53 protein-coding genes (1 of these 53 running past the window's edge) are annotated in these 57671 nt (G+C 52.6%); 16 read left to right on the plus strand and 37 right to left on the minus strand.

The annotated features are described in order from the left end of the window. Positions 1–447 precede the first annotated feature (447 nt). From hemG to pepQ, 4 genes are read right to left on the minus strand one after another with little or no spacing between them, the layout of a single operon-like run. The gene (gene hemG, locus ACOZIO_RS21880; protein WP_421595722.1) at positions 448–987 is read right to left on the minus strand and encodes a menaquinone-dependent protoporphyrinogen IX dehydrogenase; all 540 of its coding nucleotides are present in this window, start codon (positions 985–987) and stop codon (positions 448–450) included. 22 nt (positions 988–1009) lie between these two features. Then, on the minus strand, positions 1010–2461 hold the full coding sequence (trkH, locus tag ACOZIO_RS21885; protein ID WP_129955146.1) for a Trk system potassium transporter TrkH: 1452 nt from the start codon (positions 2459–2461) through the stop codon (positions 1010–1012). Between the two features lie 36 nt (positions 2462–2497). Further along, positions 2498–3109 (minus strand): IMPACT family protein, encoded by a 612-nt coding sequence (locus ACOZIO_RS21890; RefSeq protein ID WP_129955147.1) that lies wholly within the window; start codon positions 3107–3109, stop codon positions 2498–2500. Continuing rightward, positions 3109–4440 carry a Xaa-Pro dipeptidase gene (gene pepQ / locus ACOZIO_RS21895; protein WP_129955148.1) on the minus strand — a complete coding sequence of 444 codons (1332 nt, stop codon included), beginning with the start codon at positions 4438–4440 and terminating at the stop codon, positions 3109–3111. Before pepQ ends, ACOZIO_RS21890 begins: the two co-directional genes overlap by 1 nt. A 189-nt stretch (positions 4441–4629) precedes the next feature. Between pepQ and fadB the strand changes: the two genes are divergently transcribed. Continuing rightward, positions 4630–6822, plus strand: a complete 2193-nt coding sequence (gene fadB, locus ACOZIO_RS21900; RefSeq protein ID WP_217137678.1) for a fatty acid oxidation complex subunit alpha FadB — start codon at positions 4630–4632, stop codon at positions 6820–6822. A gap of 11 nt (positions 6823–6833) precedes the next feature. Beyond that, positions 6834–7997 (plus strand): acetyl-CoA C-acyltransferase FadA, encoded by a 1164-nt coding sequence (gene fadA, locus ACOZIO_RS21905; protein ID WP_421595723.1) that lies wholly within the window; start codon positions 6834–6836, stop codon positions 7995–7997. Between the two features lie 116 nt (positions 7998–8113). Here the strand turns inward: fadA and fre are convergent, their stop codons facing one another. From fre to pepE, 3 genes are all read right to left on the minus strand, one after another. Then, a complete protein-coding gene (gene fre / locus ACOZIO_RS21910) occupies positions 8114–8815 on the minus strand; it encodes an NAD(P)H-flavin reductase (RefSeq protein ID WP_129955151.1) in 702 nt (233 codons plus the stop codon). A gap of 48 nt (positions 8816–8863) precedes the next feature. Beyond that, entirely contained in the window at positions 8864–10354 is a 1491-nt protein-coding gene (gene ubiD, locus ACOZIO_RS21915) for a 4-hydroxy-3-polyprenylbenzoate decarboxylase (RefSeq protein ID WP_129955152.1), read from the minus strand. A 193-nt stretch (positions 10355–10547) separates the two neighbouring features. Then, on the minus strand, positions 10548–11273 hold the full coding sequence (gene pepE / locus ACOZIO_RS21920; protein ID WP_129992174.1) for a dipeptidase PepE: 726 nt from the start codon (positions 11271–11273) through the stop codon (positions 10548–10550). Positions 11274–11445: 172 nt separating this feature from the next. On the opposite strand from pepE, the gene rfaH reads away from it, so the two are divergent. Further along, positions 11446–11934, plus strand: coding sequence for a transcription/translation regulatory transformer protein RfaH (gene rfaH / locus ACOZIO_RS21925; RefSeq protein WP_205951622.1), 489 nt, complete (start codon positions 11446–11448; stop codon positions 11932–11934). Between the two features lie 75 nt (positions 11935–12009). On the opposite strand, the gene tatD is transcribed toward rfaH, so the two are convergent. The 11 genes from tatD to katE form a co-directional block, all read right to left on the minus strand. Further along, entirely contained in the window at positions 12010–12801 is a 792-nt protein-coding gene (gene tatD, locus ACOZIO_RS21930; RefSeq protein WP_217157493.1) for a 3'-5' ssDNA/RNA exonuclease TatD, read from the minus strand. Positions 12802–12859: 58 nt separating this feature from the next. Further along, a complete protein-coding gene (gene tatC, locus ACOZIO_RS21935) occupies positions 12860–13627 on the minus strand; it encodes a Sec-independent protein translocase subunit TatC (protein WP_129955155.1) in 768 nt (255 codons plus the stop codon). Between the two features lie 2 nt (positions 13628–13629). Beyond that, entirely contained in the window at positions 13630–14277 is a 648-nt protein-coding gene (gene tatB / locus ACOZIO_RS21940; protein ID WP_129955156.1) for a Sec-independent protein translocase protein TatB, read from the minus strand. A 3-nt stretch (positions 14278–14280) separates the two neighbouring features. Continuing rightward, entirely contained in the window at positions 14281–14547 is a 267-nt protein-coding gene (gene tatA / locus ACOZIO_RS21945) for a twin-arginine translocase TatA/TatE family subunit (protein WP_129992171.1), read from the minus strand. A 73-nt stretch (positions 14548–14620) separates the two neighbouring features. Continuing rightward, positions 14621–16252, minus strand: a complete 1632-nt coding sequence (gene ubiB, locus ACOZIO_RS21950; protein ID WP_129992170.1) for a ubiquinone biosynthesis regulatory protein kinase UbiB — start codon at positions 16250–16252, stop codon at positions 14621–14623. Continuing rightward, positions 16249–16857 carry a ubiquinone biosynthesis protein UbiJ gene (gene ubiJ, locus ACOZIO_RS21955; protein WP_129955238.1) on the minus strand — a complete coding sequence of 203 codons (609 nt, stop codon included), beginning with the start codon at positions 16855–16857 and terminating at the stop codon, positions 16249–16251. The genes ubiB and ubiJ overlap by 4 nt, the downstream gene beginning before the upstream one ends. 13 nt (positions 16858–16870) lie before the next feature. Further along, positions 16871–17626: a bifunctional demethylmenaquinone methyltransferase/2-methoxy-6-polyprenyl-1,4-benzoquinol methylase UbiE gene (ubiE, locus tag ACOZIO_RS21960; RefSeq protein ID WP_129955159.1), complete on the minus strand. Its 756-nt coding sequence runs from the start codon at positions 17624–17626 to the stop codon at positions 16871–16873. 111 nt (positions 17627–17737) lie between these two features. Then, positions 17738–19306 carry a DNA recombination protein RmuC gene (rmuC, locus tag ACOZIO_RS21965; protein WP_421595724.1) on the minus strand — a complete coding sequence of 523 codons (1569 nt, stop codon included), beginning with the start codon at positions 19304–19306 and terminating at the stop codon, positions 17738–17740. A 157-nt stretch (positions 19307–19463) separates the two neighbouring features. Then, complete coding sequence (locus ACOZIO_RS21970) at positions 19464–19991, minus strand: DedA family protein (protein WP_377426374.1); 528 nt, start codon at positions 19989–19991, stop codon at positions 19464–19466. 154 nt (positions 19992–20145) lie between these two features. After that, complete coding sequence (gene udp, locus ACOZIO_RS21975) at positions 20146–20907, minus strand: uridine phosphorylase (RefSeq protein ID WP_217137682.1); 762 nt, start codon at positions 20905–20907, stop codon at positions 20146–20148. 225 nt (positions 20908–21132) lie between these two features. Continuing rightward, on the minus strand, positions 21133–23415 hold the full coding sequence (gene katE, locus ACOZIO_RS21980) for a catalase HPII (RefSeq protein WP_129955162.1): 2283 nt from the start codon (positions 23413–23415) through the stop codon (positions 21133–21135). A 173-nt stretch (positions 23416–23588) separates the two neighbouring features. On the opposite strand from katE, the gene ACOZIO_RS21985 reads away from it, so the two are divergent. Further along, complete coding sequence (locus ACOZIO_RS21985; RefSeq protein ID WP_421595725.1) at positions 23589–24416, plus strand: dienelactone hydrolase family protein; 828 nt, start codon at positions 23589–23591, stop codon at positions 24414–24416. 88 nt (positions 24417–24504) lie between these two features. Here the strand turns inward: ACOZIO_RS21985 and fsa are convergent, their stop codons facing one another. Both fsa and ptsP read right to left on the minus strand, forming a co-directional pair. Further along, positions 24505–25167 carry a fructose-6-phosphate aldolase gene (gene fsa, locus ACOZIO_RS21990; RefSeq protein WP_129955164.1) on the minus strand — a complete coding sequence of 221 codons (663 nt, stop codon included), beginning with the start codon at positions 25165–25167 and terminating at the stop codon, positions 24505–24507. 11 nt (positions 25168–25178) lie between these two features. Beyond that, the gene (gene ptsP, locus ACOZIO_RS21995; RefSeq protein ID WP_129992167.1) at positions 25179–27683 is read right to left on the minus strand and encodes a phosphoenolpyruvate--protein phosphotransferase; all 2505 of its coding nucleotides are present in this window, start codon (positions 27681–27683) and stop codon (positions 25179–25181) included. 365 nt (positions 27684–28048) lie between these two features. On the opposite strand from ptsP, the gene ACOZIO_RS22000 reads away from it, so the two are divergent. The 5 genes from ACOZIO_RS22000 to ACOZIO_RS22020 are packed head-to-tail and all read left to right on the plus strand — an operon-like array spanning position 28049 to position 33010. Then, on the plus strand, positions 28049–29128 hold the full coding sequence (locus ACOZIO_RS22000; RefSeq protein ID WP_129992166.1) for a PTS fructose transporter subunit EIIC: 1080 nt from the start codon (positions 28049–28051) through the stop codon (positions 29126–29128). Positions 29129–29145: 17 nt separating this feature from the next. Next, positions 29146–29475 carry a PTS fructose-like transporter subunit IIB gene (locus tag ACOZIO_RS22005; RefSeq protein WP_129955167.1) on the plus strand — a complete coding sequence of 110 codons (330 nt, stop codon included), beginning with the start codon at positions 29146–29148 and terminating at the stop codon, positions 29473–29475. Between the two features lie 16 nt (positions 29476–29491). Further along, positions 29492–31789, plus strand: coding sequence for a formate C-acetyltransferase (locus ACOZIO_RS22010; protein ID WP_129992165.1), 2298 nt, complete (start codon positions 29492–29494; stop codon positions 31787–31789). Continuing rightward, the gene (locus ACOZIO_RS22015) at positions 31755–32642 is read left to right on the plus strand and encodes a [formate-C-acetyltransferase]-activating enzyme (RefSeq protein ID WP_129955169.1); all 888 of its coding nucleotides are present in this window, start codon (positions 31755–31757) and stop codon (positions 32640–32642) included. Before ACOZIO_RS22010 ends, ACOZIO_RS22015 begins: the two co-directional genes overlap by 35 nt. Before the next feature lie 23 nt (positions 32643–32665). Next, positions 32666–33010, plus strand: a complete 345-nt coding sequence (locus ACOZIO_RS22020; protein ID WP_129955170.1) for a PTS fructose-like transporter subunit IIB — start codon at positions 32666–32668, stop codon at positions 33008–33010. A 217-nt stretch (positions 33011–33227) separates the two neighbouring features. On the opposite strand, the gene metE is transcribed toward ACOZIO_RS22020, so the two are convergent. After that, positions 33228–35507 carry a 5-methyltetrahydropteroyltriglutamate--homocysteine S-methyltransferase gene (metE, locus tag ACOZIO_RS22025; RefSeq protein WP_129992164.1) on the minus strand — a complete coding sequence of 760 codons (2280 nt, stop codon included), beginning with the start codon at positions 35505–35507 and terminating at the stop codon, positions 33228–33230. A gap of 104 nt (positions 35508–35611) precedes the next feature. Between metE and metR the strand changes: the two genes are divergently transcribed. Further along, the gene (gene metR / locus ACOZIO_RS22030) at positions 35612–36547 is read left to right on the plus strand and encodes an HTH-type transcriptional regulator MetR (protein ID WP_129955172.1); all 936 of its coding nucleotides are present in this window, start codon (positions 35612–35614) and stop codon (positions 36545–36547) included. Here metR and ACOZIO_RS22035 read toward each other — a convergent pair. Then, the gene (locus ACOZIO_RS22035) at positions 36453–37352 is read right to left on the minus strand and encodes a carboxylate/amino acid/amine transporter (RefSeq protein WP_129955173.1); all 900 of its coding nucleotides are present in this window, start codon (positions 37350–37352) and stop codon (positions 36453–36455) included. The genes metR and ACOZIO_RS22035 overlap by 95 nt on opposite strands. A 213-nt stretch (positions 37353–37565) precedes the next feature. Between ACOZIO_RS22035 and ACOZIO_RS22040 the strand changes: the two genes are divergently transcribed. Continuing rightward, on the plus strand, positions 37566–37868 hold the full coding sequence (locus ACOZIO_RS22040) for a DUF2756 domain-containing protein (RefSeq protein ID WP_015699075.1): 303 nt from the start codon (positions 37566–37568) through the stop codon (positions 37866–37868). Positions 37869–37924: 56 nt separating this feature from the next. Here ACOZIO_RS22040 and ugpQ read toward each other — a convergent pair whose 3' ends face one another. The 5 genes from ugpQ to ugpB all read right to left on the minus strand — a co-directional run bounded on the left by ugpQ (position 37925) and on the right by ugpB (position 42931). Then, positions 37925–38665: a glycerophosphodiester phosphodiesterase gene (ugpQ, locus tag ACOZIO_RS22045; protein ID WP_129992163.1), complete on the minus strand. Its 741-nt coding sequence runs from the start codon at positions 38663–38665 to the stop codon at positions 37925–37927. A 2-nt stretch (positions 38666–38667) separates the two neighbouring features. Next, entirely contained in the window at positions 38668–39741 is a 1074-nt protein-coding gene (locus tag ACOZIO_RS22050) for a sn-glycerol-3-phosphate import ATP-binding protein UgpC (RefSeq protein WP_129992162.1), read from the minus strand. Positions 39742–39747: 6 nt separating this feature from the next. After that, a complete protein-coding gene (gene ugpE / locus ACOZIO_RS22055; protein ID WP_129955176.1) occupies positions 39748–40593 on the minus strand; it encodes a sn-glycerol-3-phosphate ABC transporter permease UgpE in 846 nt (281 codons plus the stop codon). Next, entirely contained in the window at positions 40590–41477 is an 888-nt protein-coding gene (gene ugpA, locus ACOZIO_RS22060) for a sn-glycerol-3-phosphate ABC transporter permease UgpA (protein ID WP_129955177.1), read from the minus strand. The genes ugpE and ugpA overlap by 4 nt, the downstream gene beginning before the upstream one ends. Before the next feature lie 140 nt (positions 41478–41617). After that, the gene (gene ugpB / locus ACOZIO_RS22065) at positions 41618–42931 is read right to left on the minus strand and encodes a sn-glycerol-3-phosphate ABC transporter substrate-binding protein UgpB (RefSeq protein ID WP_129955178.1); all 1314 of its coding nucleotides are present in this window, start codon (positions 42929–42931) and stop codon (positions 41618–41620) included. A 305-nt stretch (positions 42932–43236) separates the two neighbouring features. Between ugpB and ACOZIO_RS22070 the strand changes: the two genes are divergently transcribed. After that, positions 43237–44316, plus strand: coding sequence for a hypothetical protein (locus ACOZIO_RS22070; protein ID WP_129955179.1), 1080 nt, complete (start codon positions 43237–43239; stop codon positions 44314–44316). A 59-nt stretch (positions 44317–44375) separates the two neighbouring features. Here the strand turns inward: ACOZIO_RS22070 and ACOZIO_RS22075 are convergent, their stop codons facing one another. From ACOZIO_RS22075 to ACOZIO_RS22100, 6 genes are all read right to left on the minus strand, one after another. Further along, complete coding sequence (locus ACOZIO_RS22075) at positions 44376–45563, minus strand: PLP-dependent aminotransferase family protein (RefSeq protein ID WP_129992161.1); 1188 nt, start codon at positions 45561–45563, stop codon at positions 44376–44378. Between the two features lie 131 nt (positions 45564–45694). Continuing rightward, on the minus strand, positions 45695–46396 hold the full coding sequence (gene livF / locus ACOZIO_RS22080) for a high-affinity branched-chain amino acid ABC transporter ATP-binding protein LivF (RefSeq protein ID WP_015699082.1): 702 nt from the start codon (positions 46394–46396) through the stop codon (positions 45695–45697). A gap of 27 nt (positions 46397–46423) precedes the next feature. Further along, positions 46424–47194 (minus strand): high-affinity branched-chain amino acid ABC transporter ATP-binding protein LivG, encoded by a 771-nt coding sequence (gene livG / locus ACOZIO_RS22085; protein ID WP_013577465.1) that lies wholly within the window; start codon positions 47192–47194, stop codon positions 46424–46426. Then, positions 47191–48480 (minus strand): high-affinity branched-chain amino acid ABC transporter permease LivM, encoded by a 1290-nt coding sequence (locus ACOZIO_RS22090; RefSeq protein ID WP_129955181.1) that lies wholly within the window; start codon positions 48478–48480, stop codon positions 47191–47193. The genes livG and ACOZIO_RS22090 overlap by 4 nt, the downstream gene beginning before the upstream one ends. Further along, positions 48477–49403 carry a high-affinity branched-chain amino acid ABC transporter permease LivH gene (gene livH / locus ACOZIO_RS22095; RefSeq protein ID WP_013577467.1) on the minus strand — a complete coding sequence of 309 codons (927 nt, stop codon included), beginning with the start codon at positions 49401–49403 and terminating at the stop codon, positions 48477–48479. Before livH ends, ACOZIO_RS22090 begins: the two co-directional genes overlap by 4 nt. Before the next feature lie 232 nt (positions 49404–49635). Further along, positions 49636–50748, minus strand: a complete 1113-nt coding sequence (locus tag ACOZIO_RS22100; RefSeq protein ID WP_129955182.1) for a branched-chain amino acid ABC transporter substrate-binding protein — start codon at positions 50746–50748, stop codon at positions 49636–49638. 403 nt (positions 50749–51151) lie between these two features. Here ACOZIO_RS22100 and panM point away from each other — a divergent pair, with 403 nt between their 5' ends. Next, positions 51152–51532: an aspartate 1-decarboxylase autocleavage activator PanM gene (gene panM / locus ACOZIO_RS22105; RefSeq protein ID WP_421595726.1), complete on the plus strand. Its 381-nt coding sequence runs from the start codon at positions 51152–51154 to the stop codon at positions 51530–51532. Between the two features lie 79 nt (positions 51533–51611). Here the strand turns inward: panM and rpoH are convergent, their stop codons facing one another. From rpoH to ftsY, 4 genes are all read right to left on the minus strand, one after another. Then, positions 51612–52469 (minus strand): RNA polymerase sigma factor RpoH, encoded by an 858-nt coding sequence (gene rpoH / locus ACOZIO_RS22110; RefSeq protein WP_015699086.1) that lies wholly within the window; start codon positions 52467–52469, stop codon positions 51612–51614. A gap of 317 nt (positions 52470–52786) precedes the next feature. Next, positions 52787–53767: a permease-like cell division protein FtsX gene (gene ftsX, locus ACOZIO_RS22115; protein ID WP_129955184.1), complete on the minus strand. Its 981-nt coding sequence runs from the start codon at positions 53765–53767 to the stop codon at positions 52787–52789. Next, the gene (ftsE, locus tag ACOZIO_RS22120) at positions 53767–54429 is read right to left on the minus strand and encodes a cell division ATP-binding protein FtsE (RefSeq protein WP_013577472.1); all 663 of its coding nucleotides are present in this window, start codon (positions 54427–54429) and stop codon (positions 53767–53769) included. Before ftsE ends, ftsX begins: the two co-directional genes overlap by 1 nt. A gap of 5 nt (positions 54430–54434) precedes the next feature. Beyond that, positions 54435–55898 carry a signal recognition particle-docking protein FtsY gene (gene ftsY, locus ACOZIO_RS22125; RefSeq protein ID WP_129992158.1) on the minus strand — a complete coding sequence of 488 codons (1464 nt, stop codon included), beginning with the start codon at positions 55896–55898 and terminating at the stop codon, positions 54435–54437. A gap of 226 nt (positions 55899–56124) precedes the next feature. On the opposite strand from ftsY, the gene rsmD reads away from it, so the two are divergent. The 3 genes from rsmD to ACOZIO_RS22140 form a co-directional block, all read left to right on the plus strand. Beyond that, positions 56125–56736, plus strand: a complete 612-nt coding sequence (gene rsmD, locus ACOZIO_RS22130) for a 16S rRNA (guanine(966)-N(2))-methyltransferase (protein WP_129955186.1) — start codon at positions 56125–56127, stop codon at positions 56734–56736. A 1-nt stretch (position 56737) separates the two neighbouring features. Next, on the plus strand, positions 56738–57016 hold the full coding sequence (locus ACOZIO_RS22135; protein ID WP_421595727.1) for a DUF1145 family protein: 279 nt from the start codon (positions 56738–56740) through the stop codon (positions 57014–57016). 210 nt (positions 57017–57226) lie between these two features. After that, on the plus strand, positions 57227–57671 hold the 5' portion of the coding sequence (locus tag ACOZIO_RS22140; RefSeq protein WP_129992156.1) for a lysoplasmalogenase. The gene runs 182 nt beyond the window's last position; 445 of the gene's 627 nt are visible here — the first part of the coding sequence; it begins with the start codon at positions 57227–57229; the stop codon falls past the right edge of the window.

Raw genomic sequence — 57671 nt, forward strand, 5'->3', positions numbered from 1 at the left:
TCAAACTCTTCAATTAAAAGTTCGATTTGCTTAAACACGTTAAGCGGTGCTCAGAGATTACTTCGTAATAATTCACTAAATGAATTACTGCTTGGTCACTCTAAGACTTGATATTTTTTGCCACCGAAGTGGCTGATATCGTCTTGTGAGTGCCCACACAGATTGTCTGATAAATTGTTAAAGAGCGTTCGTTGCGAGACTTAACTCAGCAACGTGGGAGGCAGATAATACTCCTTCCCACTGAAGAGTCAACCATTTTCTTTTACAAGATTCGGTGTTTTCACCGGGTTGATTCTTCCTGACTGGGCGACTTGGTTCTCGTTAGAGGAGTCGTTGTTCCCGGTCAGTGGAGGCGCATTATAGGGAGTTCTCAGAAGGCCGCAACCCCTAATTTCAAAAAACTTTCCGACTGCTTTCTTTTTGGCCTGAACGTCTATTAAGACCGCATTAGTGTGATTTTTTATACGATATTTGTCCAAAATCTTCAGCGAATTTGGCTACCTGTTGCCAGTCGGTGTATTCCACTTCTTTACGGGTGTCTGTTTCCCCGCCTGTCATCCGCATAATAAGTTGGATCATGACCTTATCGAACCAGCGATATCGCGGATAACGTAATGCGCCAGCAAAGACATCACACATTGCAGGTTCCCAAGGCGACGCCAGCAGGAATTTACGCACGTAGGCATTAGTCTGTGGCGTACGCTTTTCAGGTTTGCGTGCAGTCAGATTGACGCCGAAAAAAGCTGAAGGCATGCGGTTCAATGTTTCGGCGTGTTTTTTAACGAACTTATCCAGCACCGGGTTGAAGTGGCCGTAACGTATCGAAGCGCCGATCATGATCTGGTCATAGCTTTTCAAATCGACGTGTGCCGCATGGACGAGATCAATAACATCGCAGTAGCACTTCTCTTTCAACTCACTGGCTATATAAGAAGCGATAGCATGTGTCTGCCCGTCACGACTTGAATAGAGTATCAACGCTTTCATACTTGTTTCCCTTTCTTAAAACTCATTCCCGCCAGAACGTCGGCGTGAACAGCACTAATAATGTGAAGACTTCGAGACGACCAAACAACATGGTGACGATCAGGATCCATTTCGCCACTGAATTCATCGAGGCAAAGTTATCCGCCACAACCCCTAAACCAGGCCCAAGGTTATTGAGCGTCGCGGTGACCGCAGCGAAGGCGGAGAAGTTATCTACACCGGTGGCCACAATCGCCAGCATGCTGACAATAAACACCAGCGCATAAGCGGAGAAGAAACCCCATACCGCTTCAATGATACGTTCAGGCAAAGCGCGGCTACCCAATTTAATCGTGTAAACCGCATTGGGGTGAACCAGCCTTTTCAGCTCGCGGGAACCCTGTAAATAAAGCAGAAGGATACGGATCACCTTTAGGCCACCGCCGGTTGAACCCGCACATCCCCCGATAAAGGCAGAACAGAGCAACAGAAGCGGCAAAAACAGCGGCCATTTAGAAATACTGTCCGTGGTATATCCTGCGGTAGTAGCCATTGACACCACCTGGAAAAATGCCTGATTCAGCGTCTCCAGACCGGAACCGTAGGTATTGTGGATCCACAAAATCACCGTACAGATGATCACCAGCGTGAACTGCACACCAATGAACATACGAAATTCCGGATCTCGCCAGTACACTTTCAGGTTTCGCCCGCTCAGTACCGCAAAGTGCAGGCCATAGTTACAGCCGGAAATCAGCAGGAATATCGCGACGATAGTATTGATCGTTCCGCTATGAAAATATCCGATACTGGCGTCGTGCGTTGAGAAGCCGCCGATGGCGATAGTCGAAAAACTGTGGCTGATCGCATCAAAAACCGGCATACCCGCGCCCCATAACGACAGCGCACAAGCGATGGTCAGCAATACATAGATGAGCCAAAGCGTTTTTGCTGTTTCGGCGATACGCGGACGCATCTTGTTATCTTTAAGCGGGCCCGGCATTTCGGCACGGTACAACTGCATCCCGCCGACACCCAATATCGGCAGAATGGCCACAGCGAGCACAATGATCCCCATACCGCCAAACCATTGCAGCATCTGCCGGTAGAAGAGAATCGCTTTGGGCAATGAATCCAACCCGACCAGCGTGGTCGCGCCCGTCGTCGTCAGGCCGGAAAAGGATTCAAAGAAAGCATCGGTAAGGGAGAGATTCGGCCGTTCGGAGAACAGAAAAGGCAATGCCCCGACGCTGCCCAGTACCGTCCAGAACAGCACGACAATCAGGAAACCTTCCCGTGGTTTAAGCTCACTTTTCTGCTTTCGGTTGGGCAACCACAGGAATAATCCAATCGCCAGAGCGACAAAGAAAGTCTGACTGAACGCACGCCCCGCGCCATCGCGGTAGATTAAAGCGACCAGACCGGGAATAATCATCGTTCCCGAGAAAAGGATGACGAGCACCCCCACAATGCGTGTTATGGCACGAAAATGCATGCTGGTGCGTTCCTCAGCGAAGTAATCATAGAAAATTTAAGAAACCGGACGCAGGATAAGTGTGCCACGGCTGATATCGAATAAGTGGCTGACTGTTGCCGGCGCATCTGCAGCAGGCAGCGCCAGAACGAGGTCCACCGCCGCGCCGTACTCACTGCGTAAAATATGCCCACCCACATGCGAAAGTAGCATTTCCACCTGCTGTAACTGGCTGTAATCACACTGTACTGCGTACTTCACCAGCGGAACCTTTTGCTGCACGATAAGTTGTTTTAATGCCTGCTGAACACCACCTCCGTAGGCCTTCACGAGGCCGCCGGTGCCCAGCATAATGCCACCGTAATAACGCACCACGACGGCCGTGATCTCCCCAACCCCGCATCCCATCAGCTGACTTAAGATGGGTTTACCGGCTGTGCCCGCCGGTTCTCCATCATCAGAAAAGCCCAGTTGCTGAGAATCAGCAGGCGCACCAGCCACAAACGCCCAGCAGTGATGACGCGCTGCCGGGTGCTGATGTCTGACATGCTGAATAAAGGCTTTTGCCGCTTCAATGCCTTCCGTTCTTGCCAGTAAGGTGATGAAGCGACTTTTCTTTATTTCTTCGCTGAAACTGACGGACTCAGCGGGGACGGCATAAGGCTGCATCAGGCCAGCTTCAGATCGCGTGTCATATTTTCGATACGATTGTCATGGATGACAATATTGTCTTCGATACGAATACCGCCAAATGGCTTCATCGCATTGATGCGATCCCAGGCAAAATGTTTGCTGAACTGCCCTTCGCGCCACGGTAACAACAACGAATCGATGAAATACAGACCCGGCTCGATAGTCAGTACCATGCCAGGCTCAATCACACGGGTGCAACGCAGGTAAGGATATTGCGAAGGCGCTGCCAGATGTGTACCGGTATCGTCCTGCATAAACCCGGCAACATCATGCACCTGTAATCCCAGCGGATGTCCCAGACCGTGTGGCAGGAAAGGCCCGGTCAGGTTCTGTTCCACCATGGCGTCTTCACTGATATCGACCACCAGCTTGTGCGCTTTCAACAATTTGGCGATGCGGTGATGCATCTGAATATGATAGTCGGTATAGCGCACACCGGCCTTAATCGTATCAATTAACGCGAGTTCTTCCGTATTGAGATCTTTCACCAGTGCGGCGAAATCACTGTCCGGTTTTGCGGCATAGGTCCGCGTCAGGTCAGCGGCATAGCCATTATATTCCGCACCGGCATCAAGCAGGAAGCTGTGCATTTCGGCAGGCGGCTGGTTATCTAGCGTCGTGTAATGCAGTACGGAAGCGTGTTCATTGAGCGCAACAATGTTGTCGTAAGGCACATCGGTATCACGATGACCGGTAGCCGTGAGATACGCCAGATTGATGTCGAATTCACTCATGCCGGAAAGGAACGCCTCTTTCGCCGCACGATGGCCGCTGACCGCGACTTTCTGCGCTTCACGCATACAGGCCAGTTCATAACCCGTTTTGTAAGCGCGATGATAATGCAGGAAATCCAGCACAGCTTTCGGGTTGACGTTGGCAGCTGGAATACCCATGCCGATCGCGCGTTCCTGACTGTAACCGATGTAACCCACACGTTTGAGATCAACCGGCAACTGACCTTTGATATCGTCGGCGTTGGCCAGCGGCGTCAGGGAAATTTCTTTCGTCCAGAAGGAGTCCGGCAGCGGTTCATGGCTGTGCCAGTAGTCCACGGGGGAATAGAACCACAATTTCGGGGCATTCACGCCATCCACCCACAACCAGCAATTCGGCACTTTGGTGACCGGCACCCAGGCCTTGAACTGCGGATTGACTTTGAAGGGATAACTGTGGTCATCAAGGAAGGTCGTCAGCAACTCACCGGAGTGAATCAGTAACGCATCAAGCTGAGAACGTTGCAGAATTTCACGGGCACGCGTCTGCAGCGTGGCAATATGTTCTTTATAAAGCGTAGTAAGCGATTCCATCCAACTCTCCTTTTTTCACCTGAAAGACGATGCAGCATCTTACCACAGCCTCACCGCGACCATAGTCCCGGAAGGTTTGTGATCTTGCCTGCAAATAAAACACATCTCATTTGCAAATTATTAACATAAAAACCACACTCCAAGTCATCTGGTCATACCAGATCATCCCAGATGATTCAGGAGAGACACATGCTCTACCAAGGCGAAACATTACACCTGCACTGGCTCGATGACGGTATCGCGGAGCTGGTGTTTGATGCCCCAGGCTCGGTCAATAAACTCGATACCCAAACGGTTGCCAGCCTGGGCGAAGCGATTGCAGTACTTGAAAAGCAGTCTGAGCTGAAAGGCTTACTGCTGAGTTCAGCCAAACCTGCATTTATTGTCGGTGCGGATATCACCGAGTTTTTGTCCCTGTTTAACGCACCTGCGGAAAAACTGCAGGAGTGGCTGAATTTCGCCAACCGCATTTTTAACCGTCTGGAAGATCTGCCGGTACCGACCCTTTCCGCTATCAGCGGTTATGCGCTGGGCGGCGGTTGCGAATGCGTACTGGCGACCGATTTTCGCATCAGTACGGCCGATGCACGTATCGGATTGCCGGAAACCAGCTTAGGTATCATGCCGGGCTTCGGCGGATCCGTGCGTCTGCCACGCCTGATTGGCACAGACAGTGCACTGGAAATTATCGCAGCCGGGAAAAACATCAGCGGGAAAGAGGCCCTGAAAGTCGGTCTGGTAGATGCCGTCGTTGAAGCAGACAAACTACGCGATGCAGGCATTACCATGCTGAAAAATGCCGCTGACGGCAAACTGGAATGGCATAACCGCCGCGCCCCGAAACGTCTGCCGCTGAAACTCAGCCAGATTGAAGCGACGATGAGTTTCAGCGTCGCCAAAAGCATGGTCATGCAAAATGCCGGCAAGCATTATCCCGCGCCTATGGCCGCCGTGAAAACGATTGAAGCCGCCGCTCGCCTGGGCCGTGATGAAGCATTACAACTGGAAACCGCCAGCTTTGTACCGCTCGCACAATCTAAAGAAGCCCGCGCACTGGTCAGCATTTTCCTTAACGATCAGTTTGTGAAAGGCAAAGCAAAAAAACTGGCTCAAGGGAGTGATAAACCGACGCAAGCTGCGGTGCTGGGTGCCGGCATTATGGGCGGCGGGATAGCTTATCAGTCGGCCCTGAAAGGTGTACCGGTCGTCATGAAAGATATCAACGATCAGTCCCTGACTCTGGGCATGAACGAGGCCGCTAAGTTGCTAAACAAGCAACTGGAGCGTGGCAAACTTGATGGTCTGAAAATGGCCAAAGTCCTGTCGACCATTCATCCGACTCTCAATTACAGCGGAATCGAACATGCCACCGTCGTGGTCGAAGCCGTGGTCGAGAATCCAAAAGTAAAAGCCGCAGTGTTGGCTGAAGCTGAATCTTTACTCGGTACCGGTGCCGTTCTGGCTTCCAATACTTCGACCATTCCTATCAATCAGCTGGCATCCTCGCTGAAAAATCCGGAAAACTTCTGCGGTATGCACTTCTTCAACCCGGTTCACCGGATGCCGTTGGTGGAAATCGTGCGGGGTGAAAAAACCTCAGACACGACAATTTCACGCATTGTCTCTTACGCGCTGGCAATGGGGAAAACACCGATCGTCGTCAATGACTGCCCGGGCTTCTTCGTTAACCGCGTGTTGTTCCCGTATTTTTCCGGTTTCAGTTTGCTGTTGCGTGATGGTGCCGATTTCCGCCAGATCGACAAAGTGATGGAAAAACAGTTCGGCTGGCCAATGGGCCCGGCTTATCTGCTGGATGTGGTCGGCATCGACACTGCCCATCACGCCCAGGCAGTGATGGCCGCCGGTTTCCCGGAGCGTATGTCGCGCAATTACCGTGATGCTGTTGATGTGCTGTTTGATAACCGTCGTTTTGGTCAAAAAAACCATCTTGGCTTCTACCGTTACAGCGAAGACAGCAAGGGCAAGCCACGCAAGGAGGTCGATGAACAGGCAATCAGCCTGCTGGCCGATAATCTAAAACCGTCACATGCGGATTTCTCGCCGCAGGACATCATTGCCCGCATGATGATCCCGATGATTAACGAAGTGGTACGCTGTTTCGAAGAAGGCATCATTGCCAGCCCGGCCGAAGCCGACATGGCGCTGGTGTATGGCATCGGTTTCCCTCCGTTCCATGGGGGACCGTTCCGTTATCTGGATACCCTCGGTACCGCTGCGTATCTGAAAATGACCGAACAGTACACACACCTGGGGCCGATGTATCAGGCACCAAGCGGGTTACGCGTCAAAGCGCAAACCAATGAAAGTTACTATCCGGTTGCGGCGCCGCTGGAAAACCTCAGCACCGGTAATCAGGCATAAGGACCGAAATCATGGAAAACGTAGTCATTGTTGATGCAGTCCGCACGCCGATGGGCCGTTCTAAAGGCGGCGCATTCCGCCACGTCAGGGCTGAAGATCTCTCCGCACATCTGATGCGCGCCGTGCTGACCCGCAACCCGGCACTCAACGCCAAAGATATTGATGATATTTACTGGGGCTGCGTCCAGCAGACGCTGGAACAAGGCTTCAATATTGCCCGCAACGCGTCGCTGCTGGCAGAAATTCCGCACAGCGTTCCCGCAACTACGATCAACCGTTTGTGCGGTTCTTCCATGCAGGCACTGCACGACGCAGCGCGCGCGATTATGGTTGGCGACGCACAAGTCAGCCTGATCGGTGGCGTGGAACATATGGGTCACGTACCGATGAATCACGGCGTGGATTTCCATCCAGGTCTGAGCAAGACCGTAGCGAAAGCTGCAGGCATGATGGGACTGACAGCTGAAATGCTGGCGAAAATGCACCAGATCAGCCGTGAAATGCAGGATGAATTTGCCGCACGTTCACATCAGCGCGCCCATGCAGCCACCGTTGCCGGGCATTTTGCTAACGAAATCGTGGCGACCGAAGGCCATAACGCCGACGGTGTGCTGACCCGTTATGACTTCGATGAAGTGATCCGCCCGGAAACTACTGTCGCCACGCTGGCAGCTTTACGTCCGGCGTTCGATCCGGTGAACGGTACCGTTACGGCGGGCACATCCTCGGCCCTCTCCGACGGCGCATCGGCGATGTTGCTGATGAGTGAATCTCATGCCAAATCTTTAGGTCTGAAAGCCCGCGCCCGCATCCGTGCTATGGCGGTAGTCGGCTGCGACCCGTCGATTATGGGTTACGGCCCTGTGCCGGCAACGCGTCTGGCATTGAAACGCGCCGGGCTAAACGTGCAGGACATCGGTCTGTTCGAACTGAATGAAGCTTTTGCCGCACAAGCTTTACCGTGCGTGAAAGATTTGGGACTGCTGGAAACCATGGAAGAACGCGTCAATCTGAACGGCGGTGCCATTGCGCTCGGTCATCCGCTCGGCTGTTCCGGCTCGCGTATTTCCACCACGTTGCTGAATCTGATGGAACGCCGCGACGTACAATTTGGCGTGGCCACCATGTGTATCGGTTTGGGACAGGGCATCGCGACCGTTTTCGAACGCGTCTGATTTCCCTCTTCCTGAAAAACACAAAAGCGGGCATTAAGCCCGCTTTCATCAATCTGTCATTACCGTTTTAGTTGCCTTTTTCCCGCCTGTCAGGGGCGGGCTTTTTCATTATTCAATCAGATGAAAGAGAAGGCATCACCAAACAGACGGTCTTCCTGTGCACCGCGTTCTGCGACAAAACGTTCACGGGCGATTTTTGCCATCTCAAAACGACCCGCGATATAAATATCGTACTCAGCCAGTGAGGAGAAATCCTGTAGCACTGCGCTCAGGACAGTACCGCTTCTGCCCTGCCATCCTTCTTCCGGCTGTTCAACCACCGGGATCACTTTCAGGTTCGGGTGATTGATGCTCAGCGCTTCCAGTTCACTGAGATCATACAGATGCTTCAGTTCACGGCCGCCCCAGTAAATAGAAATATCACGATGTGGTTGTTGTTCGAGCGCGGTGATCAAAATAGAACGCACGTAAGAAAATCCGGTTCCGCCCGCAATCAGCACCAGCGGACGTTCACCGTCTTCACGCAACCAGGCATCGCCGTGCGGAATATCCACGGTGATGGCCTGTTCTTTCAAAATGCGATCCATCACGGCCATCGCGTACAGATTCAGTTCAGACGCGCCAATGTGCAACTCAATCACATTGTGTTGGGCCGGCGTGGAAGCCAGAGAGAACGGGCGCTTGTCACGCTCATCCATTACCACCATCAGATACTGACCCGCGCGGAACGAGAAAGGCGCTTCCGGAACCAGCCGGACGCGATACACCGTATCGGTTATCGCCTCAACTGAGGTCACTTTACAGCTCAATGTTGTCATGCGGTCCCTCTGTGGGTCGTCAAAGCAAAGCGTAGGACAAAGATTCGATTATTTTTTCGTATCGTCTTTATCATTAAGAATAGCGAGTTCGTGCCAAATAGCGTCGATACGCGCGGTGACTTCCGGATCTTTCACAATCGGACGCCCCCATTCACGCTGCGTTTCGCCCGGCCATTTATTGGTAGCATCCATCCCCATTTTCGAGCCAAGGCCCGACACAGGGGAAGCAAAATCAAGATAATCAATCGGGGTATTTTCTACCAGAACCGTATCCCGCGCGGGATCCATTCGGGTCGTGATCGCCCAAATCACATCGTTCCAGTCACGGGCATTCACGTCATCGTCGCACACAATCACAAACTTGGTGTACATGAACTGTCGCAGGAAGGACCAGACCCCCATCATCACGCGTTTCGCATGACCCGCGTACTGCTTCTTCATGGTAACGACAGCCAGACGGTAGGAGCAACCCTCAGGCGGCAAATAGAAATCAACAATTTCCGGAAACTGCTTTTTCAGAATCGGCACAAACACTTCATTCAGCGCCACACCCAGTACTGCAGGTTCATCCGGCGGACGGCCAGTATAGGTCGAATGATAGATAGCATCTTTACGCTGTGTCATGTGCGTAATGGTGAACACCGGGAAGTTGTCCACTTCATTATAGTAGCCGGTGTGGTCACCATACGGGCCTTCCGGTGCCATTTCACCCGGCTCGATATACCCTTCCAGCACAATTTCGGCGCTGGCCGGCACTTCCAAATCGTTAGAAATACATTTAACCACTTCCGTTTTGTTGCCACGCAACAGCCCGGCAAAGGCATATTCAGAAAGCGTATCTGGAACCGGCGTCACAGCACCAAGAATCGTAGCCGGATCAGCCCCCAGCGCAACAGAAACCGGAAAACGCTGACCCGGATTCTGTTTGCACCATTCCTGAAAATCAAGCGCACCGCCGCGATGGGACAACCAGCGCATGATCACTTTATTTTTACCCAGCACCTGCTGACGATATATGCCCAGATTCTGACGCGGCTTGTTCGGTCCCCGGGTGACAGTCAGTCCCCAGGTGATGAGCGGCGCGGCATCTTCCGGCCAGCACTGCATCACCGGAATTTTGGTGATATCGACCGCATCACCTTCCCAAATCTGCTGCTGGCACGGGGCGGAATGCAGCATTTTGGTCGACATATTCAGCACCTGTTTAAACTTTGGCGCTTTGTCGTATAAATCACGCAAGCCCCGCGGTGGCTCAGGTTCTTTCAGAAATGCCAGTAATTCACCGACTTCCCGCAACGCACTGACATCTTCTTTGCCCATGCCCATCGCCACACGCTGAGGTGTGCCAAATAAATTGCACAGAACCGGCATGTCGTAGCCTTTGGGGTTTTCGAACAAAAGCGCGGGACCGCCTGCACGCAGGGTGCGATCGGCAATTTCGGTCATTTCCAGATAAGGGTCAACTGACTGGCTAATGCGTTTCAGTTGGCCTCTCTTTTCAAGTAACGAGAGGAAGTCACGTAAATCACGGTATTTCATGCTGATTCTGAGTCGCCGGGTTGAAGGAGAGCATTATAGAGCCTCTCCGGGGTTGTTGCTGCCTTTTTGTTATCAGCAAGTTTGTTATGAGTAAATTTCTTAACAGTAACTAAAGTCTGATAACGTAAAAACTGTATAACCGTCAGCCGGGTATTTCTGGACTGACGGTGCGGAAGTAGTATCGTGACGACAATTACAGGCAGTTAAAAGGCACCAGAGACTGAATCGCCTGAGTGTCCTGATATTCCTGCGTGTCCTGTCCGTGACGGAAAACTTTAAAACCCTGCTCTTTCGCACTGAAGTAGCTCAGATTGTTGCCGGACACCTGTAACAGGCTGCCTTCACGCAACGCAATTACTGATTCCGACGGATTAACCGCGCAGAATTCCGCAATGCGCTCATCACGGGTTTCACCCATATGACCGCTTAAATGGGCATCAATATAGTGCGGATTGATTTGCACCGGGAACAGGCCAAGAGAAGGCAGAACCACAGAGTTGCGAACAGGCATATCATTGGTGGTACGGATACTGGGTGTGGCAACATTACAGCCCGCACTCCAGCCGATATAAGGTACATTGCGCTCACGCACTGCCCGCTGGATCGGCACGATCAGGCTGTGTTCATGCAACATTTGATTAAGCATCCAGGTATTCCCGCCGCTGATCAAAATACATTCCGCGCTGGCAATCGCTTCAGCCGGGTTTGCTGCATGATGAATACTGCTAACGTCAATGCCCAGCACATCAGAAAGCTCCAGGGCGCGGGCATCGTAATCACTGCGGATCAGGGCATAAGGGATTAGGACAGCTGAGGTAATCTTGTGCGCCTCAAACATAGTCTGGATACGCGCTTTAGCGTAGCCCAGTAACTCAGATTCACCTGAAAGCTTACCGTTACTCAGTAAGAATAACTCCATGAGATTTCTCCTGATAAAATAGGACTAATAGAGGGGATAAGAATGCGCTTTTCTCCGATAATAAAAGATAACGGGCCGACAATCAGCAAACGTCTGCAGAGACTTGCACTGTCTATATCTCCTGAGCGGCTTTTGGTATGCTGCCCCGCTCGACGCTTTTATGTGGGAAACTATGGAATCCTGGTATTTACTCTATTGCAAACGTGGTCAGCTTCTTCGCGCAAAAGAACATCTTGAGCGCCAGCACGTTAACTGCCTGACGCCAATGATCACGCTTGAAAAACTGGTGCGCGGACGCCGCACTGCGGTCAGCGAGCCACTGTTTCCGAATTATATGTTCGTCGAGTTCGACCCTGAGCGGATCCATACCACGACTATCAACGCAACGCGTGGTGTCAGCCACTTCATCCGCTTTGGTGCGAAACTTGCCACCGTCCAGCCTGATGTCATTAAACAGTTGATGGAACCGCCATCAGTTGATATTCGTGATCCTGATACACCGTATGAAGGCGATCAGGTGGTGATTACCGGCGGAATTTTTGCCGGTATCGAAGCGATTTATACTGAACCGGACGGCGAAGCACGTTCACTGCTGATGCTTAATCTCATCAACCAGCCGGTTCGTCAGAGCATCGAAAATACGCACTTCCAAAAAATGTAACCGGTATTCCCGCTCTGTTGAACTGGATGGGTCGACCGTAAAAAGGCACTGTCCTGCAGTACCTTTTTACGGGGTTCAGCCGCGTGCCGGAAGGGCAAAAAGCTTACGCGCATTGTCATCCGTAACGTCCGCCAGCCATAGGGGATCCTCACCACGCCAAAGAGCCACCTGCTTCACAATATGCGGCAGGAAAGCGGGTTCATTGCGACGGTTTTTCGGTTTGTTTTCCATATCACGCGGCAGTAAATACGGTGCATCGGTTTCCAGCAATAACCTCTCTGCCGGGATCAGCGGCAGCATTTCACGCAGTTCCAGCCCGCGACGCTCATCACATACCCAACCGGTAATACCCACCGACAGTCCGAGAGATAAATACAACTCAAGCTCCTGACGGGTGCCGGTAAAACAATGAACCACACCGCCCGGCAAACCGGACAGCCAAGGTTTGAGCAACGCGGCGAAGCGCTCCCCAGCATCGCGACAATGCAGAAAGACCGGTAATTGCAGTTCTTTCGCCAGCGCCAGCTGCGCGGTAAAAGCCGCTTCCTGCCGATCTGCCGGAGAAAAGTTACGATTGAAATCCAGCCCGCACTCGCCGATCGCAACCACATTGGGTAACGCTGCGAGCTCGCGGATACCGGCTTCAACCTGCGCATTCCAGTCGCTCGCCTGATGCGGATGCACACCCGCCGTCGACCAGCAAAAATCAGGATGATCATCCGCCATTTTCTGCGCTTCGACACTTTCCTGCGCTGACGTTCCGGTGATCAACATGCCGCTCAGACCGGCGGCTCTGGCTCTTTCCACCACCTGCAGCCGGTCTTTATCAAACTGACTGCTGGTAAGATTTATACCGATTTCAAACATGAGGAGTCCTGAAACAGAAACCGCCCAACAGGGCGGTTTCTCTATAACGAAAAAAACTTTAAGCAGACTGATCCGGATCGGTCTCGTTGTCGACGTCCGACCGGCGACGGCCTCCGACATAGAAACGGGCAAAGAACACGCCAATTTCAAATAGCAGGTACATCGGAATGGCCAGCAACGTTTGCGAGAATACATCCGGCGGTGTTAACAACATCCCCACTACAAAAGCCCCGACCAGTACATAAGGACGTTTCTTTTTCAGATCTTCCGGGGTCGTTACACCACTCCAGCAAAGCAGCACAATCGCGATAGGCACTTCAAAGGAGACGCCAAACGCCATAAACAACGCCATCACGAAATCGAGGTAGTTGTTAATGTCGGTGGCTATCTGCACGCCAGCCGGTGCGGTTTTCGCAAAGAAAGCGAACGCCAGCGGGAACACGACGAAATAAGCAAACGCCACACCGAGATAGAATAACGCGGAGCTTGAGAACAGCAGCGGCATCATGAGCCGGCGTTCGTGTTTGTAAAGTGCCGGTGCTACAAATGCCCAGACCTGATACAAAATGAACGGTGCAGAGACAAACACCGAGACGATCATAGTCAGTTTGATAGGCGTAAAGAACGGCGACGCGACGTCAGTCGCAATCATGCTCGCACCCAACGGCATTTGCTTGATCAGCGGCGATGCCACCAGTTGATAGATGTCATTTGCAAAATAAACCAGCGCTAAAAACACCACAATAATACAGATAATGGCATTCAGCAGACGTTTACGTAGCTCGATCAGATGGCTGATAAGGGGTTGTGTATCTTCAACGGCCATGTTTAACGCTCGCCTGTCGTTTGAGTTGATGAAGCCGGTTTAACCGGTGCTGTGGGTTCCTCCACAGGGGCTTCAGCCGCGGTTTTCACAACAGGTGAAACGTCAACAGAACTGTCAGCGATAGGTTCCACCGATGCCGCCAGCGTTTCAGCTGCGACATGCGCCGTTCTGTTTGATGCCAGGGCAGCATCAACAGCACTTTGCGGTGCAGCGGCTGGTGCAGAAATTACCTTGTCGGCAGCAGCAGGAGAGACACCTGCATCATGGTGCGCTTCAGCTTCATCCAGAACAGGATTGTGGATAGTGTTGCCTTCCGCTTTGGCGTCTTCGACAGCCTTCTCCGCAGGATTCAATCCTGAATTGATCGACTGCTTCATAGATTCTGCGGCCTCTTTCAACTCGTCCATAGACGCTTTGATTTCTGGCGTGAGATTCTTCAGACCGGATTCTTCCGCTTTCTTCAGGCTATCCTGCAATTCCTGGAGTTTCAGTTCCTGCGATAATTCGCTCTGAACTGAAGCAGCCATTGCACGAAGCGTACGGATCCAGCCTGCTACTGTTCTGACTGCTACAGGTAAACGCTCGGGCCCGAGGACAACCAGGCCAATCACCAATACCAGCAGCAGTTCACTAAATCCAATATCGAACACGGCTTATACCTGCTCTTTGTTTTGGCTCTTGGTGTCTTCTGCTTTCGTTTCTGGCTTGCTTTCAACAGACTTGGCTACGAAATCAGCGTCATTAGGAGGAATGTCAGCGTCTTTAGGTTTTGGCTGAGTGTCGTCATCACTCATAGCTTTTTTAAAACCTTTGATCGATGCACCCAAATCAGCGCCCAGACCACGCAGTTTCTTCGTACCGAACAGCAGTACTACAAGAACAACGAGGATTAGGATTTTTGTAATACTAATACCACCCATTATTTTCACCTCAAATAGGAAGGAACCACATTCATTGCCGTCCGCAAACGGCATTCGATTTAAAACAATTTGTTTAGCTGGCGCGTTTCCATCCGATTAACCATGAAACAGCACCTGCTGCCATCAGGCAAGCGGGGTAAACCTTAACGCCGCCTAACAGTAAAAGGGTTCCGCTCAACAACAGCGTCGCACCCATTCCCAACAAATAACGAGACTGTCCCTGACGGGAACTCTGGTTATGAATCTGGGAGGAAAGTTTCTCAATGTTGTATTGCAACAGCTTGTGCTGCTGCAGGCTCTGATAAACCAAATCTGGCAGTTCAGGCATTTTCTCAATCCAGAACGGCGCACGCTCTTTCAGTGCACGGATCATCGCTGGCAGGCCAACCTGATCACGAACCCAGCTTTCGAGGAAAGGTTTCGCCGTTGTCCACAAATCCAGTTGAGGATAAAGCTGACGCCCGAGGCCTTCGACATACAACAGTGTCTTTTGCAGCAACACCAGCTGAGGCTGGACTTCCATATTAAAACGGCGAGCCGTATTAAACAGATTTAACAATACGTTACCGAAGGAAATATCCGCCAGCGGTTTCTCAAAAATCGGTTCACACACTGTCCGGATCGCAAATTCGAATTCTTCAACGTTGGTATCACGCGGGACCCAGCCGGAATCGACATGCAACTCCGCCACTTTGCGGTAATCGCGATTAAAGAACGCGATGAAATTCTCCGCCAGATAGCGTTTGTCTTCCTTGTTGAGCGAACCAACTATGCCGCAATCAATGCCTATGTAGCAAGGATCTTCCGGCGTTTCGTAGCTCACAAAAATATTGCCCGGATGCATATCGGCATGAAAGAAACTGTCGCGGAAAACCTGAGTGAAGAAGACCTGCACACCGCGCTCCGCCAGCAATTTCATATTGGTGCCCTGCTTTTTCAGCGCCTCAATATCAGAAACAGGGATCCCATAAATACGTTCCATCACCATCAGTTGTTCGCTGCAATAATCCGGATAAACTTCCGGCACATACAGCATCGGGCTCCCTTCAAAGTTACGACGAAGCTGAATGGCATTCGCGGCTTCACGTAGCAGATTCAGTTCATCAAGCAGCGTTTTTTCATACTCGCGCACCACTTCACGCGGACGCAAACGGCGGCCATCTGGCAACAGAATCGGCAACCAGCCAGCAAGACGCGACATCAAACGGATGTCCGCAACAATGGTCGGTAAAATATCCGGGCGGATAACTTTGAGCACCACTGGTTTGCCGTTTTCTTTCAGGATCGCTGTATGCACCTGAGCAATCGACGCAGATGCCAGCGGTGTCTGGTCGAACTCATCAAACCAGGTTTCCAGCGGGCCACCCAGCGCAGCATTAATTTGCTGACGGGCTTTTGCGCCATCAAACGGCGGAACATGGTCCTGGAGCAAAGCCAGTTGATCGGCAATTTGCGGAGGGAAAAGATCGCGGCGTGTCGACATCATCTGACCGAACTTGATCCATACCGGTCCAAGTTGTTCCAGTGCCAGACGCATGCGCTCACCCAACGGTTTTTCTTTATGACGATGAGGTAACCAGAAAAAAAGATAACGCCCCATTCTCAGCGGTAACGTTAAGCGGATTTTAGGGATCAGTTCGTCAAGGCCGTAGATCAGAAACATGCGGATAATCAGATATAAACGTCGCATTTCCCTAGGCGTCACGGTTTATCCTCCAGTTTTTTGATTCGTTTATCCAGCGCATCCAGTTCGCCCACCAGTGCGGAAACCTCATCACTAAACCAGACAACTTCCAGCGGACCGGGTGCCATTTTCCACTCTTCCGTCAGCGTTTGCGCTACATAGCTCTGCTGATGTTTCAGCCCTTTTTGCAGAAAGCTGAAAGCCCCCTGCACAGCCTGGCTCACGCCCTGTGCCGCAATATCACCGATATAGGGTGCCAGAAACTCAGCAGGCTCAATTTCCGCCATATCCAGCAATGCAGAAAATTGCTGAACCACGGCGATATCACCATCAACCACCAGCCCGCCACTACGCATCATTGGCGACAACTGCTGGCGATCACGTAACTTATGCAGCACTGACAGTTTCGAGGTGACAGTGCAATCCGCCGCCCCATCCCATTGCCCGAGCACATCAATTTTGTGTTCACTGAATACAAACGTCAGGGGTGTACTCAGTTCCTGCAATTCGACACGCAGAACTTTGCCGGCCAGACGTGTCCGTGCCGCCTTCATGCTGCGATCTCTGAAAAGCAGGTAATTAAGCGGCGTCTCGATAGCGGCAGTCAGTAACGGCGTTAACAACATCGGCATACTCATATCAGAATTTGAAACCCCGATGTAACGCCACGATGCCGCCAGTCAGGTTGTGATAAGTCACATTTTCAAAACCTGCGTCTGCCATCATTCCTTTCAGTGTTTCCTGATCCGGATGCATACGAATTGATTCAGCCAGATAACGATAGCTTTCCGCATCATGCGCAACCAGTTCACCTATACGCGGTAAAATATGGAAGGAATAGGTGTCATAAGCTTTGCTCAGCGGTTTGAACACCGGTTTGGAGAATTCTAATACCAGCAGACGGCCGCCCGGCTTGAGGACACGGAACATGGAGCGCAGCGCCTTCTCTTTTTCAGTCACATTACGCAGACCGAAAGAGATGGTGATGCAGTCAAAATAATTGTCCGGGAACGGCAGGGCCTCGGCATTCGCCTGAACGTAACTGACGTTGCCAACGATGCCGAGATTGCGCAGCTTTTCGCGCCCCATCTTCAACATGGAATCGTTGATATCCGCCAGAACGACTTCGCCTTTCTCACCCACCAGACGGGAGAATTTTGCGGTCAGATCGCCCGTACCACCGGCCAGATCCAGCACACGTTGTCCCTGACGGACACCGCTGCAATCAATTGTGAAGCGTTTCCAGATGCGATGAATACCAAAAGACATCAGGTCATTCATCAAATCATATTTTGCCGCAACGGAATGGAAGACTTCTGCCACCATTTCCTGTTTTTCATCTTTGGCTACTGTACGAAAACCAAAATGGGTGGTTTCCGGCGTCTGCTTTTCCATTATTTATGCCTGCTTTTTCAGTCGAACTCTTGGGGAGAAGTGTATCAGAACCCGTTCGAAAGCCCCATCACCGATGGTGATTCAACATATTGCGAAGATTCACGCATTGAATCACACACAATGCGGCCCCTCTGAGAGCAATGCCTGCTCGTGAGCGGTTAACTCACCCGGGTTCAGCGTCTGTTCTTCTTCCGCATCAGAGGTATCGGGCAGAGATGCGGTGTCTTCAGGTTCGTTTTCCGCTTTCGCTATTTCAGCCAGAGAGGGACTGATAGGTCGTTTAACTTCAACACCCAGCGCGCGAAAACTTTCCACCTGCCCGATAAGATTACCACGGCCTTGCGAGAGTTTATTCATCGCGGATCGATAACTTCCCTGCGCTTTGTCGAGACTTTGTCCCATCGACTCCATGTCATCCACAAACAGTCGCAGTTTGTCGTAAAGACGGGCCGCGCGATCGGCGATACGTTTGGCGTTCTGACTCTGATGCTCATAGCGCCACAAGTTGCTGATCGTTCGTAGCGCCACCAGCAAGGTCGTCGGGCTGACCAACATAATATTGTGGCGAAGCGCTTCGCTGATCAATTCGGGCTCCCGGTCGATAGCCAACAGAAAAGCAGGCTCAACGGGGATAAACATCAGCACATAATCGAGGCTGCGCAGACCGGGAAGTTGCTGGTAATCTTTGCGCCCGAGCAGGCGGATATGTCCGCGCACTGAGGCAATATGTTCATTGAGTGCCGCTTCCCGCTCGCTGTCATCCTCACTGTTGAAATAACGCTCATACGCAACCAGCGTCATTTTGGCGTCAATCACCACGTCTTTATTCTGCGGTAACCGTACGACCACATCAGGTTGCATCCGGCTGTTGCTATCCACCTGCACGCTGACCTGCGTCTGGTATTCATGCCCTTCGCGTAAACCGGAAGCCTCGAGCACGCGACTCAGAACCACTTCACCCCAGTTGCCCTGCGTTTTATTATCACCTTTCAGAGCTTTAGTCAGGTTGACGGCTTCGCGTGCCATCTCCACATTCAGTTGCTGTAAATTGCGGATCTCATGCGCCAGCGTATGTCGCTCACGGGCTTCCTGCCCGAAGCTGTCCTGCACCTGGCGGCGGAAACCATCCAGTTGCTCACGCAACGGCAGCAGTAACTTATCGAGACTTTGCTTGTTCTGTTCATCGGCACGACGGCCATTTTGTTCGAAAATCCGGTTAGCCAGGTTTTCAAACTGGCTGCTCAGGCGCTGTTCGCTGTTAATCAGCAGACGCTGCTTTTCTTCAGCCGCCATGCGGGTTTCGTCCAGACGGGTCGAAACCTCACGCAACTCAGCTTCCTGCGCACTGTTGATTTCCCGCTGCGCACGCAGTTCCTGATTGAGTTGGTCACACTCGTTTTGCCAGTGGACAAGAAGTTGTAATTTTTCCTGGCTGGCCGCCTGCAGACTGTACAGTTTTCGCAGCTCAAGTTCAGCTTCACGCAGTTGCTGCTGGCCTGATTGCCGCTCGATTTTGTGCGTATCATTTTCCGTTTTAAGCTGTTCCAGCGATTGTTCCAGCAAACGGCGTTGCGTTTCATACTCCGTCTGTTGTTGCTGTTGGCGCAAACTGGCAATCAGCCATCCTAAGAGTAAGCCAATTAACCCTGCCCCCAGGGCAGTCAGAATGCTGATATCCACGTGATTTCCCTCTTCAAGTCTCTTGCGGCCAAGGTAATGTCAGGCTGTATGGATGTCCAGTCTATTTTCTGTTGCATTGAACCTTTGCGAGACGTCTTCCAAAAAGGAATTTCTCTGTATTTGCCCCCTTGCGACGGGCAACGACAGAGGGCAGGATTTAAAACCAGCGGCTCAGCCACTGAATGCCAAACGCACCGGGTGCCAGAATGCCGAAAGCCCAGATAAGTGCCGAGGTCACATTCGCAATCTGGAAATACTTTTGCGGCATACCGCAGATGCCAGCAACCAGTGGCACAACGGCGCGAAGCGGGCCAAAAAAGCGGCCGATAAAGGCCCCCGGCATGCCCCATTTTTCAAAGAAAGCATGCCCCCGAACCAACATTTGCGGATGACGGGAGAAAGGCCAGAAATTGCCAACACGATCCTGATAACGGGCACCAATCCAGTAAGAAAGCCAGTCGCCCAGGAAAGCCCCCGCAGCGGCGGCTGCCCAGATGGGCCAGAACGGTATGCCGGTTTCGCCAATCAGCGCACCGAGCCCCAACAAGATAAACGTTGCCGGAAGCAGCAGGGAAAGGAATGCCAGCGATTCACCAAAGGCCAGAAAAAAAACGATCGGCGCAGCCCACACCTGATGGGCACGAATGAAGGTAGAGGTGTACTCAAGAAGGTCGTGAACAGTCAAAAATGCAGTTCCTTGTGTCAGAGATCCGGGAGGGAATACATCAATTATTCCAGATGGATTACTAACATGACCTTAACAGATCTGCTTAACAGAGCAAAAAAACGGGCCGTCAGAGGCCCGTTGATAAGATGTGGTTGTTTTAGTTTTATAGGGACTAAAGCAGTCTGCGGGCCGCTTCGACAACAATCTTCACCGCATGGCTTTCGGTCTTTTTCATGGTTTCCGCATTAGGGATTTCCTGCTGCGTGCGGTTCACGATAACACCGGCAACCATCCCGGCGCGCAGACCCTGGCTTGCACACATGGTCAGCAGAGTCGCGGATTCCATTTCGTAGTTCATGACGCCCATTTCCTGCCATTCTTTCATCGATTCTTTGAAGCGACGGACAACACGGCCGGAGTAAGTGTCATAACGTTCCTGACCCGGATAGAACGTGTCAGAAGATGCAGTAACGCCAATGTGTGTCGCGGCTCCCACGGCTTCTGCCGCCGCAACCAGCGCGGTAGTGCAGGCAAAATCGGCTACCGCAGGGAATTCCATCGGCGCAAAGTGCAGGCTCGCGCCATCAAGACGAACGGCAGCGGTCGTGACCAGCACGTCACCGACATTGATATGTGGTTGGATCGCACCCGTTGTGCCGACACGCAGGAAAGTACGGATCCCCAGCTGCGCCAGTTCTTCCACTGCGATGGAGGTAGAAGGCCCGCCGATACCGGTTGAGCAAACAATCACAGATTTGCCATCAAGCTCAGCACGCCATGAGGTAAATTCGCGGTGGGAGGCCAGACGAACCGGGTTCTCCATCAGTTTGGCAATTTTTTCTACGCGCTCAGGATCGCCGGGAACAATCGCCAGCGTCGCGCCGTTTAAATCTTTTTTGGCCAGGCCAAGATGGAAAACTTCGGGCTGAGACATAACAAACTCCTCTGTGTGTAAGGTCATTTATTGGCAGGAGGAACACCCGGCAACTGTACTCAACATTGTGACGTTATTTCGTGACGGTCGTCACTATGATGTAACAACTTGAATTGCGCATACATTTATTTTGTGACTCTCATCGCAAAATAAAGGTGCATTTCACGGAAACCTGAACAGGCAATCTCCGTTACCGGAGGTTGCCTGCTTTTCAGCTACAGCAAATCAGGCAGGCACAGCCTCTGCCAACGCACTGCGTGACCAGATCCGGTGTTTGAGCATTTCTTTCAGGAACGTTTTCAGTAATGCTCCCTCCGCTTTTTCACCTTCGACAATGCCCTCTTCCGGCACGTCATCCGTCAACCCCAGCAGTGATTTGAAGCGGCGTGCATCGCCACTTAGGCCTACGACTTTCAGATGCTTGTAGGCCTCGAGCACGTAATGCCGCGCATCGCCGTTCATGAGCAGTGCATCGATATGTCCGTGCGGAACAATCACCGCATCCACGGTGATGGAAGGCGCCCCGGCAAAGGTTGCATCAACCGGCAACGTGGAGCCATCATCGGCAGTTACATTTCCTAAATGACTGGCCAGCAGTTTAGGATGGACGCCTGCGACCTGAAGCGCCTGCAACGTTTCCAGAACATCTGCCGCTTTCACGCCCTCCCCCAATAATATTGCCACCTGACGTCCTTTGAGCGTGCCTTTACCGCTGGCATACAAACTCAGCGACGGATCATTTTTCAGGCCATTCACCGGCTTCGGCGGTTTGATATTCAGAGTATCTGCGGAAAGGGTAATACCCAGATTCTTCGCCACTTTTTGCGCCAGCGTCTGATCAACATGCGCCAACAGATCCACCACCCGCTCGCGGATATAAGGCCGCGCCACTTTCGATAATTCAAATGAGAAGGCCCCGATAATATGATCCTGCTCCGCCGCTGTCTGGCTCAGCCAGAACAGGCGCGGATGGGCATAATATTCGGCAAATGACGGGCTGCGCTGACGAATTTTTTCTGCACCAATACGCTCAGGATAACTTTCAAAGCCGCCGCCGGATGCTGCCGGAGGCGTTTCCCTTGGCCAGTTATTGTTGATGGAATTCGGCTCGTAGTTTGCCGGATTGGTATCAATATCCTGGCGGTGCATACCGTCACGCTGGAAGTTATGGAAAGGACATGTCGGCCGGTTGATCGGAATTTCATGGAAATTTGGCCCGCCAAGACGGCTGATTTGCGTATCGGTGTAAGAGAACAAACGCCCCTGTAACAACGGATCATTGGTAAAATCTATGCCCGGCACAATATGTCCGGGATGGAACGCGGCTTGCTCGGTTTCAGCAAAGAAATTATCGGGGTTACGGTTAAGCACCATTTTGCCGATCAGTTCTACGGGCACCAGTTTTTCGGGAATGAGTTTAGTCGGGTCGAGCAAGTCGAAATCAAATTTGAACTCGTCTTCTTCCGGGATCAACTGAACCCCCAGTTCGTATTCCGGATAATCTCCGGCTTCGATGGCTTCCCACAAATCACGGCGGTGAAAATCCGCGTCTTTCCCCGCCAGTTTCTGTGCTTCATCCCATAACAGAGACGCTTTTCCGGCCACCGGTTTCCAGTGGAAACGGACAAAAGTGGCTTTCCCTTCGGCATTCACAAAGCGGAACGTATGAATGCCGAAACCTTCCATCGTGCGGTAACTGCGCGGAATGCCGCGGTCAGACATCGCCCAGAAAACGTTATGCAACGTTTCCGGTTGCAGAGAAACGTAATCCCAGAAGGAATCATGCGCACTCGCGCCTTGCGGGATTTCATTATGCGGTTCAGGTTTGACCGCGTGGACAAAGTCAGGGAATTTATGTGCATCCTGAATAAAGAACACCGGCGTATTGTTACCCACCAGATCGTAAATCCCTTCATCCGTATAAAATTTGGTCGCCCAGCCGCGGATATCACGTACGGTATCTGCCGAGCCGCGGGACCCCTGAACAGTAGAAAATCGTACAAAAACCGGGGTTTTCTTTTCGGGGTCTGAAAGGAAACTGGCTTTGGTGACATCTTTCATATTGCGGTATGGCTGAAAATAACCGTGCGCTGCCGCACCGCGCGCATGAACGATACGTTCCGGGATGCGCTCATGGTCAAAGTGAGTGATTTTTTCGCGCAGGATGAAATCTTCAAGCAGTGTCGGACCGCGGCTTCCGGCTTTCAGCGAATTCTGGTCATCGGCAATTTTGGTGCCCTGATTGGTGGTCAGCGGCTGTTTTTCTCCATTTTTGCGGTGGTGTTCTAATGCATCAAGTTTGGTATTGCTATTTTTCGGACTCCTGGCGCTACCGGAAGCTGTCGGTTCTTTTCCTGGCGGTGTAGGTTGTGCTGAAGGCTGATAAGCACGATCCGCGGGGGCAAGATCCCCCAGGCCTGGCTGCGAAGACTCAATGCCCGTGGCGGGGGCGCGGCTTACCGGTTTTAACTCACTTTTCTTGGTGACTTTAGAGGGTGATTTGGACATTGAACATAGCTCCTCGGCAAAAGTTTCGGGTGTTCTGTGAATCTTCCGTGATGACTTTCCTGATTAACTTTTAACTATAGAACATCTCTTGCGCCTTGCTGTTCATGCTTTCCGGCTATAGTTTTAATCCATAGCCACAGATTTCCGTATGGACACTTGCCTGGAGACACCCGATGAAAAAAGAAGAATTGCTTACCCTGAAACAGGCTCCGACCAGCTTTGCTCCTGCCGTCACGCCCGTCGCCAGCACCACCATACATACCGACACCGACGGGCTGCACGCAGGCCAGACCACCATTCCCTCACAGGGCGAAGATATGCCCGCCTATCTCGCCCGTCCTGAACACTTCACCGGTAAATTACCGATCGTGCTGGTCGTGCAGGAGATTTTTGGTGTACATGAACACATTCAGGATATCTGCCGCCGGCTGGCGAAGCAGGGGTATATGGCCATCGCGCCGGAGTTATATTTCCGTCAGGGTGACCCGCGTGATTACACCGAAATCAGTGAGCTGTTTGCCAAACTGGTCAGCAAAGTGCCGGACCAGCAAGTGCTTTCCGATCTCGATCATACTGCACACTGGGCATCACAGCATGGCGGGGATATTTCAAAATTAGGTATCACCGGTTTCTGCTGGGGCGGGCGCATCACCTGGCTGTATGCGGCGCACAATCCGCAACTGAAAGCGGGCGTAGCCTGGTACGGTAAACTGGTCGGTGATAAAACGCTAACCAGCCCGTTCCAACCGGTTGACCGCGCAGCGGCACTGGATGCACCGGTGCTGGGTTTGTATGGCGGGGAAGATTCGAGCATTCCTCTGGATACCATTGAAACCATGCGACAGGCCATTCGCGCAGCCAATGCCACAGCGGAAATCGTGGTATATCCCGAAGCGGGTCACGCGTTTAACGCCGATTATCGCCCGAGTTACCATGCTGAAGCCGCTGCCGATGGCTGGCAACGCATGCTGGCTTTCTTTGCGCAGTACGGAGTTAAGTAAAAGTAAGGCGTAAAGTAAAAGGATACTGACCAGAATGACAAAGGCCCGACAGGTTTTCCTGCCGGGCTTTTTACGCAACGTTAGCCGATTAAAGTGAAAGTTGCCCGAAAGCACCTTGCCAGTCTTGTTCAAATTTATCGACAGCCGCCTGTACGGCGGGCGCACTGATCAATTGCTCCGCGACATCGACAGGGATCGTGACCGATTGACAGCCTGCCAGCAGACAGGCCAGAACCTGGCGCGGCGTTTTAAAACTGGCGGCCAGCACTTTGGCATGCGGCGCATGCAGGGTAAGCAATTGCTGCAACTCGGTCACCATCGCAATGCCATCACCCCCCTGGGCATCCAGCCGGTTAACATAAGGCGCGACATATTCGGCCCCGGCCAGTGCCGATAGTAACCCTTGCCCCGCACCATACACAGCGGTTCCCAGGGTTGGAATTTTACGAATACGCAGCGTCTTAATCGCTGCCAACCCGGCAGCGGTTACCGGCACTTTGACCACAAGCCCTGGCACGCGGGAATACAATAATTCAGCTTCTTCAACTATCTGCTCAGTTTGATTTGCCAGTACCTGCGCAAACAGTTTCCCTTCTCCTCCTAATGCATCACGAAGCGCGGGCAAAACCTCCCACAGGGAAGTTTGCGATTTAGCCACAATGCTCGGGTTCGTGGTCACGCCCTGCAACGGCAAAATCCGGGATAAACGTTTTACTGCGCTGATATCAGCAGTATCCAGATAAAGTTCCATACCCTCTCCTGTCAGAGTTCAAGCTCTTGTTTGAGCAACGTTTCAATCTGTGCTGCCGTGGCCGAATGCATCAGTGCGTCGCGGAAACTGTCATGCATAATCCGTCGCGCCAGCCTTGAGAAAATCCGCATATGCTGGTCGCCTGCGGCATGTTTATTGAGGGTCAGCATGATCACAAATTGTGCTTGTTCATCACCCCACTGCACCGGTTGCGGAAGTTTCGCGACGCTGATAGTCGATTGCTCAATGTGCTCTGATTTGGTGTGCGGTATCGCAAAACCAAACCCGAGACCGGTGGAAAATACGGCTTCACGCGCCCAGACATCAGCGGCGAGTTTGCGCGGATAACGGCAACGCCCTGCCAGCATCAGGTTATCCACCATACCTTTAATCACTTCTTCTTTGCTGCGCCAGTCGGCATTAAGCGTCACACATTCCGTCGTAATCAGCGGAGCATCGTTAAACGTCATCCTGAACTGCGCCAGCAGGTGTTCGACTTCCAGCGACGTCCGGCACTGCATGGCGCGGTTAAGCAACAGGCGGCATTCACGGCTGTCGAGTTTTGCCAGACGCGCTTTGGTCACCGGAACTGACGGCGCACTCATGCTAATTTCATCAAGCCCCATTCCAACCAGTAGCGGCAACACCGAGCCTTTCGCGCCCAGCTCACCGCATAAACCAATCCATTTACCGTGACGATGCACCTCGCGCACAACATGATCGAGCCCGCGCAGAAAGGCCGGATTCAGGCTGTTGTAATGGCGGGTCACTTTCGTATTATCACGATCGACCGCCAGCAGATATTGCGTCAGGTCATTGCTGCCGATGCTAAAGAAATCAATCTCTTCACAGCATTGATCGATGATGAACATCACCGACGGCACTTCCAGCATGATCCCCAACTGAATTTTTTCATCAAACGGCACTTGCTCGCTGCGCAGCGACTGTTTGGCTTCCGCCAGCTTCTCTTTCACCCATAAGATCTCCTCCATGGAAGAGATCATCGGGATCATGATTTTCAGCGACCCGTGCGCCGAGGCGCGCAGGATCGAACGCAACTGCGTATGAAATAACGGCAGAAATTCCTGATAAATACGCACGGCGCGATAACCGAGGAACGGGTTGTTTTCGGCAGGAATGTTCAGATAATGAACCGGCTTATCTCCCCCGATATCCATCGTGCGGACAATGATAGTTTTGCCCCGGGCTGCCTCCGTCGCCTGACAATAAATATTGTACAGCTCATCTTCGGAAGGGGCGCTGGCGCGGTCCATATACAACATTTCCGTACGGAACAGCCCGATCGCTTCAGCGCCATGATCAAATGCCGCGCTGGCTTCAACCGAATGAGCGATATTGGCCGCCACTTCAAGACGCACTCCGTCTGCCGTGTACCCGGGTTTATCGAGATATTCGCTTTGCTGTCCGCGCAGCGCCTGTTGCACTGCCTGTTCCTGACAATAATAACGACGTACCGGTTCGCTGAGTGCACAGGCAATCAGACCGAGATCGCCGTCGATCAGCACATCCTGCTGTAAATAAGCCAGAAGTGGTTGCGGATCCACACCGACGAGAGTGGGTATATTGAATGATCGGGCGAGGATCACGGTATGTGACGTACTGCCTCCGCTGCCGAGCAGCAGACCTTTCAGATGGGTTTTATCCAGTTCGAGAAACTGGCTCGGCGTCAGTTCATCGGCCAGACAAATACTCGCTTCGCTCAGTGCCTGTTGGGAAGGAAAGCGTTCCTCACCATAGATTTGCTGTAAAAGCCGGAAGCTGACATCACGAATATCCAGTTCGCGTTCACGCAAATAAGCACTGGACGATTGTGCGAGTTGCGAGCTGAAATATGCTGCGGTGTCCACAATACTTTGTGCACAGCTCCGGTCTTGTGCCACACGGCTCAGCAAAGCTTCGCGCAGGCTGTTATCACGCAGCAAAGAAAGGTGTGATTCCAGCACCGCAGTCATCGTCCCGCTGCCCGCCATCAATTGTAAATTGAGAGATTTTTCCAATCCAGCCAGCCCGCGGCAAAGCAGGCTTTGTTCTTTATCTTTCCCCTGAGACGCGGGTAAGTCCCTGAGTGTTGCCAGGTTCACATCAGAAAGGCTGACCAGTTTTCCGGACGCGCACCCTTCACTGACTGAACGGGCGCGGAAAACCAACGGAGAAAGATGGCTCAGGGATTCAGGAAGCGGCTCAAGTTCCGCGCTTTCATCATGCTCAGGCAGGGCTTCATCACAATGAGGGAGTTGGTATTCAATGAAATGAGCCAGCGCCCTGTACGCGGCGTCTTCGTCATTCCCTTCTATGGTGACCAGGCATTCATCATTAAACAGAATATCGGCACCAATCAGTGAAAGAACACTTTTACCATCGGCAACGCGGTCAGTGCGCCCATTATGCCACTGAAACGCAGACCCGAAGCCATTGCACAACGTTTCAATATGGCTGGCTGGCCGGGCATGAACCCCATTGACTAACATGCAGGTGAAGCTCAACGTCTTACTCATTTCTGAATCCTCATCCCAAATTCCGGTGTAATGCACCGGCTCTTTGCAGAATAAGAGTCAGGCGGATCCAATAGCTACCAGACAAAAATGACAAACACTGGATAAATGTAATATCTGTCATTTTTTGCGAAGCAGCTCACACAGCAAACGAGCGCACAAACCTCGCTTTATTTCGGCTTATTTGAACCTGCTCGCATTTTTGGCAGGACATTACAAAAGTCCAGTAAAACACAAATTTGTCCACTATTAGCGTTATCAGCAGCGGCCTATTGTTGTGGTCGATAGCCTTTCTGTATCTGCGGTTTTGAAATGAAACCCTGATATTTGCGATTTTTAGCCCGGCACCGGTTTTCGTGGAGTTCATCATGAAAGACTTGATCACTATTCTAAAAAATACCCGCCAGCATCTGATGACTGGCGTGTCTCATATGATCCCCTTTGTGGTCGCAGGCGGCATTTTGCTGGCGGTCTCCGTGATGTTGTATGGCAAAGGTGCCGTACCGGATGCGGCAACCGATCCGAACCTGAAAAAGCTGTTTGATATCGGTGTCGCTGGTTTAACCCTGATGGTGCCTTTTCTGGCGGCTTATATCGGCTATTCCATCTCGGATCGTTCCGCGCTGGCTCCTGCTGCCATCGGTGCCTGGGTCGGTGCGTCATTCGGTGCAGGATTTTTTGGCGCGATCATCGCTGGCCTGCTGGGTGGCATTATCGTCTTCTATCTTAAAAAGATCCGCGTACCGAAGATCCTGCGCTCGGTGATGCCGATCTTCGTGATCCCGATTATCGGTACGCTGCTGACAGCAGGGGTGATGATGTGGGGACTGGGCGAACCGGTTGGTCTGCTGACCACCTCCCTGACTCACTGGCTGCAAGGCATGCAGCAGGGCAGCATTATTGTGCTTGCCATCATCATGGGGTTGATGCTGGCCTTCGACATGGGCGGGCCGGTGAATAAAGTTGCCTACGCTTTCATGCTGATTTGCGTGGCACAGGGTGTGTATACCGTGGTGGCCATTGCCGCCGTGGCTATCGCAACACCGCCTCTGGGATTGGGTTTCGCCACGCTGATTGGCCGTAAATATTATTCCACTGAAGAGCGCGAAGCGGGCAAAGCCGCCATGCTGATGGGCTGCGTCGGCATCACCGAAGGTGCTATTCCTTTTGCCGCCTCTGACCCGCTGCGTGTCATTCCTGCCATCATGGCTGGTTCAGTGTGTGCGGCGGTGACAGCAGCTCTGGTTGGCGCGCAATGCTATGCCGGCTGGGGCGGACTGATTGTGTTGCCGGTTGTACAGGGAAAACTGGGGTATATCGGTGCATTGCTGGTCGGCATGGTTGTCACGGCACTGTGCGTCAACACGCTGAAATATCTGGCCGCCAAAAAGCAGTCGGCAAAAACGCGTCAGGAATCAGAACTTGATCTGGACTTCGAAATTAACTGAACCCAAAGGAAAACATCATGACTCACATTATTGCTGTAACCGCGTGCCCGTCCGGTGTTGCTCATACCTATATGGCGGCTGAAGCGATTGAACGCGCGGCAAAAGCTAAAGGCTGGGAATGCAAAGTTGAAACGCAGGGTTCAATCGGCCTGGAAAACGAACTGACGCCGGAAGATGTGGCGGCGGCAGACATCGTGATCCTGACGAAAGACATTGGCATCAAACAGGAAGAGCGCTTCAGAGGTAAAGTCACGGTGCGTGTGGCCATCAGTGATGCCGTAAAACGGGCAGATGCCATCATGGAAAAAATCGCAGCACATCTCGCCAACGCTGCCATCACGGATTGACGCCAGGGAGAATGAGATGACTTCCCGCACAGAACGTCTGAAAGCCGCACTGTTCGCCAGCCCGCGTGAAATTTCGCTGGAACGTGCCCTGCTGTATACCGAAAGTCACCGCAGCACAGAAGGCGAACCTACGCTTCTGCGCCGCGCAAAGGCCACGGCACATATTCTGGATAACGTTGAGATTGCCCTGCGTGAAGGCGAGTTGATTGCCGGTAACCGTACGGTCAAACCGCGTGCGGGGATCATCTCTCCTGAAATGGACCCCTACTGGTTGCTGGAAGAACTGGATGGGTTTTCAGCCCGTCCACAGGACCGCTTTAACATTTCGGAGCAGGATAAACAGATTTACCGCACACAGCTTTTCCCTTACTGGGAATCGCGTTCGATGAAAGATTTCATCAACAGTCAGATGCCGGAAGATGTCACCGCTGCCACCAAAATGCAGATATTCAGTATCAACCAGACAGACAAAGGCCAGGGGCATATCATTATTGATTATCCCCGGTTACTGAATTCTGGCCTGGATAACGTCGTTTCAGAACTTCAGCAGCGTGTCGCCGGCGCGCCGGATAATACCTTTTATCAGGCAGCGCTGATTACGCTACAGGCAGCACAGCGGCATATTTTGCGCTACGCCGCGCTGGCAGAAGGGTTAGCAGAAGCCTGTCAGGATGCCTCGCGAAAACAGGAGCTGATACGTATTGCCCGCATTTCGCGTCATATTTCAGTCAATAAACCGCAGGATTTCTATCAGGCCTGCCAGCTGTTCTGGTACATGAATATCATTTTACAGATCGAATCCAATGCCAGCTCGTTATCGCTCGGGCGCTTCGATCAGTACATGTTGCCGTTCTATCAGTATTCCCTTTCGCACGGTGAATCACCGGCGTTCCTTAAAGAGTTGCTGGAAAGCCTGTGGATAAAGTGCAATGACATCGTGCTGCTGCGTTCGATGTCCAGCGCACGTTACTTCGCCGGCTTCCCGACGGGTTATACCATTTTGCTCGGCGGCCTGACCGACACCGGACGTAGTGCCATCAATGTGCTGTCGTTTCTGTGTCTGGACGCGTATCAGAGCATTTGCCTGCCACAGCCTAACCTTGGCGTACGGGTCAATGAACTGATCGACCGTCAGTTTCTGCTGAAAACCGCTGAAACGATCCGTCTCGGTACCGGTATTCCGCAAATATTCAATGATGAAGTGGTGGTTCCGGCGTTTCTTAACCGTGGCGTACGCCTCGAAGATGCGCGGGATTATGCTGTTGTGGGCTGCGTCGAACTGTCGATCCCCGGAAAAACCTACGGGCTGCACGATATCGCCATGTTTAACCTGTTAAAGGTCATGGAACTGGCACTGTATGAGAACGAGGGCAACCCGGCGATCACTTATCCAGAACTGGTGGAACAGATCCGCCGGAAAATCAGCCATTACGTCAGACTGATGGCGCAAGGCAGCAACATCTGTGATATCGGCCACCGCGACTGGGCACCGGTTCCGCTGCTGTCTTCGTTTATTGAAGGTTGTCTGGACAGCGGTAAAGACATTACCGCTGGCGGCGCACGTTACAACTTTTCCGGTGTTCAGGGCATCGGTATCGCTAACCTCAGTGATTCCCTGCATGCGCTGAAAGGCATGGTATTTGATCAGCAACGTCTGACCTTTGATGAATTACTGGCTTCTCTGAAAGGGAATTTTGCCGGCGAAGAAGGGCTCGCCATTCGTGCCCGTCTGATCAACCGCTTTGAGAAGTACGGTAATGACATTGATGAGGTCGATCTGATCAGTGCCGATTTGCTGCGTTTCTACTGCAAACAAGTCGGGCAGTTTCGCAATCCACGTGGCGGTCAGTTTACGCCAGGCTCGTATACGGTTTCCGCGCATGTGCCGCTGGGCGCAGTGGTCGGCGCAACGCCAGATGGTCGCTTTGCCGGTGAACAACTGGCAGATGGCGGCCTTTCACCGATGAGGGGACAGGACCATCAGGGACCGACAGCGGTACTGAAATCCGTCAGTAAACTCGACAACACACTGCTCTCCAATGGCACACTGCTGAATGTGAAATTCACGCCATCAACGCTTGAAGGCAGGCAGGGGCTGAATAAACTGGCCGATTTCCTCTGCGCGTTCACCCGCCTGAAGTTGCAGCATGTACAGTTCAACGTGGTGAATGCTGAGCAGCTTCGCGAAGCGCAAAAACGCCCGCAGGATTTCGCAGGGCTGGTCGTCAGGGTAGCGGGATACAGCGCGTTTTTTGTTGAGCTGTCAAAGGAGATCCAGGATGACATTATCGGCCGCACCGCACATCAGCTCTGACGGGCAGATCCCCGTCAGGGAGGCCGCGGAAAGACACGCGCGTATCTTCAATATTCAGCGTTTTTCACTCAATGATGGTCAGGGTATTCGTACCCTGGTTTTCTTCAAAGGCTGTCCGCATCGCTGCCCGTGGTGCGCCAACCCTGAATCGATGTCGCCGCGCATTCAGATCATCAAACGTCAGGCAAAATGCCTGAACTGCCGCACCTGCCTGCAGGATCCGAACGAATGCCCGAGCGGTGCAATGGAATATGTCGGTGAAGACATCACGCTGCCGGAGTTAATGACGCGCCTGCTCAAAGATGAGGTATTTTTCCGCTCATCAGGCGGTGGTATCACGCTTTCCGGCGGCGAAGTACTGATGCAGCACGAGTTTGCCGGTGAGTTGCTCAGGCAGCTACAGGCATTAGGTATAACGACGGCGATCGAAACGGCGGGCGATGCGCCGCTGGATCACCTGCTGTCGCTCACCGATCACTGCGATCAGGTGTTGTATGACTTCAAGATAATGGATCCTATTCATGCAAGATCGGTTCTGAATATGAACCAGTCGAGAGTACGGCAAAATTTTACGGCGCTGGCGCGGCGCGGCGTTAAGTTGATCCCCCGCGTACCGCTGATCCCCGGCTTCACGTTAACGATTGAAAATATGCAACAAATTCTGGATTTTCTGCGACCCTTCAACTTAACTGAAATCCATCTGCTGCCTTTCCATAAATACGGCGAAGCAAAATATCCGTTACTGGATAAACCGTATTCAATGCATAAGATAAAGGTGCCGGATGACGCCACTGTTGCGCCGTTTTATACGATGGCCGAAAAATACGGTTATAACGTGACGCTCGGTGGATAAACTTTTTAAACAGGGGAAATATTATGTCGCTCAAACTGGTCGCCGTAACCGCCTGTATCAGTGGCGTGGCGCATACTTATATGGCGGCAGAAAAGCTGGAAAAACTGTGCCTGCAGGAAAAATGGCCGGTGAAAGTCGAAACGCAAGGTGCACTGGGCATCGAAAATGCCCTGTCACAAACCGACATTGCTCAGGCCGATGTTGTCCTGTTAATCACTGAAATTCAGCTGGAAAACAGCGACCGGTTTGCACATAACCGATGCGTCCAGACCGGAATTCACACCTTTTTACGTACGCCGGAGAAAGTGATGGCAGCGGTAAAGAAACTCGCCTCCTCGCCTCAGGGAACGAAAATTATTCTACCCTGATGGTGACGATGCCCTGTTTTCCAACTGACTACGGTATTGCCGCCGGTATGCCGACGCAGAGCGCACGGTATTTTTCCTGAACCGGGGCATGGCTCAGCAACCCTTTTACCCCTGCGTGACTCAGCTAACAGGCCAAAGAAGACCCCCATAAAAAAGAGGCACCGGAGTGCCCCAAACGTTTCAGCAACACCACAACGTAAATCTAGTCAGCGTTCACTCAGACTTTCTCAGCACGCAGACGCTTGGCCGCTTTCACCATGTTTTCCAGCGACTCACGGGTTTCCGGCCAGCCACGGGTTTTCAGGCCGCAGTCCGGATTGACCCACAGGCGTTCGGCCGGAATACGGTCTGCAGCTTTACGCAGCAGATCTTCAATCCATTCAACGCTTGGTACGTTTGGCGAATGAATGTCGTAAACACCCGGCCCGATTTCATTCGGGTATTCGAAATCTTTAAACGACTCCAGTAAATCCATATCGGAGCGTGAGGTTTCGATTGTGATCACATCGGCATCCAGCGCGGCAATGGAATCCATGATGTCGTTGAACTCGCAATAACACATGTGGGTGTGGATCTGCGTGTCATCACTGGCAATCGCGGCATTCAGTTTGAACGCATCCACCGCCCAGCGCAGGTAGGCATTCCATTCAGACTGGCGCAATGGCAGGCCTTCACGCAGTGCCGGTTCGTCAATCTGGATGATGCCGATACCGGCCTTTTCCAGATCTTCCACTTCGTCGCGCAATGCCAGCGCGATTTGTTTGGCGATAGTTTCGCGGCTGACATCTTCACGCGGGAATGACCAGCAGAGAATGGTAATCGGGCCGGTCAGCATGCCTTTCACCGGTTTTTCGGTCAGAGACTGTGCGTACTTCGCCCACTCAACGGTGATCGCTTCCGGACGGCTGACGTCGCCGATAATGACCGGTGGTTTCACACAACGTGAGCCGTAGCTCTGTACCCAGCCGTTTTGCGTGAACACAAAACCGTCCAGGTGTTCGCCGAAGTATTCCACCATGTCATTACGTTCCGCTTCGCCGTGAACCAGTACGTCGATATCCAGACGCTCCTGTTCTTTGATGGCTTGCCGGATGTGCTCACTGATACCGGTACGATATTTGCTCTTATCAAGACGACCTTGTTTAAAGTCCAGGCGCAGACCACGGATTTCAGTGGTTTGCGGGAATGAACCGATGGTCGTCGTCGGCCATGCCGGCAGGTTGAAACGGGCACGCTGTGCTTTGGCACGTTCGGTATAAACCTGCTGACGTTCAATATCCGTAGCCGTGATTGCAGCCACACGTCTCCCCACAGCAGCGTTATTTACGCGGGCTGATTCGCGACGGGCACGGATTGGCGCACTGTATTCAGCCAGTTTCTGTTGTGCCTGCGCGGTGGGATTGTTCAGGGCAGATGTCAGCAATGCCAGTTCGGCACATTTTTGCAGGGCGAAGGCGAACCAGCTTTTCACTTCATCATCCAGACGGCTTTCAACGTTTAAGTCGATCGGGCTGTGCAGCAATGAACAGGAACTGCCAATCCAGACGTTACGGCCTTCAACCAGTGGCTTGAGACGGTCAAACCAGGTGCTGAGATCCGCCCGCCAGACGTTACGACCATTGATGACACCCAGAGAAATCAGCCACTCTTTTGGCAGCGCGTTGATGACGGTTTCCAGATCATCATGACCGGCAACGGCATCAATGTGCAGCCCCTGAACCGGCAGGGCCCGGAGGGTGTCGAGATTATGTCCGACGCTGTCGAAATAGGTGGTCAGCAGCAGTTTAATTTTATTCTGTTGCAGGGCGGTATAAGCCGGTTTGTAAGCATTTAGCCATTCCTGAGGCAGTTCCAGCACCAGAGCCGGTTCGTCAATCTGCACCCATTCGATGTCGCGTTTTGCCAGTTCAGCCAGCACCTGCTGATATACAGGCAGGATGTCGTTGAGCAGGGAAAGACGGTCAAACTGTTCGCCTTTCACTTTGCCGAGCCAGAGATAGGTCAGCGGGCCAAGCAGAACCGGTTTCACTTTGTGACCGAGCGCCAGCGCTTCATCCACTTCTTCCAGCAGTTGTGTCCAGGTCAGTTTGAATTTCTGACCTTTCACGAACTCCGGCACCATATAGTGGTAGTTGGTGTTAAACCATTTGGTCATTTCCGCTGCGGCAGCCGGTTTACCGGTCGGTGCACGGCCGCGGCCAAGACGGAATAAAGTGTCGAGGTCAACAGAGCCGTCGTCATTCTGGTGACGTGCAGGCACGTTACCCAGCAGCAGACTGGTGGTCAGTACGTGATCGTACCAGGCAAAATCGCCCACCGGGACCCAATCCACGCCGGCTTCAGCTTGTTGTTTCCAGTGACGGGCTCGCAATTCGCGACCGGTTGCCAGCAATTCTTCCTGCGTGGCATTACCCGCCCAGTAGCTTTCTTGTGCTTTTTTAAGTTCACGACGCAGACCAACGCGTGGAAAACCCAGAGTGTGATTCAGTATCGTCATCTTTTTAAGTCCTGTTTAGCCATCCAGATGTTTACACATCCATAATCCGCAGGTAGTGTATATTCCACAAGCGCAAATTATTCATGACAAAGTGAAGGACACTCATGATCGAACTGAAACACCTGCGAACGTTGCAAGCACTGCGCAACACCGGGTCACTGGCCGCAGCCGCTTCGCAGCTTCATCAGACCCAATCGGCCCTGTCGCACCAGTTCAGTGACCTTGAGCAACGCCTCGGTTTCAGATTGTTCGTGCGAAAAAGTCAGCCCCTGCGTTTTACCCCGCAGGGTGAAATCATGCTCAATCTGGCAGAACAGGTGCTGCCGCAAATTCAGCAGGCATTGCAGGCATGTAATGAGCCACATCAGACTTCGCTGCGTATCGCGATTGAATGTCACAGCTGTATTCAGTGGTTAACGCCCGCACTGGATAATTTCCATCAGAACTGGCCACAAGTAGTAATGGATTTCAAATCCGGCGTGACATTCGACCCGCAGCCCGCACTGCAACAGGGCGAGCTGGACATCGTATTAACCTCCGACATCCTGCCGCGTAGCGGTTTGCACTATTCTCCGATGTTTGATTTTGAAGTGCGTCTGGTGCTGGCACCGGATCATCCGCTGGCAGGCAAAGCGGTCATCACGCCGGAAGATCTGAGCACTGAAACGCTGATGATTTATCCGGTGCAACGCCAGCGTCTGGATATCTGGCGACATTTCCTGCAACCGGCAGGTATCAGCCCGTCACTGAAAAGTGTCGATAACACATTGTTATTGATTCAGATGGTGTCGGCGAGGATGGGGATTGCAGCGTTACCGCACTGGGTAGTGGAGAGTTTTGAGCGCCAGGGTCTGGTTGTGACCAAAACCCTGGGCGAAGGCTTATGGAGCCGTCTGTACGCCGCCGTGCGTGACGGCGAACAGCGTCAGCCTGTGACGGAAGCGTTTATTCGTTCGGCCCGGCAGCACGCGTGCGATCATCTGCCGTTTGTTCGCGACGCGGCACGACCCAACGCCGGTGTACCCACAGTGAGGACATAATCACAGCGGCACCTGTGATAAAACTCGGCCAGTGCGGCTGCTGTTGCCAGATTGCCAGGTTAACCAGCAGCCCTGCCGGGACGTGAAAGTTGTTCATAATCCCAAGCGTTCCCGCATCAACCTGCGTTGCCCCGTAGTTCCACATAAAGTATCCCAGCCCGGAAGCCCCGATCCCCAGCCACACCAGAATCCCCCATTGCAGATGGGTGGTCGGCAGTTTTTGCGGATTCCCCCACAGGAACCACGCCACCACTGCGCAAAGCAACGCCCCCAGATAGAACCAGGAAAACGCCGTATGTTGCGGCACCGGACGGGTTTCCATCAGACGCTTGTACCCCACCTGCCCGATGGCAAAACAGATATTCGCCGCCTGCACCAGCAGCAAACCGATGATGAAATGTTCGCTGATATGGTCGTAACGGATAATCGCTGCACCGGCCACCGCCAGCAGTGCGCTGAGCGCATAGCCCATGCGGATTTTCCGTCCGCTGATCAGGTCATAAATCAGCGTGACATACAGCGGCGTCATTACCGTAAACAACAGGAATTCCGGTACCGACAGATACAGGTAGGCCTCAAAACTGATGAGATACATGATACCGAGCTGCATCGCCCCTACCGCCATATACAGCAAAATGGTGGTGAGCTGATGGCCTTTCCAGCGCAGGAAAGGCAGAAAAACCAGCGCCGCCAGCCCTAAACGGACTAATACGGAAAACACGCTGTCGACCTGTCCGGCCAGATACACGCCAATCAGGCTGAAGGAAAAGGCCCACAAAATGGTGGTAATGATGAGTAAAGGCACGGCAGCTACGCCCTGTTTGTCAGAGAAAAAGGGAAAGATGCACGATTGTAACGGAATGGGGGAAACCGCGAAGTACGAAGATGGTTTACGTATGTTTAATTATTGAGCAAACGAGAGCCGTACCACGCTTTGAGGGAATCGTGCGCTCAAATCACACGCCTGCCGCCGGGATGGCATACACTTAACCTATGACCGGAAATGGAGGATGACCTGATGAAATGTTTGTATGGAATGCTTGCCGCGCTGCCATTGCTGTTTGCCGTTCAGACCGCCAGCGCCGCCGAAAAGGTGCCGAATCCTAACGATCCGCTGCTGACCAATCCGTCGCAACAACGCATGCAGCAGCAACAGCAAAACAATCAGCAGATGCAGAAACGCCAGCAGGAGCAGGATTTACGTAACAGCCAGCAGCAACAGCAACTCAAACTGAAATCGCAAATCCAGAGCAATCAGCAACGGTTGCAGATCCAGCAGAATAATCAGACGCTGAATCAGAAATTGAACCAGACGCCTTAACCCGCAGTTCAGGCGTGGTGAACACCACGCCTGATGCCGGATTTTAACACCAGGTTCTAGGCAAAATCGGGCCCGATCACATCAATCTTATCCGTACAGATACAGTCCACGCCCCAGCGCAGTAATTCGCGGGCGCGTTCCGGGCTATTCACCGTGTACACCAGAATACGCAACCCGGCGTCTTTAATCGCTCTGACGCGTTCTTCGTTCAGTAATTTATGGTTAAGATGCAGGGAAACGCACTCCAGTTCACCGGTCAGTGCTTTCCAGTTTTCGTGCCATTCGTCGATCAGTAAGCCGCGAGGCAATTCCGGTGCGGCTTTTTTGGCAGCCACCAGCGCGTCGAATTCAAACGAGGAAAGCAGCGGCGGAACGGCCTGATCTTTCCACAATTCACGGGCAGCCAGCGCGATGTCAGTGCCGGTTTTCTCATCAGTTCCGGTGGTCGGTTTGATCTCGATATTTACCATCATATGATGGTATGCGCAGCGTTCGGCTACCTGCGCCAGCAGCGGCAATTTCTCGCCTTTAAATGTGGCGCTGTACCAGTCACCCGCATCAAGCTGGGCCAGTTTTTCCCACGGCAAATCCCCCGCAACACCCCAGCCGTTGCTGGTACGTTGCAGCGTATCGTCATGCAGCAGGAAGATCTCTCCACCCTGCGCCAGTTTGGCGTCAAATTCGATCATGGTGTGACCGTATTTTGCGCCTGTGTCGATGGCTGCCAGCGTATTTTCCGGCGCCAGTGCGCCACCACCGCGGTGTGCCACAATACGTGGATAGGGCCAGGCTTTCATGTTCATTCCATCCGTAATCCGCTGTGAGTATCGAAAAAGTGTAACGCTTTCGCCGGGAAATCCAAGCGCAACAGCGATCCGGCTGTCGGGAACACTTCATGCGACAAACGGACAACAACGCCGCTGCCCGCCAGCTTGCCGTGCGCCAGATTATCCGCGCCCAGCAGTTCCAGCGTATTCAGCACCATCGGGATCCCCTTCTGAGTATCATCAGTCAGATGAATATGTTCAGGACGGATGCCCACCGTCAGTTCACGGCCGCCCCATTCAGGGCGCGGAACCGGCAGCGGCAATTCAAATCCGCCTTCCATTACCAGCGATAATCCATCCGTAGTCAGCTGGCCCGGTAATAAATTCATGGCTGGCGAACCGATAAAACTGGCGACAAACAGACTTGCCGGTCGGCGGTAAACTTCGGAGGGTGTACCGATTTGTTCGGCAATGCCTTTGTTCATCACGATCACACGCTCAGCCAGCGTCATGGCTTCGACCTGATCGTGCGTGACATACAAACTGGTGGTGCGCAGACGGCGGTGAAGCTGTTGCAGTTCGAGGCGCATCTGCACCCGCAGTTTGGCATCGAGGTTGGACAGCGGTTCGTCGAACAGGAATACCGCCGGTTCACGCACGATAGCGCGGCCCATCGCCACACGCTGACGCTGGCCACCGGAAAGCTCACGCGGTTTGCGTTTGAGCAGCGGGCCGAGTTCCAGGATACGCGCCGCCTCTTCGACGCGGTCGAGGATCTGCGCCTTGCCGAAGCCACGAATTTTCAGGCCATATGCCATGTTGTCGAACACGGTCATGTGCGGATACAGCGCGTAGTTCTGAAATACCATCGCGATGCCGCGGTCTTTCGGTTCCAGTTCGGTGACGCGCTGGTCGTTGATATAAATATCACCGGAGGTGGTGCGCTCCAGCCCGGCAACCATACGCAGCAGGGTGGATTTTCCGCAGCCGGAAGGACCGACCATCACGATGAATTCGCCGTCAGCGACGTCCAGGTCAATGCTCTGGATAATCTGGTTTTTGCCGTCGTAGGATTTGGTCACTGCCTGTAATTTCAAATTTGCCATTTCAGTTTACTTCTCACTGTCTACCAGGCCGCGCACAAACCAGCGCTGCATCAGGAGCACCACCGCCAGCGGTGGCAATAAGGTCAGGATCATGGCCGCCATCACCTGATTCCATTGGGTCGAGCCGTCGCCGGAAGAAATCATGCTTTTAATCCCCGCCACCGCCGTGCCCATCGAGGCATCATTGGTGATCAGGATCGGCCATAAATACTGGTTCCAGCCATAGATGAAGGTGATGACGAACAGCGCTGCAAGGTTGGTTTTTGACAGCGGCAAAACGATGTCCCAGAAGAAGCGCATCGCGCCAGCACCGTCGATACGCGCCGCTTCCAGCAGCTCATCCGGCAAGGTCATAAAGAACTGACGGAACAGGAAGGTCGCGGTCGCAGACGCCATCATCGGCAACGTCAGTCCGGTGTAGCTGTCGAGCATATGCAGATTGGCGATCACCTGCACGGTCGGGAAAATACGCACTTCCACCGGCAACATCAGCGTCATAAAAATCAGCCAGAAGAACAGATTACGCAGCGGAAAACGAAAATAGACAATCGCGTAGGCCGACAACATGGATACCGAAATCTTACCGATGGTGATCACCATCGCCATGATGAAGCTGTTGAACAGCATCCGCCCGAATGCCGGACTGCTGTTGCCCGCGCCCTGCGTCCAGATGATGCTGATGTTTTCCCATAAATGCGTGCCTGGGATCAGCGTCATCGGCACGTCAAAAATTTGTTTGTTATCCAGAGATGCCGCCACAAACGCGACATACAGCGGAAAGAGGATCACCAGCACGCCGAGCAGCAGCATGATGTGGCTGAAAATATCCAGCCCTCTGCGGTTTTCAATCATTGGTAACGCACCTTACGCTCGACAAAGCGGAACTGAATGAACGTCAGGCCGCAAACCAGCAACATCAGAATCACGGACTGCGCGGCAGAACTGGACAAGTCCAGACCGGAGAAACCTTCGCGATACACTTTGTAAATCAGGGTAGTTGTCGCCTGTACCGGGCCACCGGCCGTCGCGGCATCAATCACCGGGAAGGTATCAAAGAAGGCGTAGACCAGATTGACCACCAGCAGGAAGAAACTGACCGGCGAAATCAGCGGCAACACCAAATGGAAGAACCGGCGAACCGGACCCGCACCATCGATAGCCGCCGCCTCCACCAGAGATTTGGGGATCGACTGCAATGCCGCCAGGAAGAACAGGAAGTTGTAACTGATTTGCTTCCAGACCGATGCCAGCACCACCAGAAACATCGCCTGACCGCTGTTTTGCGCGTGGTTCCAGTTATAGCCCATCGAGCCTAAGAAATGGGTGATCAGACCGAGGCCGGGGCTGAACAGGAACATCCACAATACGGCGGCCACGGCAGGCGCAACGGCGTATGGCAGGATCATCAGCGTCTGATAAATCCGGCTGCCGCGTACAACGTGATCGACCAGCGCCGCGAAAAACAGCGAAACGGCCAGCCCGATAAACGCCACCATAAAGCTGAATTTCAACGTGGTATAAAACGAATCGAGATAGTACGGGTCCTGAAACAGCTGTATGAAGTTAGTCAGACCGGCAAACGTACTGGATAAGCCGAACGGATCCAGCGTCTGAACCGAATACCACAGCGCCTGACCTGCAGGCCACAGGAAAAATATCGCGGTGATCAGCAGCTGTGGCAATACCAGCGCGTAGGGCAGCCAGCTGCAACCAAAACCGGGACGGTGTGAACTCATGATGGTGTACTCGTTGATGCGATGGCGGGTTTAGCTCCTCCCCCTGCGAAGGGGAGGTTGGGAGAGGGTTTTGCAAACGACTAAGCTGTCTTTAATACCCCACCAACCCTCCCCTTCGCTGGGGAGGGAGCAAAACTGGATTACTTAGTAGAAGCTTCGAAGCGACGGAGTAACAAATTCCCGCGCTGTACCGCAGTATCTAATGCTTCTTTGGCAGTTTTCTTACCACTCCATACGCTTTCCAGTTCTTCATCCACGATGGTGCGGATCTGAGGCATGTTGCCCAGACGCAGACCCTTGGTGAACGGCAATGGCGGCTTGTTCAGCATCTGGCGGGTAGCAACGTCAGAACCCGGGTTCTTGTCGTAGAAGCCCTCTTTTTTGGTCAGTTCATACGCGGCGGTGGTCACCGGCAGATAACCGGTTTTCTGATGCCATTCGGCAGCAATTTCAGGTGTGGTCAGGAATTGCAGGAATTCGGCAACGCCTTTGTAGGTATTTTTGTCTTTGCCGTTCATTACCCACAGGCTTGCACCACCGATGATGGCGTTTTGTGGGGCGCCTTTGATGTCTGCGTCGTAAGGCATCATGCCTACGCCATAGCTGAATTTAGAATACTGACGGATGTCAGCCAGGGAACCGGAAGAGGCGGTGGTCATTGCGCAATCGCCGTTATAGAACTTGGCGGTGGATTCATCCTTACGACCAAAATAGGTGAAATCACCTTTTTTGTTCATGTCTTCCAGCATCTGAATATGTTTGATTTGCTCTGGTTTGTTGAATTCCAAAACAGCATCCGTGCCATCGAAGCCATTATTTTTGGTAGCGATCGGCAGACCATGCCAGGCGCTGAAGTTCTCGATTTGGATCCAACCCTGCCAGCCACTGGCGTAGCCACATTTCATGCCAGCTTCACGTAATTTCTCGGTGTACACCGCCATATCCTGCCAGGTTTTTGGCGGCTGATCCGGATTAAGACCGGCTTTCTTAAAAGCGTCTTTGTTGTAATACAGCACCGGCGTGGAGCTGTTGAAAGGCTGGGACAGCAGGCGGCCTTTGGAATCGGAGTAATAACCCGAAACAGTCGGCACAAACTGGGAAACGTCTTCTTTAATCCCTGCATCACTGAACACTTCGTAAACCGGTTTGATGGCTTTGCTGGCCATCATGGTCGCGGTGCCCACTTCGTAAACCTGCAGAATCGCAGGCGCATTACCGGTTCGGTACGCTGCAATCCCAGCCGCCAGGCTTTCGTCGTATTTGCCTTTATAGACAGGCACAATTTTGACATCAGGGTGCGTCTGGTTAAAACGGTCGGCCAGCGAGTTCACTTCTTTGCCTAACTCGCCATCCATAGAGTGCCAGAAAGGAATTTCTGTCACAGCAAAAGCATTGGCGCTGAAAGCCAGCGCCAGCGCGGTGCCAATGACCGTTTTTTTGAGGTTGATGAACATGCCTGTCTCCTGAATTCTGCTGGTGTAGAACAAGTGCAGAGAAATAATGGATATTAAGAAACGTTTTTATTCGGGAGCTAACATGACATGGAAAAATGACAGAAAAACATAAAATCAATGACAGTAATATGACAGCGATGTTAAATAAAGCTTTGTAGGGCATTGCTTAATTCATAATGAATTCGACTTGAACAGCCACTAAAATTATCATGCACTCAGAAAAATCTACCACCCACCTCATTTACAACCCCTTAAATAACATACAAATACAAGGTGAAATTAAGAAAAATGGAAGATAAGAACATATGCCAGATAAAATATGGACGATAGAGGAATTTAAAAAGCAATCCAATCTGGGATTGTTTCACAGAAGGGCCAATGTTTATCTGGCTCATATTGATACGCTCTTACAACATTACAAAATCATTACGTTAGAAACGCCCGATTTAGAAGCCAATCTGCTGCTAATGATTTGTGATGCCTGTCAGAAATATTATCACCGTAAGCCTGCAAACCATCGCGCTGCGGCGGTCATGATACTTCATGATCAGGCTCTTAAACGCGCTAAGGCCCTCACTCTTCAACTCGTGACCGGCGATAGCTCAGGCCACGGACTTCGGGGTTGGGCTAAAGTCAGGGCGGCAGTAAAACCTTTTGTGGTGGGAATAACGGGCAAAACACATCACCGTTTACATCAAGATTACTGGCAGGAAGCATTAATACCCGGCCATTTTCCTTTAGCAAGGGCCATTGCTTATAGTAAAGACCCGTTATCAATCTGGAAGACGTCCTCAAGCCCATTGAGTTTTTTGGACTGGCTGCGTGAATTTTATATTCCGGATATGTTTGATAATAAAAAGGGAGAAGAATTACTACGCAGACTGCAAATGGGCGTCACTTATTTAGACAGCGCACAGCGTGAAGATAAAAAAATTTATATCAACAATGGCATCATTTATAATTCACGCGGTGAACGGTTTCACACGGGTAATATGAGCACCAATACTGCTGGCGAGGGATGGGCCATATTTGTGATGGCGCCCAATAATAGCCTTTACGCTAACGATCATAGGGTGGATATTTTCCACCACTCGAGCTTCCTGAGCGGCGCGCCAGTACAGGCTGCCGGTGAAATAGCGGTAAATAATGGAATTTTGGTCGGGATTACTTGTAAAAGCGGCCATTACCGCCCGAATGCGGCCAGTTTTGTGCGCATTTTATTCTGGCTAAAGCAGCATGGTGCCCTGCTCCAGGGTGTTGCTGCCTGTCCGGTCATTAGCGATCATATTCAGGAATTTTTTGACGCGGAAGAAGTGCTGTTAAATGGCGGGAAAAAGGGAACGAAAAATATAAAACCGTGTAAAGTTTATCCATCCGACATGTAATGCCTGCCGGCAGGTACCGGGCACAAAAAGGTACCTGCTGACAGACAAGCGAAGGAAAATTACAATGCGCGTTTGAGGCGGGCAACCGCCTCATGCATTTGCTCTTCAGTCGCGGTAGCGAACGACAAACGGAACGTCGAGTGATCCGGGTTATCGGCATAGAAGAATTCGCCCGGTACAAATACCACACCCTGCGCCAGCGTCTTTTTCATCCAGTCAGCACAATTACGCGGTTCGCGGAAGCGTGCCCACAGGAACATGCCGCCTTTCGGATATTCAAACGTCAGTACGTCTCCCAGTTCGCGTTCCAGCAGTTCGGCCATAACCTGACATTTCTTTTTATAGGCCGTACGGATGGTTTCGATCTGCTTCGGCAGACGGCCCAGGCCGAGATAATATTCGGCAATCGTCTGCGACAACGCGCTGGCATGCAGATCCGCCGCCTGCTTGATGATGGCAACTTTGTGCAGTAGCCAGTCGGGCATAATGACCCAGCCCAGACGCAGGCCCGGTGCCAGGATTTTAGAAAATGTCGAAGTGTAGATGATGTTATCCGCGTTACCGTACAGCGCCTTCGACAGCTCGAAAAGCGTCGGCTGGCGTTCTTCAGTGAAACGCAGTTCGCCGTACGGGTCATCTTCCACAATCAGAAATTCGTGCTGTGCCGCCAGTTTTACCAGCTGTTCGCGACGGGCACGACTCAGGGTCACGCCGCTCGGGTTACCGAATGTCGGGACAAGATATACACCTTTGATTTTCTGCGTCTTCAGCAGTTGTGCCAGCTCATCAACAATCATGCCATCGCCGTCAGAACCGACGGATAACAGTCTGGCCTCCGCCAGTTCCAGCGTCTGTAAGGCTGCCAGATAGGTCGGGCGCTCGACCACGAAAACGTCATCCGGGTTTACCACGGCGCGCATCACCAGATCCAGCGCCTGCTGGGAGCCGGCAGTGACCACAATATCATCCGGACTGGCCACCACACCGCGTTCCTGACAAAGCTCGGCAATACGCTCACGCAGCGTATAACTGCCTTCAGTCAGCCCATACTGAAAAGCATGCTCCGGCTGTTCAGTGATGGCCAGTTGCGTCGCCTCACGCAGACCGTCGAAATCAAAAAGCGCCGAAGAAGGAATACCACCCGCCAGCGAAATAACGCCTTCCATCTTGCTGTGTTTCAGCAATTCCCGGATGGCCGAACTTTTAAGCCTGACCATACGGGCGGCGAGTAAACCTTCTGTGTTCATGACATGTTCCTGATGGTATGCAAAGTTATACGAATGTAAGAGATGTTAATTTATAGACAAAATAAAAACCGCAAAGCGCTTGCCGTGCGGTTTGTCAGATTTAACACAGTTTTTTAAAATCCGAAGCCAGTTTATGCACCGAGATAAGCCGCACGCACTGCTTCGTTCGCCAGCAATGCCGCACCGGTGTCTTCCAGCACCACATGACCGTTTTCCAGCACATAGCCGCGATCGGCCAGTTTCAGCGCCTGATTGGCGTTTTGCTCAACCAGGAAGATGGTCATGCCTTCTTCGCGCAACTGCTGGATAGTGTCGAAAATCTGCTGGATGATGATAGGTGCCAGCCCCAGCGACGGTTCATCGAGCAACAGCAAGCGTGGCTGACTCATCAGCGCACGGCCAATCGCCAGCATCTGTTGCTCACCGCCGGACATGGTGCCTGAACGCTGCACACGACGCTCTTTCAGGCGCGGGAACAACGTAAACACACGCTCCAGCCGCTCCTGATACTGATCGCGTGTGGCAAAGAAACCGCCCATCGCCAGGTTTTCTTCCACCGTCATACGGGAGAATACGCGGCGACCTTCCGGCACAATCGCGATATCGCCGCGCATGATTTTGGCGGTCTGCCACTGTGTGATGTCTTTCCCTTCGAAAATAATCGAGCCGTTCGTCGCACGCGGTTCGCCACATAAACTGCCGAGCAGCGTGGTTTTACCGGCACCGTTTGCGCCGATCAGCGTGACGATTTCCCCTTTATTAATGTTCAGGCTGACTTCATGCAGCGCCTGAATTTTGCCGTAATGGGCGGATACCTGATTAAATGACAACATCTTGTTCTGTCCCTTAGACTTCGCCCATTAACCTTCGCCTAAATAGGCGCGGATCACGTCAGGATTATTACGAATTTCAGCCGGTGTGCCTTGCGCCAGCGGCGTTCCCTGATTCACCACGTAGATGCGGTCAGAAATGCCCATGACCAGTTTCATGTCGTGCTCAATCAGCAGCACCGACACGTTGTGCTGGTTACGCAGTTCAGCAATCAGCTGGTTCAGCTCTTCAGTTTCACGCGGGTTCAGGCCGGCAGCCGGTTCGTCGAGCATCAGGATTTCCGGACGCGTTACCATGCAGCGGACAATTTCCAGCCGGCGTTGCTGGCCGTAAGCCAGATTACCCGCCTGGCGGTTTGCCAGTTCGAGCAATCCGACGCGCTCCAGCCAGTCAGCAGCACGATCCAGTGCATCGGCTTCAGCACGGCGAAAACCCGGCGTTTTGAACAGGCCAGCCAGTACACCGCTTTTCAGGTGCTGATGCTGGGCGACCAGCAGGTTTTCGATCACGGTCATTTCACGGAACAGGCGTACGTGCTGGAAAGTTCGCACCACGCCCATGCGGGCAATTTTCTGCCCCGGCAATCCTTCAAGATGTTGATCACGTAACTTAATGGTGCCGCCGCTTGGTTTATAGAAACCGGTCAGGCAGTTAAATACCGTGGTTTTACCGGCACCGTTGGGGCCGATCAGGGAAACAATTTCACCCTGATTAAGGTTCAGCGCCACGTTGTTGACCGCCAGCAGGCCGCCAAAACGCATCATCAGCCCTTCAACCGCTAACAGAGGTTGCGTACTCATGCCTTTTCCCCCTGATCCGCGATTTGTTGCTTAGACAGTTTCAGTTTCAGTTGCGGTCGCTTCATCGGCAGCAAGCCCTGCGGACGCCAGATCATCATCAGCACCATCAACGCACCGAGCAGTAACATGCTGTATTCATTGAGATCACGCATCAGCTCACGGGATACCACCAGCAGAATCGCCGCCAGGATAACCGCAAACTGCGAGCCCATCCCGCCGAGCACCACGATAGCCAGCACGAACGCAGATTCCGCAAAAGTGAAGGATTCCGGGCTGACAAAGCCCTGACGTGCCGCAAACAGCGTACCGGCAAAACCGGCAAACGCAGCGCTGATGGTGAATGCGGTCAATTTGATGCGGGTCGGGTTCAGGCCCAGTGAGCGGCAGGCAATTTCATCTTCACGCAGTGCTTCCCATGCACGACCCAGCGGCATACGCAGCAAACGGTTGATAATGAACAAGGTTGCGATCACCAGCAGCAGCGCCACCATGTACAGGAAGATGATGCGATCACTCGGGTCATACGTGACATGAAAGAAGTTACTGAAGGTATCCCAGCCGCCGTCGCGCGGCGTACGGCTGAATTCCAGCCCGAACAGCGTCGGTTTCGGGATCTGGCTGATGCCGTTCGGCCCGCCGGTCAGTTCGGTATTATTGAGCAGCAGGATACGGACAATTTCGCCGAAACCCAACGTGACGATCGCCAGATAGTCACCGCGCAGCCGCAAAACCGGGAATCCGAGCAGGAAACCGAATGCCGCAGACACCAGACCGGCCAGCGGTAAGGCTTCCCAGAAACCGATGCCATAATAATGGTTGAGCAATGCGTACGTGTAAGCACCAATGGCGTAAAAGCCGCCGTAGCCCAGCACCAGCAGACCGGACAGCCCGACCACAACATTGAGACCGAGGCCCAGCATGATGTAGATCAGGGTCAGCGTGGCGATATCCACTGTGCCGCGCGAGACGATAAACGGCCAGGCGATGGCGGCGATAATCAGCACCAGCGCCAGCAGTTTTTGTTTTGGCGTTGAGCCATCAAAGCTTGGCAAAACCCAGCCCGGACCCGAGACTTTTTTCAGGCTGCTACTAACCATCGGGCGGAACAACTGGAACACGAAGACGATCACACAACCGATGGCAATCCACGTCCAGCGCACTTCACCGGCCCCGTTGACCACCAGTTTTGTGCCGTCGAGACTCAGCTGCAATCCCATAATGAACGCCGCCAGCACCAGCAGGACGAATGCCGAGACCAGCGCATTTAACAGATTCAGGCGCTTCATACTTTCTCAACCTCCGGGCGACCAAGAATACCGGTCGGCAGCACCAGCAACACCACGATCAGCAGCGCGAAGGAGACCACGTCTTTGTATTCAGTGCTCAGATACGCCGAGGTCAGCGCTTCGGCCACGCCTAAAATCAGGCCGCCGATCATCGCGCCCGGAATACTGCCGATCCCTCCCAGCACCGCTGCGGTGAAGGCTTTCATCCCGGCCATAAAGCCAATATACGGATTAATGACACCGTAAAACTGACCGAGCAGAACGCCCGCCACGGCCGCCATTAATGCACCAATGACGAAGGTCAGCGAAATTACGCGGTCCGTGCTGATGCCCAGCAGGCTGGCCATTTTGAGATCTTCTGCGCAGGCACGGCAGGCGCGGCCCATGCGTGAATAACGGATGAACAACGTCAACGCCAGCATCGCAACAAACGTGACGACCCAGATAATCAGCTGCATGGTGCTGATGGTCGCCGCAAAGCCGTTGGTCTCTCCCAGTTTCCACTGGCCGGTAACCAGACTCGGTAAGGCAAGATCGCGTGAGCCCTGGGTCAGGCTGACGTAGTTTTGCAGAAAAATAGACATCCCGATGGCAGAAATCAGTGCAATCAGACGCTTGGAGTTACGCACCGGCTTATATGCCACGCGTTCAATACTCCAGCCATACGCACTGGAAATTACAATCGCCGCGATGAAACCGGCACCGATCAGCAACCAGCTGGCATCGATACCCATCATCATCAGGGCAGCGATAACGATAAAGGAGACATAACTGCCGATCATATACACCTCGCCGTGGGCGAAGTTAATCATGCCGATAATGCCGTAAACCATGGTGTAACCAATGGCAATCAGCGCATAAGTGCTGCCCAACGTGACACCGTTGAACATCTGCTGAATGAAATAGAGGAACTGCTCTGACATACCCTATCCTTATTAATCAAGGGTTTGATAACTTGTGCTGAGACTGCAACCCGGCGCCTCTTATAACAATAGACGCCGGGCAGAGTAATGCGCTGTTCTGAAACATAATGCCCAAAATCATTCGTGTTGCATCAAGGCGGCAACTGAATGAATCCCCGGGAGCTTACACAGGTAAGTGACCGGGGTGAATGAAGGCGGCCAACGCAGAGGCGGCGCGAAGGATGCCCGGCATTTATTTGATTGGGGTAGACGTGCCGTCTTTATGCCACTCGAAGATACCGAATTCGAATCCTTTCAGGTCACCTTTATCATCCCAGCTCAGCGGGCCCATTACGGTATCCACTGACGCTGATTTCAGATTTTTGGCGATATCAGCCGGTTCCATACTGCCACTACGTTCCATACCGGTCGTCAGCGCCTGCAATGCGGCGTAAGTCGTCCAGACGAACGGACCGGTTGGATCCAGTTTCTTGGCTTTCAGCGCATCAACGATTGGCTGGTTGGCCGGAACCTGATCATAGCGTTTTGGCAATGTCACCAGCATGCCTTCAGAGGCATCACCCGCGATGTTAGACAATGAAGAGTTGCCCACGCCTTCCGGGCCCATAAATTTCGCTGCCAGACCGGCTTGTTTTGACTGACGCAGGATCTGACCCATTTCCGGGTAATAACCGCCGAAATAAACGAAATCGACGTTTTCTTTTTTCAGACGCGCCACCAGTGTGGAGAAATCTTTGTCGCCTGCGGTTACGCCTTCAAAAAGAACAACGTTACCGCCACCTTTTTTCAGCGCGTCCTGTACGGAACGGGCCAGACCTTCGCCGTATTGCTGTTTATCATGCACAACAGCGATGCGTTTTGGTTTGATGGTATCGAGGATATATTTCGCTGCGGTCGGACCCTGATCGGAATCCAGACCAGTGGTGCGCATCACCATTTTATAACCACGGGTGGTCAGGTCAGCGTTGGTCGCCGCCGGAGTGATCATCAGCACGCCTTCATCTTCATAGATGTCCGAGGCAGGCTGAGTGGAAGAAGAACACAGGTGGCCGATAACATAACGGATACCGTCGTTAATCACTTTGTTGGCCACGGCAACAGCTTGTTTAGGGTCACAGGCATCGTCATATTCCACGCCAACCAGTTTATCGCCCTTCACTCCGCCTTTGGCGTTGATGTCAGCGATCGCCTGTTTTGCCCCCGTAAATTCCATGTCACCGTACTGGGCAACCGGACCTGACATAGCACCCACGATGGCAACTTTGATGTCTTTTGCGAACGCCGCCTGACTCATTGCTAATGCGATACACCCTGCCAGCCAGATCTTACCCTTTGTTACTTTCATCCGATTACCCCGTTCATGTGTGTGTTGTGGTTTGCTCTTTGTTGCCTGTTCAAAACATCATCACTTAGGAAATTTAGTATAAGTAATAACGAGTTACCGGCTTATTTCGTCTTATTTTCGAATAAGACTTTATAATTCATAACATTAAACAGGAATTTTCTTCTGCAAATCAAATGGCACAATCAGAAATATGAGGTGTAAACAGAATTTTATTTGGATGGAAAATCGGTTCCGTTTCAGACAATCAGTCGTTAACGCTGGCATTATTGATTAAAGCCAACATTTATCGCTTATACTCGGATCTCTAAAAAAGTTTTCACGCTGTTACTGTACAAAAAAAGTTACGCCCGATTTTTAGAAGGATCCGCTACACTGGCGTTCCCATTTTCTGACCTTCCGCATCATGAAATTAACTATCCAAAAACTGACGTCACTCAGCGCGCAGGACCTGATCGATCTGGCCAAAATCTGGCCGGCGCAAACTGAAAGTGACTGGCAAGCCAGCCTGCAAAATAACCGTGCGCTGTTCGCGGCCGTGTTTAATGAACGCATTCTGGGCGCAGTCAAAATCACGCTCAACGGCAATCAGGGTGAACTTCACGATCTGTTGGTACGGGACGTCACCCGCCGTCGTGGTGTCGGGTTGTATCTGATGGAGGACTTACAGGCGCAATTGCCACAGGTGAGGAGCTGGACGATGAAGGCTGATGATGACGCCGTTACCGCTGTCTTTATGCAGGCATGTGGTTTTGTGCGGGAAGAAGACGTCTGGAGAAAATCCTGAAGCACGGTGCGTTATCGCTGAATTTGAGGCATAAAAAAAGCGACCCGGAGGTCGCTTTTTTCGTTTTGCGCTACGTTGATCAGGCTTCGATCGCCATACGTAATTTCTTCATCGCGTTCTTTTCAAGCTGACGAACACGTTCTGCGGAAACACCGTATTTGTCGGCCAGTTCCTGCAGCGTCGATTTGTTATCGTCGTCTAACCAACGTGCACGGATGATATCCTGGCTGCGTTCGTCAAGACCTTCCATCGCATAGGAAAGTTTGTCGGTCGCGTCCTGATCCCAGTTATCTTCTTCGATGGTTTCTGCAAAGTCAGAACTCTTATCTTGCAGATAGAGCATCGGTGCCATCGCTGCGCCGTCACGTGGTTCATCATCCGGCGTCGGGTCAAACGTCATGTCCTGTGCGGCCATGCGTGATTCCATCTCCAGCACATCTTTACTGGTCACACCCAGTTCGCGGGCGACGTGCTCGACTTCGTCGTGACTGAACCAGCCCAGACGTTGTTTGTTTTTACGCAGGTTGAAGAAGAGCTTACGCTGCGCTTTAGTGGTTGCGACTTTCACGATGCGCCAGTTACGCAGCACATATTCGTGAATTTCCGCTTTGATCCAATGCACGGCAAAGGATACCAGACGCACACCGACTTCCGGATTAAAGCGACGTACCGCTTTCATCAGGCCAATGTTACCTTCCTGGATAAGGTCTGCCTGTGGCAAACCGTAGCCTGAATAGTTGCGGGCAATGTGAGCAACAAAGCGCAGGTGAGACAGGATGAGCTCTTTCGCTGCTTCCAGATCACCGTTGTAATGCAGCCGTTCAGCCAGCGCCCGCTCTTCCTCTGCGGTGAGCATAGGATAGGCATTGGCGGCCCGAACATAGGCTTCCAGGCTACCTTGGGGTACTAATGCTAAAGTGCGCATTTCTTTGGTCATTAAAGCCTCTCATGTATGACGTAATGCAGGTTTTATACCACGTTGCTGCGGGATGATACCGCGACATTGCTGGCCTTAAAGGCGACAACAAAGCAACGCCGAGCCCTTCATATTCGCTGCTCTACGACCACGAATTTTACATAAAGTTCACGGACAGATTCAACAGTCTAAAGACTGTAAGTGACAGACTGACTATTGGATAGTGAATTTGTGCCATTGCAGGGGAAGCAGGAAAATGATGTGGCTGACTGGCCTGAAACCGCTTCCCCCTGATACACAATGACTGAGCAGCAGGGGGACATTATAGCAAATTCTGACTACTGTGGTGTAAATCGCCGTAAATGTTGAACCGTCGCCAGCCAGGCGGCAATCCAGCCAATCATCGCGGAAACGATCAGCAGCAGCAGGCTTTCATCCCAGCCCAGACCGTGCAGGTCAAAGGTCGTGCCGAAGACTTGCGCAACCTGCGTCACCACGCTCTCAAGACGCAGTACCAGGACTTCCGAGAGGATCAGTGACAACAACGCGCCGGTGAAACCAAGCATCGCACCACCGTTGAGGAACGGTCGCAAAATGAAGCCATCGGTCGCACCGATAAGCTTCATGACGTTGATGGTGTCGCGCCGGCTGAAGATACTCAGTCGCACACTGTTACCAATGACGAGGAAGACCGCAATCACCATCAGGATGCCGATCATCGCCGCAATCTGTCCGACCAGACCGGTCAGCGCCGCGAGCCGGGCAAACCAGCTGTCATCCATACGCACTTCATCCACGCCATGCACAGCCGCCACGCGGTCGCGCAAGGTGTTGAGTGTTGCGGCGTCCTGGAAATTCATTTTAGGCGTGATGATAGCCACGGCCGGCAACGGGTTTTGCTCCAGCATATCCATAGCGCCGCCAAAGCCTGACCAGTTGCGGAATTCACCCATCGCTTCTTCGCGGGACAGATAGTTAACTTTATCCACCCCTGCTTCCGTTTTCAGGGTTTTCACCACGTTTTCTGCGGCATCATCATCCAGTGCTTTATCAAGATACACCGTCAGTTGTGGCGTCGGATACCACTGCTCTGCGGCCGTACTGACGTTCTTCCATACCAGATAACAGACACTCGGCAGCGTCAGGGAAATAGCGATCACCATCACCGTAAGCAGCGTTGCCAGCGGCTGACGCAACATGTCAGCCAGCGCATTCATCCACGCATAGCGCCACTGCTCGCGCCAGCCTCCCTGTAATGCTTTGCTTTTCGCAGCACGGGCGCTTTTTGCGGTTTTCGCCGGGTTCGGACTGTTTGCCATTAGTACACCCCTCCCGACATCCGCCCCTGACTCAGCGTCAGCGTGCGGTAATTACGACGGGCAATCAGACCCACATCATGCGTCGCCATCAACACGGTGACACCAACACGGTTAAATTCTTCGAATAAGCGCAAAATACCTTCTGATAGTTCACCGTCAAGGTTACCGGTCGGCTCATCCGCCAGCAGCACTGCAGGTTTGTTCACCACTGCGCGGGCAATACCCACACGCTGTTGTTCACCACCGGAAAGCTGGATCGGCAGGTTCTTCGCTTTATCCAGTAATCCGACTTTATCCAGTGCGGCCGACACGCGGCGACGAATATCTTCACTGCTGGCCCCGGAGATGATCAGCGGCATCGCCACATTGTCATAGACCGTACGGTCCATCAGCAAATGGTGATCCTGAAAAATCATGCCGATCTGGCGACGCAGAAACGGCACTTCACTGGATTTCAGGCGGCTGATGTCATGACCGCCAAACAAAATATGTCCGGCACTCGGTCGCTCAATACCGCAAATCAGCTTCAGCAGGGTACTTTTACCCGCGCCAGAGTGTCCGGTCAGAAATGCCATTTCCGCTTGCTGGATGTGAAAGTTGACGCCCTGAAGCGCCTGTCGTCCGCCCAGATAAGCTTTACTGACCTGTTCAAAGCGAATCATCCGTATTAATCCTCTCGGGCAAAAAGTGCCTCAATAAAATCGTCTGCCTTAAAAGGCCTTAAATCTTCGATACCTTCACCGACACCAATGTAGCGGATCGGAATGCTGAACTGATCAGCGATGGCAAAGATCACGCCGCCTTTTGCGGTGCCATCCAGTTTAGTCAGCGTTATTCCGGTCAGTCCGACGGCTTCGTTGAATAATTTGGCCTGACTGACCGCGTTCTGGCCGGTGCTGGCGTCGAGCGTCAGCATAACTTCATGCGGTGCATCTTCGTCGAGTTTCTTCATCACCCGGACGATTTTCTTCAGTTCTTCCATCAGGTGCGCTTTGTTTTGCAAACGGCCTGCGGTATCGGCGATCAGTACGTCGATATTGCGGGCTTTCGCCGCCTGAATGGCATCGAAAATGACGGAGGCGGAATCGGCACCGGTATGCTGCGCAATCACCGGGATCTTGTTACGCTGACCCCAGACTTGCAACTGCTCAACGGCCGCCGCACGGAAGGTATCGCCTGCCGCCAGCATCACAGATTTACCCTGTGCTTCAAACTGGCGCGCCATTTTACCGATGGTGGTGGTTTTACCGACACCGTTCACACCCACCATCAGAATGACATACGGGGTTTTGCCGCTGACATCCAGTGGCTCGTCAACTTTTGCCAGTATTTCGGACATTTCTTCCTTCAGCTTGCCGTACAGCGCATCGGCGTCTTTCAGTTGCTTACGCGAGGCATGTTCAGTCAGTGAAGTGATGATTTTACGGGTAGTTTCGACGCCAACGTCGGCAATCAGCAGCTGTTCTTCCAGCTCCTCAAACAGATCGTCATCGATTTTCTTACCACGGAACAGGCTGACAAAACCGGAGCCCAGATTCTGCTTCGTTTTGACCAGGCTGCGTTTAAGACGGGCGAAGAAACCTTCTTTAGTCGGGCGTTCCTGTTCAGTTTCACCGGCAGGCAGGACGACGATAGGATCCAGCGCCACAGGCAGCGGTTCGTCTACCGCCGCGTTATCGTCAACAGAATCAAGGGTATCCTGACGCTGGTCTTCCGCAATCTCTTCTGCCGATTCAACAAACTCATCTTCAATGACTTTTTCTTCAACAACCTCAGGCTGCGCGGCAACCTGTTCGGTGATGTGAACAATTTCTTGTGCCAGTTCAGCCGAGGCCTGTTCGCGAACCGGTTCCGGTTCAGCTTCCGGCTCTGTCAGCGGCTCAGGCTCAATTTCAGGTTCCGGTTCGATTTCCGGCGCGGGTCCGACTTCCGGTTCTGGTTCAACAACTGGCTCACGTTCAACCGGAACACCCGGTTCTTCAGCAACGGCTGACTCTTCATGCTCAGGCACGGACGCCGGTTGTTCTTCGACAACGGACTGTGCGTCGCGTGTTTCTTCCTTCTGCTGCTCTTCTTCCTGACGGCCACGACCGAACCAGGAGAAGAAACCGCGTTTTTTATCTTTTGCCATTTTACAACGTCACTCCTCGCCGTTAATGACTGGCGAACGGATTATTAATAGGGTTATGGTCAGGCAGTCTATCACTTTCCCCTGCAGGCAACACGCCCGCGTATTGAATTCCGCTGGTTTTTCAATCGACAATGTTAAACATTTGCCCATTGCCCGCACACCGGTAGAATAGCCCTCCAAACGATAAGTAACGAAGCCTGACGGCTTTGGATGACACAAGCGAACTATGGCAAAAAAAACCAACACGCCCGCCGCAGGCCAGATCCGAATTATTGGCGGACAATGGCGCGGACGCAAACTTCCGGTTCCCCACAGCCCGGGGTTGCGACCGACCACCGATCGCGTACGTGAAACGCTGTTCAACTGGCTGGCGCCGGTTTTGCAGGGTGCGCATTGTCTGGACTGCTTTGCAGGCAGTGGCGCACTCGGTCTGGAGGCCTTGTCCCGCTATGCAGCCAGCGCAACACTGCTGGAGTTTGAACGCCCGGTTGCACAACAGTTAGAGAAAAACCTGGCGCTGCTAAACGCCGGTGATGCGAAAGTATTTAACGTCAATACATTGAACTGGCTGGCAAAAGCCGGAAATGCTTTTGACGTGGTTTTCCTCGATCCGCCTTTCCGCAAAGGCATTCTGCAAGACACCCTGAACCTGCTGGAGCACAACCAGTGGCTGGCTGACGAAGCCTGGATTTATGTCGAAACAGAAGCCGAACATGACACTCTGGATGTGCCTGCCAGTTGGCGGTTACACCGTGAGAAAGTCGCCGGACAAGTTGCTTATCGCCTCTACCATCGCGATGTGACGCCTGAAACCGGCTCACCAGAACAGGAGCAGTAAGATGTTGATCAATATTGGTCGGTTGTTGATGTTATGTATTTGGGGGTTTCTGGCGTTTAACCTGATCCACCCGTTCCCGAAGCCGATCAAATACTTTCTGGACGTGGCGATTGTGTTCATGTTCTTCATGCATGGTTTGCAGGTAATGCTGCTTAAAGCCACGCAGGGCAAGGAAAAAGACACCATCGGCCCGTGGCTGCAAACCCGCATCTTCCTGTTCGGCGTCTTCGAACTGATGGCGTGGCAGAAAAAACAGCCGCCGCTGCCAGCTAAAAAGTAATCCCCGCTTTTACGGCGCGCCCTGCGCCGTAAATTCCTCTCATCCTGAACCCACATGCATCAGACCTGCCGTTACGGGGATTTCTGATTGTCGCCGCCATGCTCTCTCTCCTACACTGAAAGCAAGTCCGGGAAAACAGGATGTGTTTTTCTGAAGGCAGACCCTGACATCGGTTTTTATGTTCTGTGCTGAAATATAAAAGGATAAACAATGAGTTGGCCATTCCTCGCTGTATTTTTCTCCGGCTGGTTATTCGTTGATGCCAGCTATCGCGGCCCGCGCTGGCAGCGCTGGGTCTTTAAACCCGTCACCCTGTTATTGCTCCTTTTACTTGCCTGGCAGGCACCGACACTCAACGTTTACAGCTATCTGATCCTGCTGGGTCTGGCGGCGACGCTGGTGGCTGACGGCCTGTTACTGTTGCCTGAAGAACGCTTTATGTATGCCATCGGTGCGTTCTTCCTGTCGCATCTGCTGTATACGCTGAGTTTTGCCAGCCAGATGACCATCACTTTCTTCTGGCCGCTACCGCTGACGTTGCTGATCCTCGGTGCAATACTTCTTGCCGTGATCTGGACGCGGCTGGCTGAACTGCGATGGCCAGTGACCACTTACATCGCCATGACCCTGCTGATGGTCTGGCTGGCGGGCGAAC

Origin of the sequence: Rahnella sp. PD4 (assembly GCF_049199325.1) — a bacterium.
In the GTDB taxonomy this organism is placed as follows: domain Bacteria; phylum Pseudomonadota; class Gammaproteobacteria; order Enterobacterales; family Enterobacteriaceae; genus Rahnella; species Rahnella perminowiae.

Coding starts and splice junctions, on each gene's coding strand:
- hemG (WP_421595722.1), bottom strand. CDS start 987: ATGAAAGCGTTGATACTCTATTCAAGTCGTGACGGGCAGACACATGCT.
- trkH (WP_129955146.1), bottom strand. CDS start 2,461: ATGCATTTTCGTGCCATAACACGCATTGTGGGGGTGCTCGTCATCCTT.
- ACOZIO_RS21890 (WP_129955147.1), bottom strand. CDS start 3,109: ATGCAGCCTTATGCCGTCCCCGCTGAGTCCGTCAGTTTCAGCGAAGAA.
- pepQ (WP_129955148.1), bottom strand. CDS start 4,440: ATGGAATCGCTTACTACGCTTTATAAAGAACATATTGCCACGCTGCAG.
- fadB (WP_217137678.1), top strand. CDS start 4,630: ATGCTCTACCAAGGCGAAACATTACACCTGCACTGGCTCGATGACGGT.
- fadA (WP_421595723.1), top strand. CDS start 6,834: ATGGAAAACGTAGTCATTGTTGATGCAGTCCGCACGCCGATGGGCCGT.
- fre (WP_129955151.1), bottom strand. CDS start 8,815: ATGACAACATTGAGCTGTAAAGTGACCTCAGTTGAGGCGATAACCGAT.
- ubiD (WP_129955152.1), bottom strand. CDS start 10,354: ATGAAATACCGTGATTTACGTGACTTCCTCTCGTTACTTGAAAAGAGA.
- pepE (WP_129992174.1), bottom strand. CDS start 11,273: ATGGAGTTATTCTTACTGAGTAACGGTAAGCTTTCAGGTGAATCTGAG.
- rfaH (WP_205951622.1), top strand. CDS start 11,446: ATGGAATCCTGGTATTTACTCTATTGCAAACGTGGTCAGCTTCTTCGC.
- tatD (WP_217157493.1), bottom strand. CDS start 12,801: ATGTTTGAAATCGGTATAAATCTTACCAGCAGTCAGTTTGATAAAGAC.
- tatC (WP_129955155.1), bottom strand. CDS start 13,627: ATGGCCGTTGAAGATACACAACCCCTTATCAGCCATCTGATCGAGCTA.
- tatA (WP_129992171.1), bottom strand. CDS start 14,547: ATGGGTGGTATTAGTATTACAAAAATCCTAATCCTCGTTGTTCTTGTA.
- ubiJ (WP_129955238.1), bottom strand. CDS start 16,857: ATGTTGTTAACGCCGTTACTGACTGCCGCTATCGAGACGCCGCTTAAT.
- ubiE (WP_129955159.1), bottom strand. CDS start 17,626: ATGGAAAAGCAGACGCCGGAAACCACCCATTTTGGTTTTCGTACAGTA.
- udp (WP_217137682.1), bottom strand. CDS start 20,907: ATGTCTCAGCCCGAAGTTTTCCATCTTGGCCTGGCCAAAAAAGATTTA.
- katE (WP_129955162.1), bottom strand. CDS start 23,415: ATGTCCAAATCACCCTCTAAAGTCACCAAGAAAAGTGAGTTAAAACCG.
- ACOZIO_RS21985 (WP_421595725.1), top strand. CDS start 23,589: ATGAAAAAAGAAGAATTGCTTACCCTGAAACAGGCTCCGACCAGCTTT.
- fsa (WP_129955164.1), bottom strand. CDS start 25,167: ATGGAACTTTATCTGGATACTGCTGATATCAGCGCAGTAAAACGTTTA.
- ptsP (WP_129992167.1), bottom strand. CDS start 27,683: ATGAGTAAGACGTTGAGCTTCACCTGCATGTTAGTCAATGGGGTTCAT.
- ACOZIO_RS22000 (WP_129992166.1), top strand. CDS start 28,049: ATGAAAGACTTGATCACTATTCTAAAAAATACCCGCCAGCATCTGATG.
- ACOZIO_RS22005 (WP_129955167.1), top strand. CDS start 29,146: ATGACTCACATTATTGCTGTAACCGCGTGCCCGTCCGGTGTTGCTCAT.
- ACOZIO_RS22010 (WP_129992165.1), top strand. CDS start 29,492: ATGACTTCCCGCACAGAACGTCTGAAAGCCGCACTGTTCGCCAGCCCG.
- ACOZIO_RS22015 (WP_129955169.1), top strand. CDS start 31,755: ATGACATTATCGGCCGCACCGCACATCAGCTCTGACGGGCAGATCCCC.
- ACOZIO_RS22020 (WP_129955170.1), top strand. CDS start 32,666: ATGTCGCTCAAACTGGTCGCCGTAACCGCCTGTATCAGTGGCGTGGCG.
- metE (WP_129992164.1), bottom strand. CDS start 35,507: ATGACGATACTGAATCACACTCTGGGTTTTCCACGCGTTGGTCTGCGT.
- metR (WP_129955172.1), top strand. CDS start 35,612: ATGATCGAACTGAAACACCTGCGAACGTTGCAAGCACTGCGCAACACC.
- ACOZIO_RS22040 (WP_015699075.1), top strand. CDS start 37,566: ATGAAATGTTTGTATGGAATGCTTGCCGCGCTGCCATTGCTGTTTGCC.
- ugpQ (WP_129992163.1), bottom strand. CDS start 38,665: ATGAAAGCCTGGCCCTATCCACGTATTGTGGCACACCGCGGTGGTGGC.
- ACOZIO_RS22050 (WP_129992162.1), bottom strand. CDS start 39,741: ATGGCAAATTTGAAATTACAGGCAGTGACCAAATCCTACGACGGCAAA.
- ugpE (WP_129955176.1), bottom strand. CDS start 40,593: ATGATTGAAAACCGCAGAGGGCTGGATATTTTCAGCCACATCATGCTG.
- ugpA (WP_129955177.1), bottom strand. CDS start 41,477: ATGAGTTCACACCGTCCCGGTTTTGGTTGCAGCTGGCTGCCCTACGCG.
- ugpB (WP_129955178.1), bottom strand. CDS start 42,931: ATGTTCATCAACCTCAAAAAAACGGTCATTGGCACCGCGCTGGCGCTG.
- ACOZIO_RS22070 (WP_129955179.1), top strand. CDS start 43,237: ATGCCAGATAAAATATGGACGATAGAGGAATTTAAAAAGCAATCCAAT.
- ACOZIO_RS22075 (WP_129992161.1), bottom strand. CDS start 45,563: ATGAACACAGAAGGTTTACTCGCCGCCCGTATGGTCAGGCTTAAAAGT.
- livF (WP_015699082.1), bottom strand. CDS start 46,396: ATGTTGTCATTTAATCAGGTATCCGCCCATTACGGCAAAATTCAGGCG.
- livG (WP_013577465.1), bottom strand. CDS start 47,194: ATGAGTACGCAACCTCTGTTAGCGGTTGAAGGGCTGATGATGCGTTTT.
- ACOZIO_RS22090 (WP_129955181.1), bottom strand. CDS start 48,480: ATGAAGCGCCTGAATCTGTTAAATGCGCTGGTCTCGGCATTCGTCCTG.
- livH (WP_013577467.1), bottom strand. CDS start 49,403: ATGTCAGAGCAGTTCCTCTATTTCATTCAGCAGATGTTCAACGGTGTC.
- ACOZIO_RS22100 (WP_129955182.1), bottom strand. CDS start 50,748: ATGAAAGTAACAAAGGGTAAGATCTGGCTGGCAGGGTGTATCGCATTA.
- panM (WP_421595726.1), top strand. CDS start 51,152: ATGAAATTAACTATCCAAAAACTGACGTCACTCAGCGCGCAGGACCTG.
- rpoH (WP_015699086.1), bottom strand. CDS start 52,469: ATGACCAAAGAAATGCGCACTTTAGCATTAGTACCCCAAGGTAGCCTG.
- ftsX (WP_129955184.1), bottom strand. CDS start 53,767: ATGGCAAACAGTCCGAACCCGGCGAAAACCGCAAAAAGCGCCCGTGCT.
- ftsE (WP_013577472.1), bottom strand. CDS start 54,429: ATGATTCGCTTTGAACAGGTCAGTAAAGCTTATCTGGGCGGACGACAG.
- ftsY (WP_129992158.1), bottom strand. CDS start 55,898: ATGGCAAAAGATAAAAAACGCGGTTTCTTCTCCTGGTTCGGTCGTGGC.
- rsmD (WP_129955186.1), top strand. CDS start 56,125: ATGGCAAAAAAAACCAACACGCCCGCCGCAGGCCAGATCCGAATTATT.
- ACOZIO_RS22135 (WP_421595727.1), top strand. CDS start 56,738: ATGTTGATCAATATTGGTCGGTTGTTGATGTTATGTATTTGGGGGTTT.